We start from the raw sequence: 56211 nt of genomic DNA on the forward strand, positions 1-56211 counted from the left end.
GCGGACGTCCTCCGGGGCAGCCGCTGTACGGCCTGTCTCGATGCGGGAGATTTTCGGCTGGCTCATCGCCACCCGGGCAGCCAGCACGTTGGCGGTGATCCGTGACTCCTCGCGGCGCGCCCTGAGGCGCTCCCCCACGTCCCTCGCGACCACGCGGGGATTGCCGGGCTCGCGAGTATCAGCCACCGACCCGGGTCCTTCCGTCGTGGTGCGGTCATTGCCCTTTCATCGCAGCGAACGCCTGAGCGAGGAGTTCTGCAGGAATCTCGACGACCTGCTCACCCACCGGCGGAGTGACACCCACGCCGACGGCCGCGTCCGCGGATACCGTGTATCCCTGCACTAAAACTGTTCCGCGGTTTGAGGCATAGATTGTCGGACATGTCCCGTTACTGCACGTGGCGAGAACTTCCACGGCGGTGAGGAGAGAGTCCGACTTTTCTTTTTCGTCCGAGATTGGCATGGTTTCATAGCATACGGACGGCTCGCGCGCAATGCAAACTTTCGACTCATTGTGACTAGTCATGAATATTCTGCTGCCCGCAACTATGGCACTGGTCGGCTATGCAGCCAAGACCCTACCGGGGCACACTTTTCACGAAGTGAAACGGATTGCATTTACCCTGTCACGACTTGCATATTCGAGGGAAGCGCCGCGACGCATCGACTCCTGCATCACTCCCACCGGATGACAGAGCCGTCAGCCCTCACCACACCGTGGTCTCGGATAGGGGTTCCCCATGTCGTCACAGCTCGCCTTATCGATCGAACCCTGGGCGCCCGGCGCGCAAAGCCTGCTCTACCTGGTCGTCGCCGCCGGGTGCCTGCTCCTCTCCCTCTCACTGATCAAGACCGTGCTGGTCCCGATGGGAGCCTTGCTCCGGGCCGCCGCCGCGGTCGCCGTCGTGGCCCTGGCGCTCCTCACCGCACTCCTGCTGGTGGTCGCAGCCCTGATCGGCGGCCTCCGATGACCGCCACCTCGGTTCTCGACCTGACCGTCTTCGCGGTCGTCGCCTTCCTGGTGGTCCTCTTCCTCGTCGTCGAGATCACCTCAGCGGTGCTGCCGGTGCTCATCGTGATCACCATGGTTCCCCGCGAGGACCGCCGCGAGCTGGCCGAGCTGCTCGCGACGATCGACAGCTCCCGGCGCCTGCGCCTCTGGAGCGCCCTGCGAGCCGCGGTCCGGTCGAGGCGCACCCTGCGAGCCGCGGCCCGGGCGAGGCGCACCCTGCTGCTCAGCGGTAGATCGCCCGGTTCGCCGCGCTGATCACCGCCCGGTAGGCCGACCCGGTGACCGCCCGGTCCCGCGCCAGAGCCGCCCGCGCCGCGTTCGCCCCCGGTGCGCCGTGCACACCGCCACCCGGATGCGCCGACGCGCTACCCATGTACAGCCGGTCCACCGGGGTGTCCGGCCGGCCCAGCCCGGGGATGGGCCGCAGGAACAACTGCTGGAACGCCGCCGACGTTCCGCCGCCCAGTGCGCCGCCGACAAGCGACGGGTTCTCCCGTTCCATGTCCGCGGGTGAGAACACGTTGCGGCCCACCACCTCGTTCAGGAAGCCCGGCGCCTGCGCCTCGATCACCGACTCCATCCGCTCCACCTGCTCGGCCATCTCGTCGGCCGACCAGGACTTACGGTGCGGCAGATGGGTGTACGCCCACAGCGACTCCGTGCCCTCCGGCGAGTGTTCCGGGTCGGCGGTGGTCATCTGCCCCAGCAGGATGAACGGGTCCGGCGGCAGTTCGCCCTGTGCCAGGTGAGCCGAATAGCGGGTCAGGCCGTTCAGGTCGGCGCCCAGGTGCACGGTGCCGGCACCGGCGGCTGCCGGGTTCTTCCACGGCATCTTCGTGCGCACGGCCCAGTCCACCTTCAGGGTCGCGCCGTCCCAGCGGAAGTGCGCCAGGTCCTCGACCACCCGCGGCGGCAGCCAGCGCTCGCCGACCAGGTCCAGGAACAGCGCCGGGGCGGGCACGTCGGCGATCACCGCGCGCCGGGCCCGCCAGTCGCGGCCGTCGGCGGTACGGGCGCCCATCGCCCGGCCCCGCGCCACCAGGATCCGAGACACCGGAGCGTTGTAGACGATCTCCCCGCCCCGCTCGGTGAGCCGTTTCACCAGCGCCGCGGTGATCTCCTGCGCCCCGCCGACCGGTACGGGCCAGCCGTACTCCTGGCCGAGCATGGTGAGCAGCCAGCCGTAGACGCCGCCGCCGGCCTCCTCGGGTGACAGGTCGGTGTGCAGGGCACAGCCGGCCAGGGCGAGGGTCGCGCCCTCACCGTCGAACAGCTCCGAGCCGAGCTCGCGGACGGAGAGCACCAGCCGCCGGGCGAGCCGCAGCGAGCCGCCCACCCCCAACTGCCGGGCCAGCCCCAGGCCGTTGCGGACCGGCGGGAACGGGGTGAAGAGCGTGTCCAACATCTGCCGGGACACCGAGCGCCAGTCGTCGTACGCATGCTTCCAGCGCTCGCCGTCGCCCGGAGCGAACCGCTCCATCGACGCCATCGTGCGCTCCAGATCGCGGTTGATCGTGGCCGCACGGCCGTCCGGCAGCAGGTGGGTGAGCACATCCGGAGCGTGCGTCCAGCGCAGGCCCTGCTCGTCCAGGCGCAGCGAGCGCATCACCGGCGACGCGAAGCCCAGTGGGTAGAACGAGCTGAACAGGTCGGAAAGGTAGCCGGGGGCCGTCACGAACCCGGAGCGGACCGCACCCCCGGGCTGCGGTGTCGCCTCCAGCACCCGCACCGACCAGCCGGCGTCCGCCAGCAGATTCGCGGCCACCAACCCGTTGTGGCCGGCGCCGATCACGATCGCATCCACATTCTCCACAACCGAACGCTACCCACCGGGGCCGCGTTTAGGCCCGCCACGACCGGGCACCCTTTGAATCATGGAAGCCGAGCTTCCGCAGACGTGATCAAAAATCACCAAGCGTTCGCACCCAGCGTTTCGCGCACGAGCGTTTCGCACACAAAGCGTGAGGAGTACCGCGTGAGTACGGTTACCGAATTCGTCGACGTCAACGTCCCGGTACGCGCCGCTTACAACCAGTGGACCCAGTTCGAGGAATTCCCGCGGTTCATGGAGGGCGTCGAGGAGATCAAGCAGATCGACGACACCCACACCCACTGGAAGACCGAGATCGCCGGCATCCGCCGCGAGTTCGACGCCGAGATCACCGAGCAACTGCCTGACGAGCGCGTGGCCTGGCACTCCACCGACGGCGAGAAGCAGGCCGGCGTGGTCACCTTCCACCGTCTCGACGACACCCACACGCGGGTCACCGTCCAGATGGACTTCGACCCACAGGGCTTCGTCGAGACGGCGGGCGACAAACTCGGCGTCATCGACCGCCGGGTCAAGGGCGACCTGCACCGTTTCAAGGAGTTCATCGAAAGCCGCGGCGGCATCGAGACCGGTGCCTGGCGCGGCAATGTGGATCGCCCCGGAATCTGATTTCTCTGTCTGAAACGGCCGCCTTCGGGCGGCCGTTTTCGGTGCCTTCGGGCGGTCATTTTCGGACGGCCGTCTATTTCAAGCGGCCGCTTTCAGGGTGGACGCTGATTCCGGGCGGCCGTTTCGCGGGCCTGGTGGTGGGTATGCGAAAAGTCATGACTGATCGCGAGAACGACGGCGTCTGGCGCGACGAGGAACGGCTTCCGCTCGAAGAGCTGAACCAGGCGATGGCGACGTGGGACACCGACGGCCAGAACGACACGACCGACAACGACTCCGGCCAGGAAGATCCTTCGACCGATCGCCGCCCGAGCACGACGGGCATCACCGGGCCGCACTGAGTCATCCTTTTAAAGATCAACACCTATTTAGTACGGTCGGCGCAAAGTACCCGGAGTACCACGGCCCCCTCCGTGCCACGCCAGCTTGTCGCCCGGCCTCCGGGCTGACCTGCCGGGGCACGGGCCGGGCCGCGCCACGTTCCGGCGCGCACAGCCCAGGTCCAGTCGCCAACCGCGCGGCGGGCGCTAGCTGAGATCCGGTTTCTCCTGGCCCGCGCGGCGCAGGGTCAGGTGGCCGAGCCCGCCCTTCACCCTGACCAGGTAGCGGTCGGCCGCCCGGGCGTAGCCCCGCTCCCGCAGCACGGTCCCGGCCGCGGTGCCGTTGTTGACGGCCCAGGGCGTCTCCACCGAGCCGGCGCCCTGATCGAACCGGATCTTGAAGGGCGCCGCCGTCCGCGCGACCAGCACCGCGGTGCCGATCCCGCCGGTGAACGTCACCGGCACCGTGCCGACCGGGTCGGAGAGCCAGACCTCGGCGAGCCCGGACGCGCCGAGATCAACCCGGGCGACCCGGCCCTTGCGCAGTTGCAGTTGCTGCTCCCCCGCACCGGCGGGCAGCCGGATGTCCCATCGGACGTCACGGTTCAGCACGATCCGGACCTCGTCCAGGCCGTCGCGCCCGGTACCGCGCAGGCGTACCGCGACCCGGCCACCGTGGCGGCTCACCACCGGTGCGACGCCGGAGTCGGGTCCGGTACTGATCCGATACAGCAGGCCCGGGAGGGTCGCGAACTGAACGCGTACCCGGCTCGCCGCGTCACCCAGCGTGAGCCACGCTCCGGTCCGGTCCTGCAGCGGACCGGCCAGAACACGGTCCGGCTTAGTGGGGAACGGATGCGGCGGCACCTGCTCGGACCCGGAACAGGCGACCGGCCCGAACAGCAGGAACAGGCTGGTGACGAACGCGCTTGAGCGACGTCGACGCAAGGCGGGAGGCACCATCGGTCAACGGAGAATCGGCCGAACGGGTGACGGCAAACCGCACTTATCGCGCCACACTGTCCGAGTGCGATCTGCCGGTTTCCTCTCTGAGCGTCAGCGCCGCCTCGCGTGGCTGGGTTTTTTCCTAGCCTCGTTCCAGGCCCCGCTGGCCGCGAAACTGATCGATGACGCCTCGTGGTTCTTCGCTGTCGTCGTCGCCCTCGTCGTCGCCACGGTGATCGTGGCCGACGACGCCCAGCGCCGCCAGCCCGAGGTCGCCGACTACCAGGAGTGACCGGGCAACGCTTCGTGCCCCGGTCGCCCACGGGTGCGCCGGCGCTCTTTCAACTCCGCTTCGTAGAGATGTCGCCGCCCCTGCGCGAGCTGATCACGCGCGTCCCGTTCCACCGCGCGGAACTCGGTGTAGTACCCGTCGTCGTACTCCTCGACGATCTGGAACGTCCACCGCCCCGGGATCACGTTGCGCCCGATCAGCTCGTGCTCGATCCGCTCCGCAACGTCGGCGTGCCCCGCCTTCCGGAACAGCGAGACGGCCTCGTCCAGCATGAAGTCGGCGGTCCCGGTCAGCTGATGCAGCGAGTAGAGGTGCCCCCGCACCCGCTCCACCGTCTCCAGCGCCTCACTCAGCTTCCCGAGCGCCTCCACCGTGACGTCATCCAGCCCTTCCGGCCGCCGATGCCCGGCATCCGGCCCGTCCTCCCGCCGGTCTCCCGCTTCGGGACCACCCTCACGCTGTTCTCCCGCTTCCGGACCACCCTCCCGCCGGTCTCCCGCTTCCGGACCACCCTCACGCTGATCTCCCGCTTCCGGACCACCCTCCCGCCGGTCTCCCGCTTCGGGACCACCCTCACGCTGATCTCCCACGTCTGAACCGCCCTCCCGCCGGCGTCCTCGCGCCGGCCTGCCCGGCGTCCTCGCCATTTCCCCACCGGAACGGGTTCAACCGACCTGCACCTGTACGGGAAACCGTTCTCGACCCGTGGCTCCATAACGTTTCCCTCATGAATGGCCTGTTCAGCAACGCCGCCGCCCGCGCTGCTCAGCGCTCCGCCCACGCTTCGCTCGCCGACCTGACCGCCGCAGTCGGCGTCAGTGGTTTCGCCGCCGCCCAGGACAACCCCGGCCTCATGTCGGTGATCGACCAGCACGCCGCCGGTGTCCGGGACAGTCTGGACGCCGACATCCGCCCGCTGACCGCCATCCTGCTCGCCGCCTACGCCGAGGGTGTCCGCGACGCCGCCTTCCAGCACGGCTGGAACGCCCCCGAGGGCCCCATCGACTGGACCCTCAACGACTGGGTGCTCCGCCGCCTCCTCGCCGTCTGCGAACTGGCCCGCACCCTCCCGACGACCCGCTGATCCGCTGACCCAGCCAGCGGGACCCCAGTCAGGCTGACGCAGCCCGGCTCACGCAGCCCGGCTGACCAGCCGGGCACACCCGAGACCGTCCGAAAACGGGGCCGGCACCGATCCAGGTGCCGGCCCCGCCTCACGTCCACCACCGATCACGGCGCCGGCCGCGCGACCGCTCAACTCTTCCCGGGCCGCCGCTCACCGGTCCGGTCATCGTCCTCGGCACCTGCGGCGATGACCTGCGTCCGCTCCGGTTCCGGCAGCGGCACCACCTGCGTGCGGTCCCCGTCGTCCGAGGGCTCGATCACCACGGTCCGCTCGGGCCCCGGAATCCGGACCAGACTCGACCTCTTCACGTCGGACCCTGACGTGACGACCACAGTCTCGTCCTCTTCCCCGGCCCCCATGATCATCGTCGTGTCGGCCGCGTCCTCGTCCCGCCGAACCCCGGTGTCGACCGTCGTGTCGGCCGCGTCCTCGTCCCGTCCAACCCCCGTGTCGACCGTCGTGTCCGCCGCGTCCTCCCGCCGAACCCCGGTGTCAACCGTGTCGTCCTCACCCCGCCCCGGCCCGGCCGCGACATCACCGCCCGCGACATCGCCGCCCGCCTTCGCACGGGTCTCGACCGTTTCGTCATCACCGGCCGGCTCAATCGCTTCAGAGCCAGAACTCCGGACGACAGTCGGCTCGTCGTCAGGCTCGTCGAAGCCCGGGATCAGATGCGGCCGATCGTCCCCACGTGCCACCGGCGCCGCGATCACCTGGGTCTCGTCCGCCGCCAGCTCCTGCGCCCGCCGCTCCTCGGCGGCTCGCCGAGCGGCCTGGGCCCACTTCTCCGCCTCGGCCCGGCGCTCCTCCTCGGCCCGCCGTTCCTCGGCGACCCGGCGCTCCTCCGCCACCCGCGCCTCTTCGGCACGGCGCGTCTCCTCGGATCGGCGCTTCTCCTCGGCCGCCCGGGTCTCCTCCGCGAGGCGCGCCTCCTCGGCACGGCGTGCCTCTTCGGCACGACGGGCCTCCTCCGCCAGCCGCGCCTCTTCCGCACGACGGGCTTCCTCTGCCGCGCGGGCCTCCTCCGCCAGCCGAGCCTCTTCGGCCTTGCGCGCCTCTTCCTCGGCCGCCTTGCGGTCGCGCTCCTCCGCGTAGGCCTTGGCCTGCTGCCGGATCGCCGCGGACTCGGTGGCCGCGCGGTCGAGCCAGCCCTCCCACCGCTGCTGCATGGGCCGGATCAGCCCGCCGCCGACACCGACGATGATCACCCCGGCCACGGTGGCCAGGATCGTGATCAGCAACGGGCGGGTCACCGACGTGGCGATGCCCACCTGGTCGAGGGCCGCGATCACGCCGAGGGTCACGATCACCGCGGCGACCACCTTGGCGAGCACCCGCGCGTAGCCGAGGTCGCCCAGCGCCGCGACGATCAGGTCGTGGGCGGCGCCCGCGATCGCGGCCGCGACCACCAGGACGACGACGGCGACGAACACCTGCGGCAGCCATGCGATCAACCCGTTGAGCAGGTCGCTGACCGGGTTGGGTCCCCACAGCCCGAAGGCGATCTGCACAGCGATCAGCAGCACCACGAAGAACGCCACCCGCGCGCAGACGTCACTGGCGCTCGGCGCCTTACCGCGGAACAGCCTCCCGGCGGGCCCTCGGGTGACGGCCCGGTCGAACCCGATCCGGCGCAACGCCTTGCCCGTCACGGTGCGGGCCAGTCGCGCCAGCAGGTAGCCGACGATCAGGATCGCCAGGAACGCCAACGCGAACGGCAGGAACAACACCACCGACCGCCAGAGATCGCTCAGTCCACGGCTAAGCCCGTCCTGGGTCATCCGCCCTCCTTCGCTCCGCGCGGCCGGTCCCAGCGAACCACAGGACACTGGATTACCACGCGCCTGCGACAACTTCTCCCGTCCGGCCCCCATCGGAAACACCAACCTCGATGAAACAACGGGCGACCGGCGGAAAAGTGAAGCCACGGGCGACCGGCGGAAAAGTGAAACAACGGGCGACCGGCGGAGAAGTGAGGCCACGGGCGACCGGCGGGACAGGTGCAGCAACAGGCGACCGGCAGGAAAGATGAAGCGACGGGCGACCGGCAGGAAAAAGGCGGCCAATCAAGATCAGAGAGTTCGCGATCACACACCCTGTGTCACTTCACGCGCAGTCATGCACGGGACAGATGGCGCCGACCGTCAATTATCGGACGGACGGCCGGTGTGACATCGTACAAACGGACCACTCGGGATAGGCTTTCCGCATGGTCGGCTCGGGAGGGATCGGGCCGGGCGGGCTCCGCCCGGCGGCGCTCTCGGCGTTGCCCGTGCAGGCCGTCGGGGCAGAGCACACCGGCAAAGGCTGCGCGGCACTGGTGCACGCGTTCGACTGGTCGACGACCTCACTCGGGCCCATCACGCGGTGGGATCCGGCGGTCCGGGCGGCCGTCGAGCTGATGCTCGCCTCCCCGGTTCCGATGATGCTCACCTATGGCGCCGACTTCGTCGTCCTCTACAACGACGCCTACGCCGAGGTGCTCAACGCTCTGCATCCGACCACGCTGGGCCGCCCGGCAGCGGAGGCCTTCGGTGAGGCCTGGCTGCAGCCGGGGATGGGCGATGTCATCGCCCGCGTCTTCCGGTCCGGCCACGCGGTGCTCGAGCCGGAGAGCCAGGTGCCGATCACCCCGGGCGGGACGGAGCCGGCTTTCTACACCCAGGGCCACTCCGCCGTACGGGACTCGCGCGGCTCGATCGCCGCCGTCCTGACCGTGGCCGCCGAGACCACACAGGTGATACACCGCCTGCAGAGCCTCGGTGAGCTGACCGCCCGACTGGCCGGCGCCCTGACCATCGACGACGTCACGCGCGTCGTCCTCACGTACGCGATGGCCTCTTTCGATCTTGATCATTGTGTTTTCGCTGTCGACGACGGCGTGGCCTACCGATATGTCCGCCGGATCCGCGGCGAGATGCTGGACGAGGCCGACGAACGTCTCCCACCGGTGTGGCGGCGCGTCAGCGCTGATCCGGCGGCGCCGCTGGTGGCCGCGGCAGAGACCGGGCGCGCGACGTTCGTCGCCGACGGTGAGCCGCTGCACGCGGTGGCGAACGATCGGCACGAGCGGCGGATCCGTGCCCTCGCCGCGCTGCCACTGCGCACCCCGTCCGTTCGCGGCGCCCTCATCATGGGTTTCCGCCGCGCGCACATCTGGCTGCCCGCCGAGCGGGCGCTGCTGAAGGCGACCACCGAGCTGGTCGCGCAGGCCGCCGAGCGGGCCCGGCGGTTCGAGGCGCAGCACGGCACCGCGCAGTTGCTGCAGCGCAGCATGCTCCCGGAGCACCTGCCCGAGCTGGACACGTTCCGGATCGCGGCCCGTTACGACGTCGGTGTCGACGGCAATGCCGCCGGCGGCGACTTCTACGACGCGTTCCACCTGCTCGACGGCCGTCTCGCGATGGTGCTGGGCGACGTGGCCGGGCACGACGTGCGTGCGGCCGCGGTGATGGGCCAGGTCCGTGCCGCGCTGCGGGCGCTGGCGCTCACCGATCCGGCACCGCCGGGCGTGTTGGCCGGGCTCGACCGGCTGGTGGGTTCGCTCGGTGCGGAGTCGCGCAACGAGGAGATCTTCGTGACCGTCGTCTACGGGGTGCTCGACCCGTCCGACGGCACGATCACCCTGGCCAGCGCCGGTCACCCGCCGCCGGTGCTGCGCCGCGCCGGGCACGGCGGCGGGCCGGCGACGGCCGAGCTGGTGAAGGTGCCACCGGGTGCCCCGCTGGGCCTGGGCGGCCGCTGGCAGACCGGGACGCTGCGCCTGGAACCGGGCGACAGCATCCTGATGTTCAGCGACGGCGTGGTGGAGCGCCGCGGCCGTCCGCTCAACGACGGGCTGGACGCGCTCGTCGCCGCCACCGGCGCCTCGAAGAGCGGGGATCCGCGCAACCTGTGCTCGCTCGCCACCGCCGCTGTCGAGGGCACCACCGACGACGACGTGGCGGTGCTGGCGGTGGAGCACGCGGTGGCGATGAGCCGGTCCGCGACGACACTGGTGCCCGCCGAGCCGACCGGGCCGAGCCGGGTGCGGCAGTGGATGTCGACGCGCCTGCGGGACTGGTCGGTGCCGGAGCCGGTGATCGGCGCGGCGATCCTGTGCACCAGCGAGCTGACCACCAACGCCCTGCTGCACGCGGGCACACCGGCGCAGGTGCACATCGACCTGAACGCGGAGCGGCTGCTGGTCTCGGTCGCCGACACCGGCACCCGGGGCAGCGTGATCCGGGCGCAGACCGACACCCTCGCCAGCCGGGGCCGCGGGCTGGGCCTGATCGAGGAGCTGAGCGACTCCTGGGGCACCGATCCCACTGTGCGCGGCTCCACAGTCTGGTTCGAGATCCTGCTTCCGGGTAATGCGAGGGCATGAGGCCCGGAGTTCTGTTCGACGTCGACGGCACGCTGATCGACACCACCTACCTGCACGCCGTCGCGTGGTGGGAAGCGCTGCGGCAGCACGACCGTGACGTACCGATGGCGAGCATCCATCGGGGCATCGGGATGGGCTCCGACAAGCTGCTCGACCACCTGCTCGGCACCGACCGGGACCACGACGCGGACGAGCAGATGAACACCGCGCACGACGTGCTCTACGGGGCCTGGTGGGAGCGGCTGCGGCCGCTGCCGGGTGCGGCCGATCTGGTACGGGCGGTGGCCTCCCGCGATCTCGCCGTGGTGCTCGCCTCGTCGGCGAAGGGCACGGAGCTCCAGCGGCTGCGCCGGGTCCTGGGCGCGGACGACGTCATCACCGCGGCCACCTCGTCGGCGGACGCCGAGGAGAGCAAGCCCGCCCCGGACATCCTGCAAGCGGCGCTGGAGCAGTCGGACGTCGATCCGGAGCGGGCGGTCTTCGTCGGCGACGCGATCTGGGACGTCGAGGCCTCCGGCAAGCTGGGCATTCCGTGCATCGGCCTGACGTGCGGCGGCACCAGCGAGGCCGAGTTGCGTGCGGCCGGTGCGATCGCGACGTACGAGACCCCCGCGGCTCTCCTGCACGACCTTGACGCCTCCCCCATCTCCCGTCTCGGATAAAAAGGCACAAATGCAACTGTCCGATGTGGTGTTCGCTCTGATCGGGGTGGGCGCCCTGCTCGCCGGTATCCTCCCTCGCCTCGTGGAGCGCCGCCCGCTCTCGATGCCCATCGCGTTCCTCGGCCTGGGCATGCTGGTCTTCGGCCTGCCCCTCGGCCTGCCCGAGTCGAATCCTCTCGAGCACGCCAAGCTCACCGAGCACCTGACCGAGGTCGGCGTGATCGTCGCGCTGATGGGTGCCGGCCTGAAGATCGACCGCCCGTTCGGCAGGCGGCGCTGGGCGTCGACCGGGCGCCTGCTGATCATCGCCATGCCGATCACGATCGCGGCCACCGCACTGCTCGGCTGGTGGTGGGCGGGCCTGGTGCCGGCCTCGGCGCTGCTGCTCGGTGCCGCGATGGCGCCGACCGACCCGGTGCTCGCCTCCGACGTGCAGGTGGGTGAGCCGACCGACGAGGAGGACTCCGAGGACGAGGTACGGTTCGCGCTCACCTCCGAGGCCGGGCTCAACGACGGCCTGGCCTTCCCGTTCGTCTACGCCGCGATCGCCATCGCCCAGTACGGCCTCGCCCCGGCCGGCTGGTTCGGCGACTGGGTGCTCGAGGACGTCCTCTACAAAGGCGCCGTGGGCCTGATCGGCGGCCTGCTCATCGGACGGTTGCTCGGCAAGCTCTTCTTCCGGGCGAAGCGGGACGAGCTACGGCTCTCCCGGCACTCCGAGGGTTTCCTCGCACTCGCCGCGACGTTCCTGGCGTACGGCGCCGTGGAGGTGGCCGGCGGCTACGGGTTCCTGGCCGTGTTCGTGGCCGCCCGGGCGATCCGCGCCGCGGAACGGTCGCACGAGTACCACCAGATCCTGCATGACTTCGCCGAGCAGACCGAGCGGCTGCTGACCGTACTGTTGCTGTTGCTTCTCGGTGGTGCCGTCGTCGGTGGCCTGCTGGCACCGCTCACCTGGCAGGCCGCTCTGGCCGGCCTGGTCCTGATCTTCGTGGTCCGCCCACTGTCGGCGTTCGCGGCCCTGCGGGGCGCACCCGGGAGCACCGCGGAACACTGGGTGATCGCGGCGTTCGGGATCCGTGGCATCGGCTCGTTTTATTACCTTGCGTATGCAATGACGCACGCCGATTTTCCCGCCGCGGACCTCGTCTGGGCGACCGCGGGATTCGTGGTCGTCGTGTCCGTCGTGCTGCACGGAATCGCCGCAACCCCGGTAATGCGTCACCTGGATCACTCAGCTGCTCACCGTGTGTAGTAGTTTTCTGCTCTAAACCGGACAATGAACCGTGCGGTGGTGACGAAGCGTTATCAGTGCCGTAGAGTGCTCAAGCAACTGGGGATGTCCACAACGGAGCGGCTCATGCGGATCAGAGGCTATGCACCCTTGACACCTTGCTGGGTGGAGCTGGCGAGTGCGGACCCCGCACGCGCGGCAGAGTTTTACGGAGAGTTGTTTGGCTGGGAGTCAGCGGGTGATCGGTTCAAGCTCGGGGGACGCGCCGTCGCCGGCCTCACCCGCAGCCGGCTCGACCGGCCTGACGGCTGGCTGACCCATCTCAGCACCCCCGATCTGGAGGAGACCCTCGAGCAGGTCGCTCTCTCCGGCGGGCACTGCCTGAGCCACCCTGCCGAGGCACACGGCGGACGGCGCGCGGTCGTCGCCGACCCGTCCGGCGCCATCATCGCCCTCTGGCAGGGGCACGACTTCGCCGGCGCACAGGCCGGCGGCGAACCGGGCACGATGTCGTGGCCGGAACTCATCACCGACGACCCGAACGCCGCCGCTCGTTTCTACGGCTCCGCCTTCGGGTGGCTGCTGCGGCACGAGTTCGGCAACGGCGAGTGGCTCAACCACGGCCACGACGCCATCGCCGGCCTGGCGACCGGTTACCGCGGTGCGTGGTGGCGCGCGGCCTTCCAGGTCGACGACATCGAGGCCGCGGCCGACCAGTGCGAGCGGCTCGGCGGCACCATCGTCAGCCAGCCCGCCGAGGCCGGGCTGACCGCCTTCGCCGAGCTCGCCGACCCGTTCGGTGCTCGGTTCACGGTGGCGGCGCCGGTGCATCACCCGGTCGAGTTGACCGTGTCTCTGGGCAGTCTTCCCGCATGGGAGTGACCTTCCCGGGGTAATGGCACAGGCGTTCGAGTTCACGACCGCGAGGTTACGACCGGAAGGACGGCGTCATGGCCGACCAGACGAGCGCCGATAACAGCAACACGATCAAGGACCCCGACGACTGGACGACCGGCGAGGAGCCGGCGACCGGAGCGCAGGAGTCGTACCTTCGTACGCTCGCGTCGGAGGCGAACGAGGAGGTCCCCGACGACCTCAGCAAGGCGGACGCCTCCCGCAAGATCGACGAGCTCCAGGAGAAGACCGGCCGGGGACGCTGACCCCGGCTCGCAGGGCCGGCCCGTTCGGGCCGGTCCTTCTCTTTGCTCTTCGTGTCAACTTCGGTTGACATAGTGGTGGCGTCAACGTACGTTGACAGTATGACCGAAGCGACCGACCTCGCGGCCGCCGCGAGCAGTGCCGACCCACGGGTGGGGCTGCGCGCGGTGGTGGCACTGCGCCGTCTCCTGGAGGGCCTCGAGCGCCTCCAGGTGGCCAACGCGCGCTCCAAGGACTGGTCCTGGCAGGAGATCGCGGACGCCCTCGAGGTGACCCGCCAGGGCGTACACAAGAAGCACGCGAAGCTGATGCCGATGCCGGACCCACGGGAGAGCTGAGATGTTCGAGCGATTCACCAAGGAAGCCCGCGCCATCGTGATCGGCGCGCAGGGGCAGGCCCGGGCCCTCGGCCACGAGACCATCGGCACCGAGCACACCCTGCTCGCGCTGCTGGCCAGTGAGAACGGGTCGGTTCGCGAGGCCGTTCGGGACAACGGCGTCGACCGCGACTACGTGCTGGCGGCGATCATCCGGCACGTCGGGGACCACAGCGAGGCGGCCACCATCGCGGACCGGGACGCCGAGGACGCCGCGGTGCTCAAGTCGATCGGCATCGACCTGGAGGCGGTGCGCGCCGCGATCGAGGAGAACTTCGGCGCCGGCGCACTGCACCTCCCCCGCCCGGCACCGAAGAAGAGGGGGATCTTCGGCCGCTTCTCCGCCGGGTCGGGGCACGTGCCGTTCTCACCCCGCAACAAGAAGGTGCTCGAGCTGTCGCTGCGTGAGGCCATCCGGCTCAAGCAGAACTTCATCGCCCCGGAGCACATCATGCTGGGCATCCTCCGCGAGGGGCAGGGCCTCGCGGCCATGATCCTCTCCGAGCGCGACGTCGACTTCAGCGCGCTGCGGACAGAGCTGGCCCGCTCCTTGGGAGCCCGCGCCGCCTGATCGTCAAAGACGCAGGCGCATAGCCGGGTCCGGGGTGCGCCGGAAGCCGAGCGACTCGTAGAGGGACTCACCCTCCACCGAGGCGCGCAGGTCGACAGTGCGCACCCCACGCTCCCGGAACCAGTCCAGCAGGGCTGTCATGCAGGCCCGCGAATACCCCCGCCGGCGCATGTCGGTGTCCGTGGAGACGCTGAAGACGTACCCGGCCAGGCCTTCCGGATTGCCGGGACTACCGAGCCGCTCCTCGACGACACCGACGGCACAGGCGGCGAGCCCGGTGCCGTCCGGCCTCTCCACCACGAACGCCACGAGCGTCGGCGACGGCTCCGGAAGCCGCCTGGCCAGCGATTTCCGGGTCGGCTCGCACCAGTCGTCGGTCCAGTCGGCACCGGCAAAGGTGCGCAGCATGACCGCTCGCAGGCGGACCAGCTCCGCGGCGTCGTCTTCCCGTGCTCTGCGGATCTTCACGACTGAGACCATAGTCTCGTTGTTTGTTTCAGATTTTAAGGAGTACGGTTCGGGCATGGCCAAACCGCTCACCAAAACCCAGCTCCAGCACTGGCGCACCTTCCTCGAGAGCTCCTGGGCATTGCACACCCGGCTCGAGGACGAGCTGCGGGCGGACACCGGCCTGAGCATGAACGACTACCACGTCCTGATCGCCCTCACCGACGCCCCCGGCCGGCGGATCCGGATGGGCGAGCTGGCCAACCGGCTGGTGCTCTCCCCGAGCCGGATCACCTACCAGATCAGCTCCATGATCAAGCGTGGGCTGGTCCGCAAGGAGCCCTGCCCCGACGACGGGCGCGGCTATGAGGCCGTGCTCACCGACGAGGGCCTCGCCGCATTGCGCGCCGCCGCCCCGGCCCACCTGGAGACCGTCCGCTCGAGCTTCATCGACCTCCTCGACGACGAGGAACTCGCCGTCATCGGCCGCGTCTTCGCGAAAATCAGGAAGGTGTAACCATGCCCGCCATCACCGTCGACGACGTCCTCGTCCTGCCGCGCCTGCCCCGGCTCGACCCGATGACCGACTTCCGCCCGGTCCGCCGCCTCACCACCGCTCCGCAGGGCTACGAGGGTGAGGGCTTCCCGGTCCGTCGGGCCTTCGCCGGCGTACCGATGACCGAACTTGATCCCTTCATCCACCTCGACCAGATGGGCGAGGTGGACTACGCGCCGGGCGAACCGAAGGGCACTCCCTGGCACCCTCACCGCGGCTTCGAGACCGTCACCTACATGATCGACGGGATCATGGACCACCAGGATTCCCTCGGCGGCGGCGGCTCGATCACCAACAGCGACACCCAGTGGATGACCGCCGGTTCCGGCATCCTGCACATCGAGGCACCGCCGGAGCACCTGGTCACGAGCGGCGGCCTCTTCCACGGCCTCCAGCTCTGGGTGAACCTGCCCCGCGCCGCCAAGATGATCGACCCGAAATATCAGGATATCCGCGGCCATTCCTCCGCCTTGCTGACCACACCCGACGGCGGCGCACTGATCCGCGTCATCGCCGGCGAGATCGCCGGCCACTCCGGACCGGGCTCGACCTTCACCCCGATCAACCTCGCCCACGTCACCCTCCAGCCCGGGGCACGCCTCGACCTGCCCTGGCAACCGTCGTACAACGCCCTCGTCTACACCCTCTCCGGCGAAGGCTGGGCCGGCACCGACCTCCGCCCGATCAAGCTCGGCCAACTCGCCACCCACGGCCCCGGCGACGCCATCCGCCTCGAGGCGAAGACCGAACTTGATCTCTTCATCATGGGCGGCCAACCAATCCGCGAACCGGTCGCGCACTACGGCCCGTTCGTCATGAACACCCAGGCCGAACTGAAGCAGGCCTTCGAGGACTTCCAAAAGGGCCGCCTGGGCGTCATCCCCGCCGCCCGCCTACCCCACACCGACTGAGGCAGGCGTTTCCCTCACCCTTTCACCCTTTTCTGGTACGACCGACGAACAGCTCTGCCCCCGCGCAGCGACCCAGGAACGTGGTCCCGCCCGTGCCGCCCCCGCCGGGCTGAGCTCAGTGGCCCAGCTCCCCACCCCGGCCCGCCCCGCCACTCCCCGCCCCGCCACTCCTCGCCCCACCCCGCCCCCGCTGAGCGCCAGCCGACCCACCCAGCTGGCCCTGAGCGGGGCATTTCCCGCCGTCGGGCACCGCTCAACGCCAGCCCGCCCACCCAGCTGGCGCCCAGCGGGGCATTTCGCCTCGCCGAGCACCGCTCAACGCCAGCCCGCCCACCCAGCTGGCGCCCAGCGGGGCATTTCGCCTCGCCGAGCACCGCTCAACGCCAGCCCGCCCACCCAGCTGGCACCCAGCGGGGCATTTCGCCTCGCCGAGCACCGCTCAACGCCAGCCCGCCCACCCAGCTGGCGGTGCGACGGCGGGCGAGCTGGGCGAGCTGGGGTAGTAGGCGCACACGTTGGGTTGCGTGCGAGCTGGCTGCGCCTATGACGATGACGTGGGTGGGCGCGCACGGACGGCTTGCGTGTGCGCCTACCACGCTGGGCGCGAATGTGCGTGCGCGCGCATATTTGCGGCGCCGGGGTGGGGCGGTGGGACAGGGTGGGGTGGGTTCGTGGGAGGGACGAAACGGTATGGGGAACGGGTGAGTGAGGGACGGACTGAGGTGGGTTGCGGGTCCTAGGGTGGTCGGCATGGACCGGATGCAGCGTTTTGCTGACGTCGTGGTCCGGGCTGGGGTCAACCTCCAGCCCGGGCAGGGCGTCTTCCTGAACACGGACACCGCACACCTGGAGATAGCGCGGGCGGTGACCGAAACGGCCTATGCGGCCGGCGCGGCCTGGGTCGAGCCGGTGTGGACGGACGGGCCGATGCGGCGGTCAGCGGTTGATCATGCGGAGGTGGGTGCGTTGCGGGCGAGCCGCCCGTGGGCGTTGCAGCGGATGCGGGAGTGGCGGGAACAGGGCGCGGCATCGATTACCCTGATCGGCGACCCGGATCCGCATCTGCTGGACGGCGCCGACCCGGTGCGGGCGGCCGCGTTCCCGCTGGAGGAGATGCGACTGCGCCGTGAGGTGATCCTGGGCGGGTTGCGCTGGACCGCCGTGGGCGCGCCCAATCCGGGCTGGGCCAACCAGGTGTTCGGCGAGCCGGATGTCGAGCGGCTCTGGGAGGCCGTTGCGGTCGCGATGCGGCTCGACGTCCCGGACCCGGCGGCGGCGTGGCAGGAGCGGGCCGCGACGCTCGCCGAGCGCGGCGCGCTGCTGGACAGCCTGGAGCTGACCGAACTGCGCTACGTGGGTGACGGCACCGACCTGACCGTGGGCCTGATCCCGGGCTGCCACTGGACCGGCGGCGGGATGGTCGACGCGGACGGCATCGCCTACCTGCCGAACATCCCCACCGAGGAGGTGTTCACCAGCCCGGACCGGCGCCGCGCGGAGGGCACCATTCGGCTGACCAAGCCGCTGGCGCTCAACGGCCGGTTGGTCACCGGCCTGCGCGCCGAGTTCGCGGGCGGGCGGATCGTCAACGTCGAGGCCGACTCCGGGGTGGAGGCGGTGCGGGCACAGCTCGACTCCGACCCGAACGCCCGCCACCTGGGCGAGGTCTCGCTCGTGGACCGGGACAGCCGGATCGCCCGGGCCGGGATCGTGTTCCACAACACCCTGTTCGACGAGAACGCCGGGTGTCACGTGGCGTGGGGCCAGAGCTTCCCCTTCGCGGTGCCGGGAGGTCTGGGGATGAGCGAGGCGGAGCGTACGGACCTGGGACTGAACACGGCGAGCGTGCACACCGACGTGGTGATCGGCGGGGACGGCATCACCGTGACCGGCACCGGGCCCAAGGGCACCGTCGAAATCATCCGAGACGACGAGTGGGTCCTGTAAGCAGACGAGGACGAGTGGGTCCGGTAAGCAGACTAGTGAGTTCTGTAAGCAGGCGAGTGGATCGGTAAGCGACGATCAGCCCATCATCAACATGGCGGCGGTCCCGAGCAGGACCAGTAGCAGGACCGCAATGAGCAGGCCCTTCTCGGCGGAATCGGCGGTTTCGGGCAAGGGGGTCGTAACCAGCGGCTCGCTGCTCATGAATCCACTCCTCCGCGGGATGGGGGGTTACCGCTCCACGTGCGAGCGGCGGGCGGGAGGCTTACGGTGAGGGCGTCGTCGACCTCGAAGGGGTTGCAGTGCCGCCGCAGGAATGGCTTCTCTCCGCTGCCGAGCGCGGCAACCCGGACACCTCCATACCCACATGGAACACCGGAAACACGGTTGAACCACTTATTCATGGGCAGAATTACTTCGATCGGTTGGTGTCGGAGGTCGAGGCGCTCGAGGAGGGTGATCACCTCTTCTTCACCGACTGGCGGGGTGACCCGGACGAGCAGTTGCGCGACGGCGGGCCGGCCATCGCCGACCTGTTCGCCGGTGCCGCCAAGCGGGGCGTCGTCGTCAAGGGCCTGCTCTGGCGGTCGCACATCGACAAGCTCGCCTACAGCGAGGAGGAGAACCGCACCCTGAGCGACGACATCGAGGCGTCGGGCGGCGAGGTGCTGCTCGACCAGCGTGTCCGGCGGGGCGGTTCGCACCACCAGAAGCTCGTCGTGCTGCGGCACCCCGGCCGGCCGGAGCTCGACATCGCGTTCGCCGGCGGCATCGACCTCTGCCACAGCCGGCGTGACGACCGCGAGCACCACGGGGACCGGCAGGCGGTCCGGATGGCGAAGGCGTACGGGCCTCATCCTCCCTGGCACGACGTGCAGCTGGCCCTGCGGGGACCAGTGGTCGGCGCCCTGGACACCTCGTTCCGGGAGCGCTGGAACGATCCCGCCCCGCTCGACCAGCACGGCCCGATCTCCACGGCCACCGACATGCTGCGGCACGAGGACATGCGCGCCGACAAACTCCCACCGCAGCCACCGGACCCGCCGGAGCGCGGGCCGATGACCGTCCAGGTGCTGCGTACCTATCCCGCGATGCGCCCGGCCTACGGCTTCGCGAAACTCGGCGAGCGCACCGTGGCCCGCGGCTACACCAAGGCCATCAAGCGGGCCCGGCGGCTCGTCTACCTGGAGGATCAGTACCTGTGGTCCACCGAGGTGGCACAGCTGTTCGCCGACTCGATGCGGGAGAACCCCGACCTGCACCTGGTGGCCGTGGTCCCCCGGTACCCGGACGTGGACGGCGCGTTCGCGCTGCCGCCGAACCAGGTGGGCCGCGAGCAGGCGATCGAGCTCTGCCGCAAGGCCGCCGGTGACCGGGTGCACGTCTTCGACCTGGAGAACCACGCGGGGACACCGATCTACGTGCACGCCAAGGTCTGCGTGATCGACGACGTCTGGTCCAGTGTCGGCAGCGACAACTTCAACCGTCGCTCGTGGACGCACGACAGTGAGCTGTCCTGCGCGGTCCTGGACGACACCCGCGACAGCCGGCAGCCGGTGGATCCGGCCGGGCTCGGTGACGGTGCCCGCCGGTACGCCCGGGAGCTCCGCCTGGCCCTGATGCGCGAGCACCTCGACCGGGACGACGATGACGACGCCGACCTGATCGACCCGCACTCGGCCGTGGAGGCGATGACCTCCGCCGCCGACCGGCTGCGAGCCTGGCACGACGGCGGACAGCAGGGGCCCCGCCCGCCGGGCCGGCTGGTCCCGCACGAGACGAACCGGCTCCCCTGGTACCAGCGGTTGTGGGCGACTCCGGCGTACCGCCTGATCTATGACCCGGACGGCCGTCCCTGGCGCGACCGGCGCGCCGGAACCTGGTAGCAAACGCGCACGGAACGCCGGAACCTGGTAGGAAACCGCGCACGGAACGCCGGAACCTGGTAGGAAACCGCGCACGGAGCGGGCTCAGGCGGAGAAGTCCACCCGCATCACCGCACGCCGCGGGGTGGGGCGGCTGACCTCGGTGAACCCCGCCTCGACGAAGATCTTGTGGCTGCCGACGTAGAGCTCACCCCAGCTGTACTCCTGACCGGCGGCCGTGACGATCGGATAGCCCTCGAGGGCCCGGGCCCCGCGCGAGCGGGCGAAGGAGACCGCCGCACCGGCGAGCGCACGGCTGACGCCCCGGCGGCGGAACCCGGTCCGGGTGACGAAGCAGGTCACCGCCCAGACGTCCGGATCGGTACGCGACTCGTCCCGTCCCGCCCACGGCACCCGGGCCGTACCCAGGCGTGGATAGGCCGTCCGCGACTCGACAGCGCACCACCCGGCCGGTTCCCCGTCCACATAGGCGACCAGCCCGCTCGTGGACTCGGCGGACGGATCACCACAGCCGGTCTGCTCGTCCAACCGCCGTGCCCGCTCCTCAGCCGGTACGGCACGCCACTCCGCCGCCGTGATCTTGAACCACTGGCACTGGCACCGGGCCGGCTCACCCCGCGTCCCGAAGATCGTCCGCAGGTCCTCCCGGGAGGCCCGGTTCGCCGGCACCACCGAGATGTCCATGGCCGATGATTTTACGGCCGCCGGGTCAGTTCCCAGTTACGCGGAACCCAGATCGGGGCGCCCGGATCCCCGGCCCGTGCGAGCCCCACCCGCCACGCCCGCATCGGCGGCCGCCCGAGAGCCCACCAGCGGTCCATCAGCGCCGTCGCCACCGCCGTGTACCGCTCGGCGGACGCTCCGGACGCGAGCACCGCACCGTCGGGCAGGATCACCGCTCCGGCCGTACCGCTGTCGTCGAGCAGGGCCAGATAGCTTTGCTCGCGGCCGGGGACCGAGGCGTGCGTGGCCCGGTTGTGCCAGGCGCCGGCCGCGTACCAGAGGTCGCGGTAGGCAAGCGCCTCCAGGGCGGGTGCCCACCTCGCCGCGGCGGCCTCGGTCAGCTCGCCGAGCGCGGCGGCCGGCGGCGGGTGGCTGCCGTCGTGCCGGGCGGAGAGCGGCCCGGCAGCGGTCATGAACCCGGCCGGGCAGACCACCGAGGCGGTGACCGGACCGGGGACGCTGCCACGGACCGCGAGGACCGGGTGCGTGCCGGCGTGCTCGACCGGGGCGACGACGAACCCGCCCGGTTCGAGCCGGTCGAGCCAGTGCGGGGAGAGGCCGGCCACGCCGACGGTCACCACGATCCGGTCGTAACGGCCCTGCGAGCCTCCCGTGTATCCGTCGGCGTTCTCCACCCGTACCCCATTGATCCCTGCCCTTGCCAGCGCGGAGCGCGCCCGGTCCGCGACGTCCTCCTGAACGTCCACGGTGGTCACCTCCGCACCGAGGGTGGCCATCAGGGCGGCGTTGTAGCCGGTGCCGGCGCCGATCTCCAGCACCCGATGGCCGGGCCGCACCTCCAGCGCCTCGATCATGACGGCCATCAGCGAGGGCTGGCTGGAGGAGCTGACCGGAAGGTCCCCGCTCATCTTGGTGACCAGAACGTCGTTGCTGTAGACCGTGGGCAGGTAGTCCGGGTCGGCCGGCAGCACCCGGCGGCCGTCCCGCCGGTGGAAGCCGTCCGGGACGAAGACCTCGCGCGGCACGGCGGCGAACGCCCTGGCCAGCGCGGGCGACAGCGGTACACCGTCGTACCGGATCTGGTCGAGGTAGTGCCGTCTGGCGTCCTCCATGCCTGCAATCTATGCCGCGGCGGCCTCGACCGCCCTGGCAAGGCAGTCCGGCACGTCACCCGCGTGGTACGGCCACTCCGCCGGCTCGATGTTCGCGAGGAACTCCGCGTAGGCCACCGCACCCCGCAACTCCGCCACCGGCCGCAGCAGTTCCACGGCACGCAGGGCGTCACACCCCGGCCAGCGCCCGGCCCACTTCTCCAGGACCTCCCGATCCTCGCTGAGGCGCAACACGTCGAACGCCGGGTTGCCGACCGCCGAGTCACCCCAGTCCACGATGACCGGCGGGCCGTCACCGGCGATCGTGTTGCCGCCGTGCAGGTCGCCGTGGAGCAGCGTGTCCGGCAGCCCGCACGCGGCCACCTCGGCGAACCGGCCGGGCAGCCCGTCGATCAGCTCCGCCAGCCCGGTGATCCCGTCCAGGTACGGCGCGGCCACGTCGACGAACGGCCGCACGCTCAGCCGGCGGTCCGGCACCCCCGCGGCGAGCAGGTCGTCCACCCGTCCGGCGAAGTGCTCCTGGACCGGGTGGAAAGCGGCCGCGATCTCGTCGCACCGCTGCGGACCGGCACCGTACTGGTCCTCGCCGGGCACGTGGGCCAGCAGCGTCCGGCCGTCGTCCCCAGCTGCCAGCACGTACGGCACGAGGCCCGGCACCACCGCGTCGACGAGGCGCAGCACCGCGGGCTCGTGGCGGAAGAACGCCGGCACCTGCTTGAGCCAGGCGGCGGTCGTACCGTCATGGGTGTCCAGGCGCCAGATCGCCGACAGGTTCCAGGTGCGCTGCTGGCGGGCCACCGTACCGGTGATGCCGATCCGGTCCATCGCACCGGCCGCCCAGGCGAGCGACGCTGTGGGACCACCGACCTCCGCGTACGGTGCCCGTCTCGGGTGCGGCGCGAGGTCGGCACCGGCCGGGATCAGCCCGTCCGGGCGCTGCGCGGTCTCCGCGAGATAGGTGACGTGGCCGCCCGGCGGCCGGGGCCGATCGGCGTGCAGGATGCGCAGCACGGTGACGCCGGCACCCGCACCGGCGGTGAACTCGCTCACCTCCTGCCACCAGGGCGTGGTCACCGGAAACGGCGGCAACGCACCGAGCAATACACCTGCCGGGTCGACGAGCACCAGGGAAACGGTTCGGGTCACCGTCGCATTCTCGCCCACAGGTGGTCGCGGTCGGCACGGCCGTGCAGGCGCAGCCGGGCCATCCCCCCGTCCGGGAAGATGTCCAGCCGGACGTGTGTCACCTCGGGGGCCTTGGCGATCCGGAACCGGTGCGGGGTGTCCGGGCGCAGCGCCACCCGCGGGAGCAGCGGGATCCACTCCCGATCGGGACGCCGCTCGTCGCGCCCGGTCAGGGTGGCCGCGCCGGGGGCGTTGCCCTTGAAGTGGCTGGTGTCCAGGTCGGCGAAGCGCAGGCGCGCGGGTGCGGCGAGGCTTACCACGATCCAGTCGTTGGCGTCGTCGCGGCGGCGCGAGGTTTCCCAGCCGTCGCCCATGTTCTGCGCGAGACCGGGCATCAGCATCCGCTGCGGGTGGCCGTAGAACATGTTGCTGCAGTCGACCACCGTGGCGCCGTACTCCGCCGCGGCGACGTCGAAGACCTTCGGCAGCAGGTCCGGGTCGGGCACCACCTCGCCGTGCACCCGCAGCCGGGCCACACCGCCGTCCGGGAAGATCCGCAGCCGGACGTGGGTCCACCGGCGCCGGTCGGTGACCGCGAACAGGTTGCTGCTGTCGCCCTTCAGCGGCGAGCGCGGCAGCACCTCGGCCCAGTCCGCGCCGTCGAGCTCCGCCGGGCCCGGGTAGCCGGGCACCGCGACTGCTTCGACCGATGCGTACGGAGGGTAGTTGCCGGTGAAGAACGCTGTGTCGATGTCGATGCCGTGCATCACCCCGGGCGCACCGAGCCGGACGATCGCGAAGTCGTCACCGGCCTCTCTCCGGCGGCGCGTCTCCCAGCCGTCGTAGACCTGTCCCTTGTGGTCGAACGTCTTCGGCGCGTGCCCCGGCTGATGCGGCAGGACCAGGTGATCGGCGGTGGCGAAGAACTCGTCGTTCGCCGACACGACACCACCGCCGAAGGCTCGTGACGCCAGATCGGGCAGCGCGAGGAAGTCCTCCATCAGTTCTCCCCTCGGATCAAGAACTCTCCGCCGGGCCTCTCGCCCGTCACCCTGCGTCCGCGCAGCCAGGTCGTCGTCACCACACCCCGCAAGACCATTCCGGCGTACGGCGTAACGGGGTTCTTGTGATGCAGGGAGTGCGGATCGACGGTGAACTCCTCGTCCGGCTCGAAAGCGACCAGGTCGGCGTCGGCTCCCACGGCGATCCGTCCCTTCCGGGGCAGGCCCACCAGGTCGGCGGGGCGGCGTGCCATCCAGTTCACCACGTCGGCGAGGGTGTGTCCCCGTTCCCGGGCAGCGGTCCAGATCACCGGAAGGCCGAGCTGCACCGAGGCGATCCCGCCCCAGGCCGCCGCGAAGTCACCGGTGTCCCGCCGTTTGAGGTCCGGCGTGCAGGGCGAGTGGTCGCTCACCACACAGGTGATCAGGCCGTCCGCGAGCGCGGCCCAGAGCAGGTCGGCGTTGGCGGCGTCCCGGATCGGCGGACAGCACTTGAACTCGGTCGCGCCGTCCGGGATCGCCGCGGCGTCGAGAGTGAGGTAGTGCGGGCAGGTCTCGGCCGTCACCCGTACCCCATCTGCTTTGGCCTTGGCCAGAAGTGGCAGCGCGGAGGCCGCGGAGAGATGCAGGATGTGCACGCGCCGGTCCGCGGCGTGGGCCACGTCGATGGCGGTCGCGACCGCGGCGTGCTCGGCGCCGGCGGGCCGAGAGGCGAGAAAGTCGGCGTACGCGGGTGAGCTGTCCGCCGCGCGCAGGTGATCCGGGTCCTCGGCGTGCACCACGAAGAGCGCGTCCACCGCTCGCATCGCCAGCGCCAGCTGTTCCGCGTCGACCGGCGGAAACTCCGGCACACCCGAGTCGGCGAGGAACGCCTTGAAGCCGAACACCCCGCGGTCGTGCAGGCCGGGAAGGTCACCGGCGTTGCCCGGGATCGCGCCGCCCCAGAAGCCGACGTCCACGTGGCACTGCCCGGCCGCCGCCGCCCGCTTGATCGCCAGCGCGGCCGTATTCACCGTGGGCGGAAGGCTGTTCAGCGGCATGTCGACGATCGCGGTGACCCCACCGGCGGCCGCCGCCCGGGTCGCGGTGGCGAAGCCCTCCCACTCGGTACGCCCCGGCTCGTTGACGTGCACGTGGGTGTCCACCAGGCCCGGCAGCAGCGCCGTGCCGCCGAGATCGATCTCCTCGACGGCGTCGATCCCGGTGTCGTAGCCATGGATCGCCACGATCCGCCCGCCCTCGACAGCGATCGCCGCCGCCTGCTCGCCATCCGGCGTCGACACCCGCCGGGACCGCACCACAAGATCCACCATGGGCCGACCCTATCCACGCTTTGTTTCGCCGGGAGCCCATCCGCCCGGGCGGGGATATCGTTACCGGCGGTAGCGGAGTACCGTACCGGGCCATGGTGCGACGGTGGAGGCTGGCGATCCTGACGGTGCTCTGTGGGGCATTGATCGCGGCCGTCAAGCTCGGCGACGGTTCCCCGTGGGGCGCCGCCCTGATTCTGGCGATCTTCCTGGGTTTGGCGTTCGCGGTGTCACCGCAGCTCTTCCCGCGTCCGGAAACCGCCGCGGAGGCCCGCGCGGACGGCCGGCCGGTTGTCTACTGGCGTCCCGGCTGCCCGTTCTGCATCCGGCTCCGGGCGCGGCTCGGCCCGGAGGCGAGCCGCCTGCACTGGGTGGACATCTGGAGCGACCCGGAGGGCGCCGCAGCGGTCCGCGCCATCACCGGCGGTGACGAAACCGTGCCCACGGTGGTGCTGGACGGCGAGGGCTACGTCAACCCCGATCCCGCCTGGGTCCGCGACCGCATCGTCCCCGCCGTCTGAGCGCGCTGATTGTCCGCGGCCGTCTGAGCGCTAGGTGTTGCGCGGCTCGTTCTCGGCGTGAGTCCAGGCGACGAAGCGGTGGTGGAGCTCGGCCGGTGAGCGGCACGGCAGGTCGGCGACGGCCCGGTCCAGGTTGCCCCACATGTACATGGCCAGCGACACCCGATCGGGCTCGCCGGCCAGGGTGGCCCGCGCCGGCGCGCACGGCCACGCGTGCCCGCAGGCCCGGCAGTGCCAGGATGGCCGCTCCCAGACGTGTTCTGGCGCCGCGGCTTTCCGCTTCCACGGCTTGAACGAGATGTAGCGCACTACTGCCTCCCGGGTCCGCCCAGGGGTACTCCCCCCGGAACCCATCAGTTCAGATCGATCTCCATATTGGTTTCCGGGCGGCTCAGCGCGATGAGCTCGTCGCGGGGGAAACCGGCGTCCTCGAACGCTCCACAGTCGAGTCCCCGCAACAGATAACCGGCGAGGGCCCGGGCGGTGGCCGGCTCGTCGGCGATGCCGCTCTCCTGGCGGCCGAGGTAACGGTGCAGCCGTTCGGCAGCGGCGTCCCGGCCGTCGCGGAAGAACGCGTAGGTGGCGGCGTAACGGCTGGGCAGCTGCGCCGGGTGCAGGTCCCAGCCCTGGTAGAAGCCGCGTTCCAGGGAGCGGCGGACCAGGCGGTGGTGCAGTTCCCAGGCGGCGCGAACCTGAGTGGAGTCGCCGAGCGGGAGGATGTTCGTGGAGCCGTCGGAGAGGCGTACGCCGGTCTGCGCGGCGGCCGCCTGCATCACAGCCTTGGCGTAGTCGGCTGCCGGGTGCTCCATCGACTGGTAGGCCGCCGCGACCCCGGCCGCGGCGCTGTAGTCGTAGGTGCCGTAGTGCAGGCCCGTGCACCGGCCGCCGGCCGCCGTGATCAGCCGCGCCACGGTGGCCGAGCCGTCGGCGGCGAGCACCGCGGACGGCAGCTCCACCTGGATCTCGAAGGTGAGAGCGCCGGTGCTCAGACCGTACGACTGCTCGAGTTTTTCGCAGAGGGTGACCATCGCGGTGACCTGGTCGGTGCCGCTGACCTTGGGCAGCGTGATGGTGAAGAGGTCCTGATAGGTCTCGAGGAAGAGGTCGAGGGTGCGCAGCGAGCGCCGGCGGGTGGCGGCCTCGAGTGATTTGATTCGGACACCGAGGAACGGCGGCGTGGCTCCGCCGGCGAGGATCCCGGCGGCCTTGCGCACGGCGGCGTCCTCCTGGTCGTCGTCGCGGACGCCGTAACCGTCCTCGAAGTCGACACGCAGGTCCTCGATCGGCTCCCTGGTCAGCTTGGCTCGGACCGACGGATCCGGCCAGGGGAAGTCGTGCTCGTCCATGGCCTGTAGGGCGATCGCGCCCCAGTCGCGGAAGCCGTCCAGCCGGTCGGCGGGCACGTAGACGGTGTGCACGGGCTGCCGCCCCGCGCGCTCCCCCGGGTAACGGGCCCGGAGGAACGCGTCGTGGGCAGCGAGGCGCCGGTCGATCTCGGCGTAATCACGATCGGACAGGCGCATGCTCGGGCCTCCGGGATCAGTCGATGGATTCGTAGGCGGCACTGGTCAGGAAGTCGGCGAAGTCGTCGGCCAGGGCGACCCGCTCGAACAGCTTGCGGGCGTCGTCGTAACGCCCGGAGGTCCACGCCTCGTCACCGACCGTCTCGCGAATCTTGGCGAGTTCCTCGTCCTCGATCCGGCCGACCAGCTCGGCGGTGATCGGGGTGCCGTCCTCCAGGCGGACTCCGTTGTGGATCCACTGCCACACCTGGGAGCGGGAGATCTCCGCGGTGGCCGCGTCCTCCATCAGGTTGTGGATCGCCACCGCGCCGTTGCCGCGCAGCCACGACTCCAGGTACTGGAGGGCGACGTTGACGTTGTTGTGCAGTCCCGCACGGGTCACGGCGGCACCGGTGCCCGCGACGTCGAGCAGGTCCGCGGCGTCGACGGCGACGTCCGGGCGCTTCTTGGCGAGCTGGTTCGGCTTGTCGCCGAGCACCCGGCCGAAGATCTCCGCGCAGACCGGGACCAGGTCGGGGTGTGCCACCCAGGAACCGTCGAAGCCGTCACCGGCCTCGCGCTCCTTGTCCTCGCGGACCTTCGCGAGGGCCACCTCGTTGACCTGCGGGTCACGGCGGCTGGGAATGAAGGCGGCCATGCCGCCCATCGCGAACGCGCCGCGGCGGTGACAGGTGGAGACGAGCAGTTCGGTGTACGCGCGCATGAACGGTGCCGTCATGGTGACCGCCGCCCGGTCCGGCAGGATCATGTTCGGGTTGTCGCGGAAGTACTTGATGATGCTGAACAGGTAGTCCCAGCGGCCGGCGTTGAGCCCCGAGATGTGCGGGCGGAGCGCGTAGAGGATCTCCTCCATCTCGAACGCGGCCGGAATGGTCTCGATCAGCACGGTGGCGCGGATGGTGCCGACCGGGATGCCGCGCGCCTCCTGCGCGTAGGTGAAGACGTCGTTCCACAGCTCGGCCTCTTTGTGCGACTCCATCTTCGGCAGGTAGAGGTACGGGCCGCTTCCGCGTTCCAGCAGCTCGGCGGCGTTGTGGAAGAAGTAGAGCCCGAAGTCGACAAGCGCGCCGACGGCCGGCTCACCGTCCACCGGCAGGTGCCGCTCGTCCAGGTGCCAGCCACGCGGGCGCATCACGATGGTCGGGTACGGCCCGCCCTTCAGCTCGTACTTCTTGGCCGGCGTCTCCAGCGAGATGGTGCGCCGGATCGCGTCGTAGAGGTTCTGCTGCCCGTCGACCACGTTGGACCAGTGCGGGGTGTTCGCGTCCTCCAGGTCGGCCAGCCACACCTTGGCACCCGAGTTGAGCGCGTTGATCGTCATCTTCCGCTCGGTGGGGCCGGTGATCTCCACACGCCGGTCCCGCAGATCCGCCGGTGCGGGCGGGGCCGACCACTCGGCCGCACGGATGTGCGCCGTCTCCGCGAGGAACCCGAGGGTGGCACCGGACGCGATCTCGGCGCGTCGGGCGGCACGTGCCTCGAGAAGCTCGTTGCGGCGGGGCCGGAATCGCCGGTTCAGGTCGGCGACGAACGCCACGGCCTCGTCGGACAGGATCTCGGTCATCGTTGACGGTTCCTCTCGGTGTGGTTACTCCCCCGTACCGTAATCGAACATTATTCACACGCTCCTCAGCGGCCGGTCAGCAGGCGGCGGTGCGCGTCACGGGCCGCCCGGGTCAGCGTCTCCTCGTCGGCGTTGACCAGCTCGCCGCGCTCGACCACCGGCTTCCCGCCGACCAGGGCCAGCTCGACCGGGGCGGGCGGGCCGAACACCAGCGCCGCGACCTTGTCGTCGATCCCCTCGTGACCCAGACCGTCCAGCCGCCACAGCACCAGGTCGGCCAGCTTGCCCACCTCCAGCGAACCCAGGTCGTCCTGCCGCCCCAGGCAGCGGGCACCGCCGATGGTGCCCAGCCGCAGCGCCTCGCGCGCGTTCATCGCCTTCGGCCCACCACGCAGCCGCGCGGTGTAGAGCGCCTGCCGAAGCTCGGCACCGAGGTGCGAGACCTCCTGCGAGGCGGCGCCGTCAACACCAAGACCGACGGGTACGCGGGAATCCAGCAGCTCCCGTACGCGCGCGGCGCCCGCCCCGAGCCGGGCGTTGGAACTCGGGCAGTGCGCGACCCCGGTGCCGGTGGCGCCGAGCCGGGCGATCGCGGAGTCGTCGAGGTGCACACCGTGAGCCAGCCAGACGTCGTTGCCGAGCCAGCCGACGCGTTCCGCGTACTCCACCGGGGTGCAGCCGAACTGCTTGCGGCAGAACTCCTCCTCGTCGTCGGTCTCGGCGAGGTGGGTGTGCAGCCGTACGCCCTTGCGGCGCGCCAGGACCGCCGCCTCCTCCATCAGCCGGGTGGTGACCGAGAACGGCGAGCACGGTGCGACAGCGATCTGCAGCATCGCGTCCGGAGACGGGTCGTGCCAGCGGTCGATGGCCGCCTCGGTGGCAGCGAGCGCCTCGTCGGTCTCCTCCACCACGTTGTCCGGCGGGAGACCACCGTCCTTGCGGCCCAGGTCCATCGAGCCGCGGGTCGGATGGAACCGCAGACCGATCGTGCGGGCCGCCTCGATCTCGGCCTGCAGCACGTCGCCGCCGTCGCGGGGGAAGACGTAGTGGTGATCCATCGAGGTGGTGCAGCCGGAGAGTGCCAGCCAGCCCAGCCCGGCGCCGGCCGCGGCGCCGACGATCCCGGCGTCGAGGCGGCCCCAGATCGGGTAGAGCGTGGTCAGCCAGCCGAAGAGGGTCTCGTCGAGGGCCAGGCCGCGGGTCGCCCACTGGTAGAGGTGATGGTGGGTGTTGACCAGTCCCGGTGTGACCAGGCAACCGGTACCGTCGATCCGCGGGCCGGGCACATCGGCGTCGCCGGGACCGACCGCGGCGATCCGGCCGTCGCCGCCGACCACCACATGCCCGTCCGCGTACTCGGTGCCCGCCTCGTCGACCGTCGCCACCGCGACGTTCTCGATGATGATCACAGCCACCACTCCGTGAGAGCGGCGGGCGCGTCGTCCCGGGTGACGGTTCCCTCGATCAGCCCGTACGGCCGGTCGCCGGCGAGAAACACCTCGTTGTCGTTGGCCAGGCCGAACGGGGAGAGATCCACCAGGTAGTGGTGCTTGTTCGGCAGCGTCAGCCGCACCTCGGCGATCTCGGGCCGGCTCTCCAGGAGGCCGGCGCCCATGGCGTGCAGGGTCTGCTGCAACGAGTAGCTGTAGGTGCTGGTGAATGCCCTGATCATCGCTGCGAGGGCGTTGTCGAACGACGGGCCCCAGTCGCTGTCGTCGCGCAGGTGCCGCCAGCGGGCGTCCACGGCGGTCGCCAGGATCCGGTCGGTCGTCTCGGGCAGGGTCGTGTACTCGTCCCTGACGAACCCGTGGAACTCCGAGTCGGTGGAGTTCAGCAGCACCAGGCCGGAGACGCCCGAGACGACCTGGGTGCCACCCTCGCTCACGGTCACCACGGTGGTGCGGGTGTGGTCGCCGCGGCGCTGGAACGAGTGCGGGCCGAGGCGCTCCCAGGCGTACGCATCGATGGTGATCTTGGCAGTGTGCACCTGCGCCTGGGTCTCCACGAAGTGCCGGGCCAGCAGCAGGGCGAACGCCTCCGGCTCAGCGGCGCCGTGCTTCTTCGCGAACGCGTACACCGTGTTCTTCATCGTGTCGGTGGGCAGGACGCCGGAGTTGTCGCCGGTCAGATGAGTGGCGGTCAGGTCACCGGCGAGAGCGACGCTGACGTTGAGATCCACCAGGCCGTGCGTGTCGCCGTCGCGATGGACGCGGACCAGCCGGGTCTCCGCCTTGCCGTAACGGTTCGGTCCGAGAACGATCGCCAACGGTTCAGCTCCCTCGGTAGGTGGTGTAGCCGTAGCGGCTCAGCAGCAGCGGTACGTGGTAGTGGCGCTCCGGGTCGTGGACGTGGAACGCGACGGTGATCTCCGGGAAGAAGCAGTCGCCGCCCAGATAGGGCTCGACGTAGAAGAAGAGGCGGTACCCGCCGGCCTGCCAGTCGTGCATCGGCACCCGGTATCGCAGGCGCCCGTCCTCGTCGGTCCTGCCCTCGGCGACGGTGAGCCAGCCCTCGGAGTCGCGGCGCTCCAGGCGCACGTAGACGTCCCTGGCCGGGTCGCCGGTGGTGGTGTCCAGGATGTGCGTCGAAATCCGGGCGTGGAACGTGGCCGCCGTGCCGTCGTCAGAGGGCATCGAGCACCCGCTCCAGCCGTAACAGGGCGATCTTGCGCAGCTCGCCGGTGACCACTGCCCGCTCGGTCGTCTCGTCGTTGCTCAGCCGCTCCCGCGCGGCGGCCAGGATCTCAGCCTGGCTGCGGCCGCTCGCGAAGATCAGAAAGACGTGGCCGAAGCGATCCTCGTACTCGCGGTTCGCCGTGATCAGGGCGGCCTTGGTGGCGTCGTCGGCGCTCTGCGCGGCGGCCGACTGCTCGGTCCGCGACCAGGAGGCCTCCTGGGAGTCGCCGGCGGCCCGCTCGCCGATGCGCGGGTGCGCGGACAGGCCCCGCAGCACATCGGCCCAGGCCAGGGCGTCGGCTGCGGCACCGGCGGCGGCGAGAACGTCGGCCCGGTCCCGGTAGGGGCGCTTCGCCGCCACCTCGGCGGCCCAGGCGGGTGCGGCCAGGCAGGCGAGCAGGTCCTCCTCGAGGCGCCCGGCGGGCAGCGCGTTGAAGGTCGCGATCGCGCTCACTCTCCTCACCCCTCCTCAGTGTTGATCAGTCAAGCAGGCGGGGTCCGCGGCGAGCACCGGCGGACCGAAGAATTAACACGCACCCTGCCACGAAGCACGCCGGAAATCTCGCCGACCGTGGAGGGCTCGCGCCTCAGCCCTGCGCCTCAACCCGCGCCCCGTCGCGCCTTGGCCCCACACCTCAGCCCGCGCCTCCGCCGCGCCCTGGCTGCATGTCGGCCCCGTGACCGCCCCGCGGCGGTTGGCGGGGGTGGGTCTGGGACAGACTGGGGTGGTGCTGATCGCCGCGGATGCCCTGCCCGACCTTCCGGTCCGCCCGGTTCTCGCGGAAGTGGCCGCGACGCTCGCCGCGGCGGGCACGGCGGTGCTGGTCGCGCCGCCCGGCACCGGCAAGACCACGCTGGTACCGCTCGCCCTCGCCGGAGACGGCCACCGGGTGATCGTGGCCGAGCCGCGCCGGGTCGCCGCGCGTGCCGCCGCGCGCCGGATGGCCGGGCTGCTCGGTGAGAAGGTCGGCGAGAGGGTCGGGTACGCGGTACGTGGTGACCGGCAGGTGTCCCGCGAGACCGTCGTCGAAGTGGTGACCACCGGGCTGCTGGTCCGGCGGCTGCAGAACGATCCCGAACTGGCCGGCGCAGCGACGGTGATCCTCGACGAGTGCCACGAACGGCACCTCGACTCCGACCTGGCCCTGGCCTTCCTGGTCGAGGTCCGGGCGGCACTCCGGCCGGAACTGCACCTGCTCGCCACGTCGGCCACCGCCGACTCCGAGCGGCTGGCCGCTGTGCTGGGCGGTGCTCCGGTGCTGACGGCGCATGCCCGTACCCATCCGGTCGAGGTCGTCTGGGCGCCGCCGGCCGGCCCGATCAGCCCGCCGCACGGCCTGCGGGTCGACCCACGCCTGCTCGACCACGTCGCGGCGACCGTCCGCCGGGCACTGGCCGAGGGCGACGGCGACGTCCTGGTCTTCCTGCCCGGCGCCCGCGAGATCGACACCGTCGCCGGGCGGCTCCGCGGTGTCGATGCCGAACTGGTCACGCTGCACGGCCGGCAGACCGGGACCGCCCAGGACGCCGCGCTGCGCGCCGGTCCGGGACGCCGGGTGGTGCTGGCCACGGCGGTCGCCGAGAGCAGCCTGACGGTTCCGGGGGTACGGATCGTGGTCGACGCCGGGCTCAGCCGGGTGCCCCGGACCGACCACGCTCGCGGACTCGGTGCCCTGGCCACGGTGCCGGTCTCCCGATCGAGCGCAGACCAGCGCGCCGGGCGCGCCGGGCGGGAGGCACCCGGCAGGGTCTACCGGTGCTGGTCACAGGCTGTGCACGACCGGCTTCCGGCCCAGCCCGAGCCGGAGATCTCGGCTGCGGACCTGACCGGGTTCGCCCTGGATCTCGCGCTGTGGGGACACCCGGACGGTAGTGGGCTCGCCCTGCCGGATCCGCCGCCGGCCGGGGCCCTGCGGGCGGCGACGTCCACTTTGCACGATCTCGGCGCGGTGGACGCGGACGGCCGGGTGACCGCCCGGGGGCGTGCGCTGGCCGGTGCCGGGCTGCATCCCCGGCTGGCGCGTGCCCTGCTGGACGGGGCGTCGCTGGTGGGGGCGCGCCGGGCCGCGGAGATCGTCGCTGTGCTGGACGACGATCGTTCCGGCGCTGAGGATGTGGTGGCCACGTGGCGGCGTGCCCGCAACGGGAACGAGCCGGCCTGGGGTGCGGAGGTGCGGCGGTTGCGGGCCGCCCTCGACCGCTCGGATTCCGGCTCCAGCTCTGGTTCCGGAGCCGGCTCTGGTCCCGGCTCCGGCTCTGGTTCCGGCTCCGGCTCCGGCTCTTCGCGTCTTCCCGATGATCTGGCCGCGGGACTCGTCGTCGGTCTCGCGTACCCCGAACGCGTCGCCAAGGCCCGCACCCCCGGAGGTCGCGCGTATCTCATGGCCGGTGGGACCGCCGCCGATCTGCCGGAAGGCAGCCCGCTGACCGGCGTGGCCTGGCTCGCGGTCTCCGGCGCCGATCGACCGGCCGGCTCGCGCTCCGCCCGCATCCGCAGTGCCGCGCCGCTCGACGAAGCGACCGCCCGCGAGGTCGCGTCCGCCCTGCTCACCGACGACACCGAAATCGGCTGGATCGACGGCGATGTGGTCGCCCGGCGGGTGCAGCGGCTCGGCGCCATCGTGCTCTCCTCGGTCCGGCTGACCGATCCGGATCAGGCTCTGCTTCGCGAGGCGCTGGTCACCGGCCTGCGCACCGAGGGTCTGAGCCTGCTCACCTGGTCGCGCGCCGCCGACGAACTCCGTAACCGCCTCGCCTTCGCCCGCACCGCCCTCGGCGACCCCTGGCCCGACGTCTCCGACGCCGCTCTGCTGGAGACCCTTCCGGACTGGCTCAACCTCGGCTCCGCCCGCCGCCGCGCCGACCTCGCCAAACTCGACGTGGCGAACGGCCTGCGCCGCCTCCTGCCCTGGTCCATCGCGGGCCGCCTCGACGAGATCGCCCCCGAACGACTGCCGGTGCCGAGCGGCTCCCAGATCCGCGTCGACTACACCGATCCGGCGGCGCCGGTGCTCGCGGTGAAGGTGCAGGAGGCGTTCGGCTGGCGGGAGGCGCCGAGGCTGGCCGGTGGACGCGTTCCGGTGCTGCTGCACCTGCTCTCCCCGGCCGGTCGGCCGGTGGCGGTCACGAGCGATTTGGCGTCCTTCTGGGTGCAGGGATATCCGCAGGTCAGAGCGGAGATGCGGGGCCGTTATCCCCGTCACCCGTGGCCCGAGGATCCCACCACCGCCCCACCCACCAGGCGCCTCAACCCCCGCTCCAGGTGAAACCCCGCTCACGCCCAGCTGGCGCCCAGCGGTGCCGCCACCGCCCAAACACCCCGCTCACGGCCAGCCGAACTCACCGGCTGGCGCTCAGCGGTGGCGTGGGTGGGCTCGCACGATCCCGTTGTGTGTGCGCCCGTCACCGCTCAGAGCGGGTGATCGTGGGGAGAAGGGCAGAGGTCGTTGAGGGGTGCGGGTGGCCCGTACAGATAGCCCTGCCCGAGCGGACACCCCAGCGAACCCAGCGCACGACTCCGCTCAGGCGTCTCCAGCCCCTCAGCCACCACGACGATCCCCAGCTCGGAACAGATCGCCAGCACCGACCGGCACAACGCCCCACCCCGATCCGGCTCCTTGCCGAAGTCGGTCAGCGTCGAGTCGAGCTTCACGATGTCCACAGGGATCGTGTGCAACTGGGCCAGGGCGTTGTATCCACTGCCGAAATCGTCGAGCGCTACCCGTACGCCCAAAGAGCGCAACCGCCCCACCACCTCAGCCGCCTCCGGAAGGTCCGGAATTCGCAGCGTCTCGGTGATCTCGATGACCAGCCGCTCGGCCGGCACCCGATGCCGTGCGAGCGCCGCCGTCACCGCGTCCTCCAGCCCCTGCTGGCCGAGACGCCCCGCCGACACGTTCACGTGCAGGTCGATCGGCCTGCCGAAACGGGTGGCGAGGGTCGCGGCGTCCGCGCAGGCCCGGTCGAGTACGAAGTCGTCGATCGCGGCCACAAGACCGGTGCGTTCCGCCATCGTGACGAAGACGTCGGGGTGTACGCGCCCGGCCACCGGATCGGTCCACCGGGCCAGCGCCTCCACCGCCACTGTCGCGTCGTCGGTGAGCCGGACGATCGGCTGGTAGTGGACCTCGAACCCGGCGGCCGCCGGGCTGCCGCCGTCGGCCAGGGCGCCGGCCAGCAACTGCGGCAGGTCCGCGTTGGGTACGGCATCCCGCGGACCCGTGTACCGGATCAGCGCACCCTTGCCGTGGCGTTTCACCGCGTACATGGCAGCGTCCGCCCGGCGCAGCAGGATGTCGGCGGAGAGCTGGTCCCCGGGTTCGGCGGCGACGAGCCCGATGCTCACGCCGACACCGACCGACCGGCCGTCGATGACGTACGGCTCACGCAGCGCCGCCAGCACCCGCTGCCCGACAGCCTCGGCCTCAGCCGACCACTCCCCCTCGGCCAGCACCGTTGGCGGGGGCGGTTCGGGCATCGCCGGGTCCGGCGGCCAGTCGACGGTCTCGGAGACCCGGACGCCGGCGGCCGACAGCACGTACCGCCGCCCGCCGATCCGCTGCCGCACCACCTTGCGCAACCGTCCACGGCGTTGCTGCTGCGGCGGCTGATGCACGCCGGGGTCGATGACCACCGCGAACTCGTCGCCGCCGAGCCGGGCCACCAGGTCGGTGGAGCGCACGCAGGCCCGCATCCGCTCGCCCACCGCGTCCAGCACCCGATCGCCGATGGCGTGCCCGAACGTGTCGTTGATCAGCTTGAAGTCGTCCAGGTCGGCGAAGATGACCGCGACCGGTGTGCCTCGGTGCTCGTACGCGTCGAGGGCCAGGACCAGCCGCTCGCGGAAGAGCGCACGGTTGGCCAGCCCGGTGAGCGGGTCGTGGTACGCCTGGTGGTGCAGCCGCCGCTGAGCCTCGGCGACCCGGTCCAGCAGCACGGTGTTGTCGACGATGGTGAGCATCTGCCGGGTCACCACCAGCGCCAGCCCGAGCCACCCGAGGTAGGCCTGGAACGGTGTCAGCGGCTCACCGCCGATCGTCCTGGCCGCCAGTACCACCCCGCTGACCAGCACCGGCCCGTAGGGGATCAGCAGGTGGAACCAGTCTCGTTCGACGAGGGCGGAGTCCGGGCGTACCGGGGCGGGCCGGGCCGGGCTGAGTGCGGCCAGCGCGAGGAAGAACGGGCCGAACAGGTGTCCCGCGGTTTCCAGCCAGTCCGGCCCGGTGCCGAACAGCCGCAGCGTGTCCGCCGTACCGAAGGCGATCAGGGCCGCCGCGATCAGCCGCAGCGGGCGCCGCCCGGCGGGCGAGTCGGGCCGGGTGGTCAGCAGCAGGCCGGCCATGGTGAGCAGGATCAGGTCGGCGATCGGATAGGCGAGCAGCATCGCGTCGCGGAAGTCCTCCAGCGGGTCGCCCGGTATCAGCGACCAGACCAGCGCCAGCACCGAGCCGGTGATCAGCACGCTGTCGATGACCAGGGCGAGCTGGTCGCGCCGGGGCGACGTCGGCACCGGCCGGGGCCGGGTGAAGGTCGCGCCGAGGAGGCCGGGAAGCATGCACGCCGGCAGCACCAGGAAGCCGATGCCGGCGATCAGCCCGGGTGTCGGCCCGCCGCCGCCGGACACCATCTGGATGATGCACCAGAGCCGGGTCAGCGACCAGACGAACATGCCACCGGCGGCGAGCAGCCGCCAGCGCCGCGGGAAGCCGTTCCGCTGCCGCGCCGAGATCAGGCAGACGGCCGCCGCGGCGAGCCCGGCGAGGAGTTGCGCCGTCTCGCTGGGCAGGGCCGGGCGCCCGGGCAGGAGCTCCGTGAGGGCGACCAGCGCCGCCAGGGCGAGCACCATCGCGCTGACCAGTCGCACCGTCGTGATCACCACCAGAGTCCGGGCCACGATCTTCGCGGCCGGAGTAAGGTACCTGGCTCAGTCCCCGCTGGTCACGTCGGCGACCACCACTGTCACGTTGTCCGGTCCGCCGCCGCGCAGGGCCAGGTCGACCAGCCGCTCCGCGCAGGACTTGGGATCGGTGACGCTCTGCATCTCCTGCTCGATGATCGGGTCGGGGACGACGCCGGTGAGACCGTCGCTGCACAGCAGCCATCGGTCGCCGGGCAGCGGCTCGACGATCACGTAGGCCGGGCTGACCGGCTCACCCTGCAGCACCCGGGTGACCACGGCCCGGCGTGGGTGGCCGGCCGCCTCCTCCGGCTTGAGGAGCCCCTGGTCGATGAGCATCTGGACGTAGGTGTCGTCCTTGGTGAGCTGGTTGAGCCGCCCGTCGCGCAACAGGTACGCCCGGGAGTCACCGACGTGGGCCATCGCCGCCCGCTCGCCGTTGAACAGCACCGCCGTCAGCGTGGTGCCCATGCCCTGCAGCGATGGGTCGGCCGCCACCTGCGCGGCGATCCGGCCGTTGGCCATCTCGAGAGCCTTGTGCAGCGCGTCCATCTGATGCTCGGTGCCGATCGGGACGTCGAGCGCGACCATGGCTTCGATGGCGAGCCGGCTGGCCAGATCGCCGGCGGCCATCCCGCCCATGCCGTCCGCGACGACCAGGAGGCGGTCACCGGCGTAGTGACTGTCCTCGTTGTTGCTGCGGACGTGTCCCTGGTCGGTGACGGCCGCCCATCGGAGGTGCAAGGTCATGGCGTGCAGCCTGCCAGGTCGATGCCAAGCTGTCTGCACGTGGGAGGCGGCGCGTCGAACATGTCGTTGCAGAAAATACACTCACCCCCGGTCCAGCGGGCGACCGAGGCACCTCGGATCGATCCCGGCGGCCTCACGGGTCGGTGCGATCCACTGCAGTGCCGAGGCCTCGACGGGCCAGCCGCGGACCGCGATCGCGCTGTCCGGCGCACGGTCCGGTTCGGGGCAGAGCGTCTTGGACTTGACCTCGCCGTTGGGGACGAAGGTGACTTCACCGGTGGGCTCCAGCATCGTGGTGGAGGTGTCGTCGACCGAGATGAGCTGGCCGCGGACGACACGGACCGGCTCACCCTCGGTGGCCACCTCGATGGCACTGTTCGGCAGGACGGGCGCGCGGAGGAAGACGACGCCGACCACGAACGGCAGGGCGAAGGCCGCGACCACCGCCGGCCAGTGTGTGGCGATCCGGGCCCAGCGTTCCGGCACCGGTCCGGTGAGCAGCGGGCCGAACAGCGGTGGTGCGCCGAGGAGGATCGCCGTGCCGTACTCACCGGCGCGCACGGCGGCGGTCACTCCCGGCCAGAAGAAGAGCCAGACGAGGATGCCGACGAGCACCGGAACGCCGATCGTGGTCCATCGCATCAGCCACCGCTCGCCCTGGAAGCTCTGCACGGCGGTGAGGCCGAGGATCGCGACGACGAGCATCAGCAGCAGCGGGATCATGCGCAGCTGCCAGGTGAAGGCGGCGATGCCCGCGGCGATCACCACGACCCAGCCCGGCATCCGCAGCGCGGCGACCGCCAGGAACGACGTTCCGGTACGGTCGGGCACGCTCACCAGCAGGATGCCGCCGAGGACCCGGACCACCAGGATGACCGCCGGTATGGTCCAGCTCAGCGTGATGAACAGCGCGCCGAGCATGCCGAGCGGATTGATGTACTGCACCAGCACGAGCATCGTCGGCATGTCCTGCCGGCTCAGGTACCACAGCCGCAGGACGAGCAGCAGCAGCGGGAACCCGGGCAGGACGGCGAGCAGCCAGTTGAGCTCCGACCGGTAGCTCTGCCGGGGCAGGACCCGCTCCTTGCTGACCGCACCGGTGTGGATCTCGTTCATCCGAGCGGATCCTCCCAGGGCAGCCGGCGCACGTCCGGGCGCTCCGCCGGCGGCTGCTGGGCGACCGCGATCGGGGTCGTCCCGTTGGGCTTCAGCTCGTCCTGGAAGTTCTCCCGCCAGGCCCGTTCCCACCGGTCGTCCTTCGGATCGGTGTAGGACCGGTACAGCGTGAGGTTGACCAGGGTCTCCAGTGCCGGGTTCTCGCCGACGTTGACGCCCCACTTCTCGGCCTTCTCCAGGCCGAGGTCCCAGTGCTTGTACTTTTCGGGGTACTTCCACTTGTAGCCGGCGAGGATCGCGGCGTCGGTGCTGATCGCGTCGACGGTCTTGCGGTCCAGCTCGGTGAAGCACTCACTGACCCGGTTCTTCCGGACCACGTACGCGCCCGCATCCTTCAGCGCCGAGGAGCTGGTCGAGGTGGAAAGCGTGCAGACCCGCTGGAACGCCAGGTCCTCGATCGCCGACACGGCCGCGTGCCCGTTCAGCGTCACCACGGACTGCTCGGTGTAGAGGTAGGGCGCCGAGAACCGGACCCCGGCGGTCCGCCGCTCGTCGGTGATGCTGTAGCTGGCGATGACCAGCTGCACCGACACCCGCTCACCGGTCGCCGGGTCGATCGCCTGCATCCGGGCCCGGTCCTCGCTCTCCAGGCCGTAGAACTTCACGTCGTCCCGGCGGAAACCGAGGTCCTCCGCGATCATGTACGCCATGTCGATGTCGAACCCGGACCAGCTCTTCTTCTCCTTGTCGTAGGAGGCCACGCCGAACTGGTCGTCCTTGACCCCGATGGCCAGGTGGTCCCACGAGTCCACGCCGGCCTGCTCGCGCAGCTCGTCGACCGACGGCGGCCCGGTCACCAGCAGCCCGCCCAGCGTCACGGCGATCGTCAGCACCAGGAGCAGCCCGAGCCCGGCCAGCCGCCACGCCTTGAACCGGTATTCCCCGTCCACGATCGACCGGCGCTCGACCTCGGAGATGACCTCCTCGATCACCTCCTGCTCGGCGATGTCCCGGGAGGCGATCTCCTCGACCGTGGCATCCGGTTCCGGCCGGGTGCGGCGCAGCCGGCCCAGGTCACCGTTCCACTGCGGCGGCCAGATCCGGTCGGGGTTCCACTGCCGTGGCCAGCGCGGGCCACGGTCCGCCGGCTTGGGCTCCGGTCCCTGCGCCGCTGGTGGGCTGTCGCTCGAATCGGACATGCACCCTTCTCCCTCTCCCGAAGGAGTCATGGTGCACCACAGAGGTCACGGAACGGGGTCCGAGGTGCCGAACGGGACGCCGGGTCGGCAACGCGACAGACGTGCCGCGGCCAGCCGTAATCCGGCCCCCAATCCGTGCCTGTCGATCGCTTCGAGCGCGTAGGCACTGCAGGTGGGCGTGTAACGGCACCGGGTGGGCAACTTCGGCGAGACCCGCCGATAGCCGCGGATCGCTCCGGTCACGGTCCGTTCGGCCCGGCCTTTAGGAGCGGGGGTACGGGTGAGCACTGCCGCCGTCCGGAGCAGCAGGCTCAGCGAGAAACAGTCGCACCCCGGCACGTCACAGTCACACGCCGGTACGTCGCAATAGTCTCGCTTCTTCCGCTTCTTCTTCTTCCCCCAGCTCACATGGGCAAGCTACCGAACCGACACCACCGCCGCGGTCTCGGGCGGCAGGACCAGGCGGTCGCGTTCCACGACGACGCCCGGTGACGTGGCGAGCAGCACCGACCGGGGCAGCGAACGCACGCTCACCGTCTGCGGCGTGCCGGCCAGGTTCGCCGCGACCACGTGCGTGCCGCGGCGGATCACCACATGCTGGTCGCCGTGCCAGACCTCGACGTCGTGCAGCCACGGGTCGGTGAGGCCGGGCGCCGACCGGCGCAGCCGGATCAGCTGCTGGTAGAGATCGAGGATCTCGGCGTGCCCGGCCTTGTCCCGCTCGGACCAGTCGAGTTTGGAGCGCTCGAAGGTGGCCGGGTCCTGCGGGTCGGGCACCTCGGCCTCGTCCCAGCCGTGGGTGGCGAACTCGCGCCGCCGGCCGTTCTTCACCGCGTCGGCCAGCTCCGGCTCGGGGTGGCTGGTGAAGAACTGCCAGGGGCTGGTCGCCGCCCACTCCTCGCCCATGAACAGCATCGGCGTGAACGGTGAGGTGAGCAGCAGGGTGGCGCCGACCTTGAGCAGGCCGGGCGAGAGCGTGGCGGTGAGCCGGTCGCCGATCGCCCGGTTGCCGATCTGGTCGTGGTTCTGAAGGAACGCGACGAAGCGATGGCCGGGGACCCGCTGGCGGTCGACCGGGCGGCCGTGCCGGCGGTTGCGGAAGCTGGACCAGGTGCCGGCGTGGAAGAACGCACCCGTAAGGACCGTACGCAGGCAGTCCAGCGAACCGAAGTCGCCGTAATAGCCCTGGCGCTCGCCGCTCAGCAGGGCGTGCAGGGCGTGGTGCACGTCGTCGTCCCACTGCGCGTGCAGGCCGTACCCGCCGGCCTCCCGGGGTGTGATCAGCTTGGCGTCGTTCAGGTCGGACTCGGCGATCAGCGAGAGCGGGCGGCGCAGCCGGGTGGAGAGCGTCTCCACCTCGACCGCCAGCTGCTCGAGCAGGTGCACCGCGCCCTCGTCGTGCAGCGCGTGCACGGCGTCCAGGCGCAGGCCGTCGACGTGGTAGTCGCGCATCCACATCAGCACGCTGTCGGCGATGTAGCGGCGGACCTCGCCGGAGCCGGGACCGTCCAGGTTGAGCGAGCTGCCCCAGGAGTTGCTGCCGCTGCTCAGGTAGGGCGCGAACATCGGCGCGTACGCCCCGCTGGGCCCGAAGTGGTTGTAGACCACGTCCAGCACCACACCGAGGCCCCTGGCGTGCGCCGCGTCGACGAAACGCTTCAGGCCGTCGGGGCCGCCGTACGCCTCGTGCGGCGCGAACCAGCAGACACCGTCGTAGCCCCAGTTGTAGGTGCCGTTGAACGCGTTGACCGGCAGCAGCTCGACCAGGTCGACGCCGAGGTCGACGAGGTGGTCCAGCTTCTCGATCGCGGAGTCGAACGTGCCCTGCGGCGTGAACGTGCCGATGTGCAGCTCGTAAAGGACCGAGCCGGGCAGTTGCCGACCGGTCCACGCCTGGTCGGTCCAGGGAAACTCGTCCTGGTCGTACACCCGGCTGGGCCCGTGCACACCGGCCGGCTGCCACGCCGAGCGCGGGTCGGGCAGCGGGTTGTCCTCATCGGGCAACCGGTACGCGTAGTCGGTACCGGGGCCGGCTTCCGGGACGTCGAGCCGCCACCAGCCGCCCTCGCCGGACTCCATCTCTCGCTCCTGGCCGTCGACAAGCAGTCGCACCGGCTTATCGGGAGCCCACACCTCGAAGACAGTCATTCCTTCACCAGGAGAGCGACGGGATAGGTACGCAGGAGCTCAGCCACGGACAGGCGGTTGCCGCCGTAACCGGTGTTCGTGAACACTTCCGTCCAACTGTGTCCGTCCAGTGAAAGCGTGGTGTCGTGCCAACCGCCGTGCCGTGACAATCCGACCGGCAGCCGGGTCGCGACGGCCACCACCCCGCCCCGGTCGAAGGCGAGCACGTGCTCACCCACCCGGCCGTCCGCGAAGACCGGGCGGTAACCGCTGAACAGTTCCGGGCGCTGCCGGCGCAGGCGCAGGATGCGGCTGGTGACCAGCAGCTTCGCCGCACCGCTGTCGTCGACCGGCGGCAGCCAGCCCTCGTCGAGACGGCTGAGCAGCTCGCGGCGGACGGCGAAGTCCACCGGGCGGCGGTTGTCCGGGTCGACGAGCGAGTGGTCCCACAGCTCGGTGCCCTGGTAGACGTCGGGCACACCGGGCATGGTCAGCTGCACCAGCTTCTGGCCGAGCGAGTTCGACCAGCCGGGCGGGGTGATCGACGCGGCGAAGTCGCCGACCTCGCGGTGCAGGGCGGGATCGTCGTAGATCTTGTCGACCATCTCCCGCAGCGCCGTCTCGAACCGCTCGTCGGGTTTCAGCCACGTGGTGCCGGTGCCGGCCTCCCGCGCGGCCTTCACCGCGTACGCCTGAAGCCGTTCCCGCTCGATCGGCCACGCACCCACCGCGACCTGCCAGATCAGGTGGGCGAAGGCCGGATCCGGCAGCGGAGCGCCGCGGACCCACCGGCGGACCACCTCGGTCCAGTCGCCCGGCACCTCGGACAGCACCGCCAGGCGGGCCCGCACATCCTCGCCGCGCTTGGTGTCGTGGGTGGCGAGGGAGGTCATCCCGTCCGGCCAGTCGGCCTGCCGATGTTCGGCGGCCTCGTGGAACTCGTCGGTGGTGACGCCGAACTTGGCGGGATCGTTGCCGACCTCGTTGCGGGCGACGAACCGGGTCCAGCGGTAGAACGCGCAGTCCTCCACACCCTTGGCCATCACCGCGCCGGTGAACTGCTGGAACCGGACGGCCAGCTCGTCGCCCGGGTTGCGCAGCCGGCCGGTGAGCTGATCGAGCACGCGGATCAGCTGCGGGCGGCGGCGGCCGGCCTCGGACCGCGCCGCCGCCAGGTAGCGGCCGCCGGACGGCAGGTAGGAGCGGTAGACCGGGAAGCAGGCGGCCAGCTCGGCGAGCGCCTCGTGCGCGCCCTCGACCTCCGGTACGAGCCTCGCCAGCCGGTCCAGCTCGGCGGCCAGCGACGTGGTGGCGACCGCGTACTTGGTCTGGTGCACCAGGTCCTGCCAGGAGGTGGTGCCGCCGGTCAGGTGGTGGTCGAGGGTGTCGAAGAACGCCTCGGTACCCACGTCCACGAAGACGCCGTTGACGTCGGCCATCGCGTCGTAGCCGGTGGTGCCGGCGACCGGCCAGGCGGGCATCTTCTCACCCGGTTCGAGGATCTTCTCCACCACGATCCAGGCGTCCGGTGCGGCCTCGCGCAGCCGGGCGAAGTAACCGCCCGGGTCGCGCAGCCCGTCCGGGTGGTCGACCCGGATGCCCTGCACGATGCCCTCGCGGTACCAGCGCAGGATCTCGGCGTGGGTGGCGTCGAAGACCTCCGATTCCTCGACGCGCAGGCCGGCCAGGTCGACGATGGCGAAGAACCGCCGGTAGTTGAGCTCGCTGTCGCCGCGGGTCCAGTTGACCAGCTCGTAGTGCTGCCGGTCGTGCACCTCGCGGGCGCTGCCCTCGCCGGTGCCCTCGGCGATCGGGAACCGCTTGTCGTAGTAGCGCAGTTCGCCGTCCTCGACGCGCAGCTCGTCGAGCGCGGCCGGATCGTCGGCGAGGACCGGGATCAGCAGCCGCCCGCGTGACCAGTCGATGTCGTAGAAACCCGAGTACTCGGACTTCTGCCCGTTCTTCAGGACGTCCCACCAGGTCGGGTTCGCCGACGCGACGCCGACACCGGCGTGGTTGGGCACGATGTCGACGACGAACCCCAGATCGGCCGCCTGCAGCGCCTGGTGCAGCGCCTGCAGGCCGTCGGAGCCACCCAGCGCCGGGCTGACCTGCGTGTGGTCGACCACGTCGTAGCCGTGCTCGGAGCCCGGCGCGGCCACCAGCAGCGGCGCGGAGTAGAGGTGGCTCACCCCTAGGTCCGCTACGTAGTCGGCAATCTCGGCGGTGGACCGCAGCGGGAAGTCGGGGCGGACCTGAACTCGGTAGGTACTGCTGGGAGGACAGCCTTCAGTCCGTTTTAGGGCGGTGGTGGGGTGGTTGGATTGGGGCATCAAACCGTCCTGTCCAGCACGATGAGGGACCGGTCCGGCACCCAGATCTGGTGTCCCGCTTCCACTACGGACGGGTGATCCGGTGACGGCGCAGCGGTCTCGATGACCTTCTCCCACTTCTCCCCGTACTCGGCGGGAGGAGTGGTGAATTCGAGCGGCGCGTCGTGCGCGTTGAAGAAGAGCAGGAACGAGCTGTCCACGTGGCGCTGGCCGTACTGGCCGCGCTCGCGGATGCCCTCGCCGTTGACGAACAGCGCGACCGCCCGGCCGAAGTCGTTGCCCCAGTCGTCACCGGCCATCTGCCGGCCGTCCGGGGTGAACCACTCCAGGTCGGGCAGCGGGTCACCGCCGCCGCGGGCGGTCACCGGCAGGCCGGTGAAGAACCGGCGCCGCTGGAACACCTGGTGCCGGTGGCGGAACGCGGTCAGCTTGCGGGAGAAGTCCAGCAGCTGCTCGTCGGCGTTCTCCCAGTCTATCCAGCTGAGTTCGTTGTCCTGGCAGTAAGCGTTGTTGTTGCCCTGCTGGGTGCGGCCCATCTCGTCGCCGTGCGAGATCATCGGCACGCCCTGGCTGAGCATCAGCGTGGCCAGGAAGTTGCGCCGCTGGCGGGCCCGCAGCGCGAGCACACCCTCGTCGGTGGCCGGTCCCTCGATGCCGCAGTTCCAGGACCGGTTGTGGCTCTCGCCGTCCCGGTTCTCCTCGCCGTTGGCCTCGTTGTGCTTGTCGTTGTACGACACCAGGTCGTGCATCGTGAACCCGTCGTGCGCGGTCACGAAGTTGATCGAGTGGAAGGGCTTGCGGCCGTCGTCCTGGTAGAGGTCGGCCGACCCGGTGATCCGGGAGGCGAACTCGGCGAGCGTGGCCGGCTCACCGCGCCAGAAGTCGCGGACCGTGTCGCGGTACTTGCCGTTCCACTCGGTCCAGTTCGGCGGGAAGTTGCCCACCTGGTAACCGCCGGGCCCGACGTCCCACGGCTCGGCGATCAGCTTGACCTGACCGACCACCGGGTCCTGCTGCACCACCTCGAAGAAGGTGGAGAGCCGGTCCACGTCGTAGAACTCGCGGGCCAGCGTCGAGGCGAGGTCGAAGCGGAAACCGTCCACGTGCATCTCGGTGACCCAGTAGCGCAGCGAGTCCATGATCAGCTGGAGGCTCTGCGGGCTGCGCACGTTCAGGCTGTTACCCGTGCCGGTGTAGTCCATGTAGAACTGCGGTTGATCGTCGACGAGCCGGTAGTAGGTCCGGTTGTCGATGCCCTTGAGGCTGAGCGTCGGGCCCAGGTGGTTGCCCTCGGCCGTGTGGTTGTAGACGACGTCGAGGATGACCTCCATGCCCGCCGCGTGCAGCGCCTTGACCATCCCGCGGAACTCCTGGGTCTGCTGACCGAGCGAGCCCATCGCCGAATAACCGTGGTACGGCGCGAAGAAGCCGAGCGTGTTGTAACCCCAGTAGTTGCGCAGCCCGAGGTCGTGCAGGCGGTTGTCGTGGACGAACTGGTGCACGGGCATCAGTTCGACAGCTGTCACGCCGAGGCTCTTCAGGTGCTCGATGATCGCCGGGTGACCGATCGCGGAGTAGGTGCCGCGCATGTCGCGGGGGATCTCCGGGTGCCGCTGGGTCAGGCCCTTGACGTGGGTCTCGTAGATCACCGAGTGGTGGTACGGGATGTCCGGCCGGCGGTCGTTCCCCCAGTCGAAGTACGGGTTCACCACCACGCCCTTGGACATGTACGCCGCCGAGTCCAGATCCGACATCTGATCCGGGTTGGCGAAGTCGTACGCGTACAGCGACGGGTGCCAGTCGATGTCCGAGTCGACCGCCCGCGCGTACGGGTCGAGCAGCAGCTTGTGCGGATTGCAGCGCAGCCCGCGGTGCGGCTCGTACGGCCCGTAGACCCGGTAGCCGTAGCGCTGGCCCGGCTCGACACCCGGCAGGTACGCGTGCCAGACGAACGCGTCCTGCTCGTGGAGCTGAACCTTCCGCTCGTTGCCGGACGGGTCGAACAGGCAGAGCTCGACCGCCTCGGCCACCTCGGAGAAGATCGCGAAATTGGTGCCCGTCCCGTCGTACGTGGCCCCCAGCGGGTACCTGTGACCAGGCCAGACCTGCATATCGTGCTCCTACCCCTCGGCCGTCCCCTGTGCTCGCGACCGGCGGGCGATGGATGCCCACCTCCGGGTGGGGTTAACCCTGCGCGGCCGCGTCAGTGGTCATTCTCGCGGACGTGGATGCCGACGTCGGCCCAACTGTCCGGTTAGCCGTTGATATCACCCCCACGCGGGGGATCGGCCGAGCCCTCTCGTGAGTGACGAGGCGTGGTACGAAACCACGGCAAGAGCGCTTCGACCGTACGGAAAAATGGTGGAAAGGGTGACGGACCCGCCCTCAGCGAGTCGCGCTGTAGATCGACAAGCCGGTGTAGGCGGCGGACAGCAACGGCGCGGCGACGCCGTGCCTGGCCGCCTCGGTCACCATGTCACCGACGATCGCGTCCGCCTCGACCGGCAGGCCCTGGATCAGATCGCGGTACATCGACGAGGTGGTCGGCTCGGTCGTGGAGATCGCGCTCTCCAGCATGGCCAGCGCCTTGGCGCGCGGCGCCCAGCCCGCAGCCGTCGCCACCGCGACCGCCTCCGCCGCCAGCGCCTGCCCGAAGGCCGCGCCTCCCGGTGCGGCGTTGATCGCGCCCACCGAGGCGCGCATCAGCGTGGTCGCCGCACCCATCGTGGCGAGCAGCACCCATTTCTCCCACATCTCGTGGACGATCGCCGCCGAGGCCCGGCAGTCGAAGCCCGCGCCGGTGAGCGTCGCCGTCACCGCTTCCAGACGATCGTCGGCAGCCCCCTCCAGCGGCCCGAAGACCATCCGGTGCAGCCCCGTCATCTGGACGATGTCCCCGTCGGCGTCCACCGTCGCGTGGATCATGCAGACACCGCCCCAGGCACGCTCCGGACCGAACGCGCCCACCATCGCCTCGACGTGCCGCATGCCGTTGAGCAGCGGGACGATGACCGTGCGGGTACCGGCGGCCGGGGCGAGGTCGGCGAGCGCCGGCTCCAGGGAGTAGCTCTTCACCGCGAGCAGGACCAGGTCGTACGGGCCGTCGATCGTGCCGGCGGTGACAGTCCGCGGTGTGAGCACCGTCTCCTCGCCCGGACCCTTGATCCGCAGCCCGCGGTCGGCGAGCGCCGCCGCCCGGCCGGGCCGGACCAGGAAGGTCACGTCCCGGCCGGCCTGGATCAGGCGGCCGCCGAAGTACCCGCCGGTCGCGCCGGCACCGACGACCAGGGTGCGCACCTCAGCCGACCTGATGGTCGTCGAAGCACCAGCGCCAGGACTCCCCCGGCTCGAAGGACCGCATCACCGGGTGGCCCTCGTCGGCGTGGTGTGCGGACATGTGCCGCCGCGGTGACGAGTCACAGCAGGCGACAAGCCCGCAGCCGAGACAGAGGCGCAGGTGCACCCAGTCGTCGAACCCGCCGGCCACGCATTGCGGGCAACCGTCGGCGTAGCTGGTCAGCGGCGCCGGTTCGCCGGCTTCCTTGAGATGCTGGCAGGTCAATCGTCACTCCGTTGCAACTGGGATTCTTCCAGGTCGAGCTCACGCTGGGCGCGGACCAGCACCTCCTCCGGGATCCGCCCCTCGTTCCGGGCGATCTTGAAGACGTGCCGCTCCGCTTTGATCATCTCCCGCCGCAGCCGGCCGTACGCCGCCGACGGGGTTTCCCGCGCCTGGTTGCCGAGCCGCTCCCAGGCGTTGTTCGAGCGGCTCTCGACCAGGCCGCGCAGCCGGTCCACCACCGATGATGGCGCACCGTCCGCGTTCGCCTCGAGCGCTTCGAGGGCGGCCTGCCCGGCGGAGTGTTGCACACCGGCCTCGGCCAGGGCATCCTCGGCGCCGCTGTCCTCGCGCACCTTCAGGCGCCGGGCCAGCGCGGGCAGCGTCGTGCCCTGCACCAGCAGGGTCAGCACGATGATCGCGAAGGCGACGAAGACGAACAGCTCCCGCGGGTATTCCGGCACGTTGTCGACACCCGGCTCCGGCAGCGTCTGCGCGGCCGCCAGGGTCACCACACCGCGCATACCGGCCCAGGCGATGACCGTCGGCACGGTGACCGGTGGCCGGTCCTCCCGGTTGCGGATCCGCGGGATGAGCCTGGCCAGGTAGGTCGCCGGGTACATCCAGACGAACCGGATCGCCACCAGTGCCACGAACACCACGCCGGTGACCTGCACCGTCGTGGTCAAGTCGGTCTCGATCGTGCTCACCACGGTGCGCAGCTGCAGGCCGACGAGCAGGAACACCACGCCTTCGAGCAGGAAGATGACAAGCCGCCAGACCGCCTCCATCTGGAGACGGGAGGTGGCCGAGAGCAGGTAGGGGATCCGGTGGCCGAGGTAGAGGCCCGCGATCACCACCGCGACCACGCTGGAGGTGTGCAGCTCCTCCGCGATGATCACCACGACGAACGGGGTGAGCAGCGACACCGCGTCGTCGAGCAGCGGATCCTCGATCTTGCGGTGCAGCCAGGCCGCACCGACCGCGAAGACCAGGCCGATCAGCAGGCCGCCACCGGCCTTCAGCGCCACCTCGCCGGCGATCTCCCAGAACCCGACGGCGAGCCCGGCCAGCGCACCGGCCGCGACACGCACCATCACCAGCGCGGTCGCGTCGTTCAGCAGGCTCTCACCCTCGAGGATCGTGACGACGCGCCGGGGAAGTCCCACCCGGCGGGCGATCGCTGTCGCGGAGACCGCGTCGGGCGGTGCGACGATCGCGCCGAGGGCGACACATGCCGCAAGCGGCACTTCAGGCAACATCAGGTGTACGAGGAAACCGATCACCAGCGCGGTCAGCACCACGAGACCGACCGCGAGCAGCAGGATCGGCCGCAACGCCAGGCGGAACGCCGGAACCGAGGTCTGCAGGGCGGCCACGTACAGCAGCGGGGGCAGGATCCCGATCAGCACGAGTTCCGGTTCGAGGTGCGCTTCCGGGAAGCCGGGCACGTACGACAGCCCGAGCCCGGCGACCAGGAGCACCAACGGCGCGACGAAGCCCAGCCGGCGGGCCAGGGCTGCGCCCACGACCGAGATCGCCACGAGGACGACCATGTCGACGATGCTCTCCATGCCGGGAAGCTTAGAGAGTCATCCACGTGAGGCCCTACGTGGTGCTTACCACCTGTGAGCGGGCCACCGTCTCGGTGTAGGTACCGTCGCGTCCCGCACGCTTCTTCACCACGTCGACCGAGAAGACGTAGGGCGTACCGGCCTCCAGACCGGTGACGGTGGCGCTGACGTCACCGCAGGTGGCCGGCGTCACCTTGGTCCAGCCGACCTCGGTCTGCGAGCCGACATCAAGATCCTGGGTCATGGCGGTCACCCGGTAGTCGATGATGTTTCCGCCTCCCGGGTGGTACCAGGTCACCACGGCGCTGGTGCTGCCCGGCACGACGTCGAGGCCGTTGATGCCGCCGATGCTCTGCACCGGCGTGCAGCTCGGTGTCGGCTTGACGGTGGGCGAGGTGGTCACCGCCGGCAGCGTGGGCAGGGTGTCCGCCGGTGTCGGCGACGCCTTGCCGACCTTCACCGTCGGCGACGGGGTCGCCTTGCCCTGCTCGACCAGGATCCAGTCGTTGCCCGTTCGGGCCTTCTCCTCCTGAACCTTCTCGGACGTCGAGCCGCAGCCGGCGAGCAGCAACGGCAGCGCGATGACGGACAGGACGACGGCGGACCGCTTGCGATATCCCAGCACGTCAGGGACTTCGGGCCGGGAGTCGCGGACCTTAGCCCTTGTCCCCGCGCCTACCGAAGTGCACCCGGGCGCGCTGAGCCAGTTCCTTGGTGGCCGCCGAGTTGACCCAGGTACCGAGGACGATGCCGGCGCCCGGAATGAGCTTGGCGAAGACGCGGCGGGCTGCCCGTACGCCCGCCATCTGCGCGAGCTTCACACCCAGCGAGACCAGCACGCGGGTCAGCGGCCGGTTCGAGCCGCCGGTGAAGATCCGGCTGGCGCGCTCCCGGCCCGCCGCGACACCGAGGGCGATCCGCGCCGTCTCGGCGACCCGGTGCACCCGCTGGAGAACCAGCAGGTCGGTGGCCCGTTCCGGTGCTGTCGGGTCGGCACCGTACGCCGCGGCGACGTGCAGGACCATGCGTGCCTGGGTCCAGGCCAGCACGCCGACGTCGAGCACCGCACCGGGCAGGCCGGCGGCACCCGAGACGGCGCCGGAGATCCGGGCCAGCGTGGTGAAGTGCTTGACGGCGAGCTGGGCCAGCTCGTCCGGGGTCAGGTCCGGGTTTTCGGCGCGGGTGCGCTCGGCCCAGGCGGCCGCTTCCGGGCCGAGGCGGCGGACTGCTTCCAGGGCGAGGTGCTCCGGGGCGTACTGCGGATCCGCCCTCATGTTCTCCCAGAGCGAACCGGGAGGAGTGGTGGTCTCGAGTGAGCCGGTGGTGGGTTGCGTCACAGATCCTCCGGGGGCTTTGAAGTGGACCTGCATCCCATGGTGACCGGTGCGCGCACGTTGGTGGTCATGATCGGGTGGCGCGTACGTGTTAGGCAATGATTGGAATGAACGTCGCCGTGCAACTGTTGGCAGAAGGGCCCGCGAAGGCGGGTGTCGCTCTCTAGGAGGTCCGCAGCGTGCTCGACCCACACGGGCTCTACGAAGTGGCCGGGGAACTGCCGGCCCTGGACGGCCCGGTGCTCATCCAGGGGCTCACCGGTTTCGTCGACGCGGGCAGCGCGATCCAGCTCGCCCGGGAACATCTGCTGGAGCATCTGGAGAGCGAGGTCGTGGCGACGTTCGACCTCGACCAGCTCCTCGACTACCGCTCACGCCGCCCTCCGATGATCTTCATGGCGGACCATTTCGAGAGCTACGAGGAGCCCAGCCTCGCCCTGCACCTGGTGAAGGACCAGCTCGGCACCGAGTTCCTGCTGCTCGCCGGCCCCGAGCCGGACCTGCAGTGGGAACGGTTCATCAAGGCGGTCACCGGCCTGATCGATCAGCTCGGCGTGCGCGTCACCGTCGGGCTCAACGCCATCCCGATGGCCGTGCCGCACACCCGTCCGGTCGGCGTCACCGCACACGCCACCGACAAGAGCCTGCTCGGCGACCACGAGTCCTGGCTCCAGCGCGTGCAGGTCCCGGCCAGCGTCGGCAACCTGCTCGAGTTCCGCCTCGGCAACTCCGGCCACGCCGCCCTCGGATACGCGGCCCACGTCCCGCATTACCTGGCACAGACCGGCTACCCGGCCGCCGCCGAACTGCTGCTCGACTCGGTCTCCGCCAGCACCGGCCTGGCCCTGCCGACCGGCGGGCTGCGCGAGTCGGCCAAGCTGGTCCGCGAAGAGGTCGACAAGCAGATCGCCGACGATGAGCAGGCGGGGCGGCTGGTCACGTCGCTCGAGGCGCAGTACGACGCGTTCCTCCGCGGTCGCCAGGGGAATCTGCTGGCTGACTCGGATACGGCGCTGCCCACTGCTGAGGAGCTGGGTGCGGAGCTGGAGCGGTTCCTGGCCGAGCAGAGCCGGGACGACAGCTAGGTTGCGGTTCTTGGCTGCCGGTCGTCTTTTCAGCGCTTGATCGTTTCTCAGCGCTTGATCGGCAGCCAGTCCAGCACTGCCGGGAGGTTCTGGTCCCAGAACTCCCAGGTGTGCCCGCCCGCGCTGAACCCGGCGTCGAGCTGGACGCCGGCCGCCGTGCAGGCCTGCACGAACCTCCGGTTCTGCGCCAGCAGGTGGTCCTCGGTTCCGCAGCGCAGCATCAGCTGCGGCAGCGCCGACCGGTCCGCATGACGGATCAGGTGCATCAGATCCTCGTCACCACCGGCCACGTGCCGGTCGGCGAAGACCCGCGCGACCAGGGCGCGCATGTGCGGCCGCGGATCGTGCTCCTCGATGTACGCGATATCGAGCGCCCCTGACAGCGTCGCGGCGGCCGCGAACCGTTCCGGCTCCCGCAGCGCCCACTTGATCGCCCCGTAGCCACCCATCGACAGCCCCGCCACGAACGTGTCCTCACGCCGTGCCGACACCCGGAAGAACCGGCCCACCGTCTCCGGCAGCTCCGCCGAGAGAAAATCCCAGAACCGCATCCCGTACGCCTCGTTGGCGTAAAAACTGCGGTGCACCTGCGGCATGACGACTGCCAGGCCCCGCTCCGACGCGTACCGCTCCACCGAGCTGTACCGCGTCCACGCCGTGTGATCGTCGGTCAGCCCGTGCAGAAGGTAGAGCACCGGCGGCGCCTCCACGGCCTCCCCGTCGGCCTCACCGTCACCCTTGTCGTCGGGCAGGAGCACCGTCATCGAGGTGCTCATCTCCAGAGCCTCGGAATCGAAGTCGCATCGGATCAAGGCCATCCCGACAGTCTCGGGCATCACGCCTCCACCGCGCCCGGAAGTCCCTCATGCCGGAACTCCCTCCCCTTCTCACCGGATGAACTCCGCGGGGTTCATTCCCCAGACCGTGCCGGTCTCGACCTCGGTGAAGCGGGTGTACGTCAGTGCGCCGTGGTGCACGACAACACGGTCGAACTTCAGGTGGCGCTTGTAGGTGCGCTTGTCGCGGGCCACATGCAGGACGGCGGTCGCCGTGCCCGTCCTCATGTTCCGGCTGGTCCACTTGAAGTTCTGGTATGCCCACCACGACGTGCAGGAGATGTCGAGCTCGCGGGGGTTGAACTCGACGTAGTAGCCGCCGATGCACCCGTTGACGATGCCGGGCAGTTGGACGCCACTGACGGCGACGTGGTCGGTCCTGGTGACGGCGTCGCAGTCGTCGCACGCGAAGAACTCCGCTCGCCACGTACCGGAGTGGTTCTGCGCCTGACGCCGGGCGTAACGCCCGTCCGAGCCGATCCGCGTGGCGTTCTGGTACACCCATTTCGAGCTGCCGTCCGCCCGGAACGAGAAGACCACCGCACCCAGGTCCTCGTCGCCGGGTGCACGGCCGGAGAGGGTGACGTATCCACCCTTCTTGACTGGGCCGGCCTTGCCGGCCGGGCCGGCCGACGCGCTGAACGTGAAGCGTTCGGCCGCCTGAGCCGGCTCCACGGCTGAGACGCCGGACGTGGCAAGGACGACGGAGCCGATGAAAGCGGCCAGATACCGGTGCATGGACACCCGTATCGGCCGGTCGGGCGCCGGGCTTGAGGAGTCACCCTCGCCATCTCCCGCCGCCCTTCGTGCCGCCGGCTGGATCTCCCCTGGACCGAGCCGCCGGGCGGTTGGGAATGTCGTACCCGTCGATTAGTATGTATGTACGAAAGAGGGGCCCTGAGCTGCGGATCTTCAGCCACTTTTCGAGTGACTGATCGTGCCCAGCGCGAGTGAGGAGACCGACGTGACCATGTCCACCCTGTCCACGATCTCGACCACCCCCGTGCCCGTGATCCCTCCCTATGCGACGATGCTCGGCTTCACCCGCTACGTGTCTCGCACCGGCCCCGCCAAGGCAACCTTCGTCGGCGGGCTGCGCCGGCAGCGCGAGCGGCGCAGCGGTTTCAACCCGCACGGCCAGTTGGTGAAGGCACTGAAGGCGGACATCGCATTCCGCACCGGCGGCAGCTATCTCGGCGGCGTGACCGATTTGGTCAAGGACCGCTGGAAGCCGCTCTACGAGACCCTGCGCACCGGCGCCCGCACCTATCTGTCCTCGCTCGGCGACCCGGAGAAGGTCAGCCTCGCCCAGACCCGCGACGCCATCGCCACCGTCGGCCCGCTCGCCGTGAAGATCAACCCGCACTTCGGCCTGCGCTACGAGGACGGCACCCGCGAAGCCGTCCGCCTGCACTTCGACGAGGAGCCCCCGAGCCCCGAGATCACGACCGCGATGCTCCACCTGATGGCCCGCCACATGGACCAGATCCTCCCCAACGCCGAACCCGTCCTGGTCGACCTCCGCCGCGGCACCACCCACCGCATCGACCCCGCCGCCCGCCCCGGCGACATCGAGAGCTGGCTCTCCGGCGAGGCCGCCGCCTTCACCGCCATGTGGACAGCCACCGCCTCCCAGGCCGCCTGACCACCGCCCTCCTCCCCCGCCCAGCCACCCTCCCGGCCGCCCTGCCGCCCGCTCTGTCCTGGCCGACCGGCCACCCGCCCGGCCACCCCACCTGTCCGTCCCGGCCGCCCGATCTGTCCGTCCCGGCCGCCTGACCACTCGTTCTCGCCCTCGCGGGCGGTTGCACTTCCGTGACTGGCTCTTGCGCTCCCCCGCTTGAGCCGGCCGCTGGTCCCCGGCGCAGTTGCCGGCGTCGGGGACCGCTGCCGCCCGGCCCGGGGCCGCCCACCGGGCGCGCTCCACTCCGGCGATCGGACTGGGGCGGAGTGTCCGGGTGGGTGGGGGTGTTCGGCCGAAACGGTAGGAAATTTGTGGGTATCGGCGCGGGAACCGCTTAGGAGCGGGACGGTTGCGACGATTACCCCTGATGTAAGGCTCAGGCAGAACTTCGGGGGGCGTTCGGCCATGAAGAAGATCGCGGGAATGGTGACGCTGGCGGCGGCACTCGGTATGGGCGGCTCGTTCGTCCAGCCGGTCGCGGCTCAGGCGGTGGAGACGCTGGCGAGCAGCGTGGCGTACGTGCGCGGCGGCGACGTCTACGTCAGCAAGGGCGCGACCGAGAAGCGCCTGACCACCGGTGGCGGTACCACCCGCCCGCGCTGGTCGCCGGACGGGCGGCAGATCGCCTTCGTCAAGGCCGGGCAGCTCTGGACGATGAAGTCGGACGGCTCCGGCCAGCGCCGGCTCAGCACCCGGCCGGCCGCGGGACCGTCCTGGTCGCCGGACGGCAAGTGGATCGCGTTCGGGTCGCTGTCCTGCTCGGGCGGGGCGGGCGTGTTCCGGATCTCGACGACGTCCACGGCCGCGAAGCCGGAGGTGCTCTTCCCGCGGGACTGCCGGGGTGAGGCGCTGCCGGCGGAGACGACGAAGACGGCGGGAACGGCGGCCGTCGGGCGGAAGGCGGCGACCTCGCTGAACGACCGGCTGCGCACCGACGACGCGGTGGCCTGGTC

Annotated in this window: 57 protein-coding genes and 1 pseudogene (2 of these 58 cut by a window edge); 23 read left to right on the plus strand and 35 right to left on the minus strand. The window is 70.7% G+C overall.

Features of this window, described 5'->3' with window-relative positions; genetic code table 11:
- Together ACFQV6_RS33755 and ACFQV6_RS33760 are read right to left on the minus strand one after the other, a co-directional pair.
- Positions 1-186: the start of a helix-turn-helix domain-containing protein gene (locus ACFQV6_RS33755; RefSeq protein ID WP_378031709.1), read on the minus strand. The gene continues 708 nt to the left of window position 1, outside the view; 186 of the gene's 894 nt are visible here — the first part of the coding sequence; the start codon lies at positions 184-186; its stop codon lies beyond the left edge, outside the window.
- A 28-nt stretch (positions 187-214) separates the two neighbouring features.
- Positions 215-463, minus strand: a complete 249-nt coding sequence (locus ACFQV6_RS33760) for a hypothetical protein (RefSeq protein ID WP_378031710.1) — start codon at positions 461-463, stop codon at positions 215-217.
- A gap of 277 nt (positions 464-740) precedes the next feature.
- On the opposite strand from ACFQV6_RS33760, the gene ACFQV6_RS33765 reads away from it, so the two are divergent.
- Together ACFQV6_RS33765 and ACFQV6_RS33770 are read left to right on the plus strand one after the other, a co-directional pair.
- Positions 741-971 (plus strand): hypothetical protein, encoded by a 231-nt coding sequence (locus tag ACFQV6_RS33765; protein WP_378031711.1) that lies wholly within the window; start codon positions 741-743, stop codon positions 969-971.
- Positions 968-1267, plus strand: a complete 300-nt coding sequence (locus ACFQV6_RS33770; protein ID WP_378031712.1) for a hypothetical protein — start codon at positions 968-970, stop codon at positions 1265-1267. Before ACFQV6_RS33765 ends, ACFQV6_RS33770 begins: the two co-directional genes overlap by 4 nt.
- On the opposite strand, the gene ACFQV6_RS33775 is transcribed toward ACFQV6_RS33770, so the two are convergent.
- A complete protein-coding gene (locus ACFQV6_RS33775; protein WP_378031713.1) occupies positions 1236-2825 on the minus strand; it encodes a phytoene desaturase family protein in 1590 nt (529 codons plus the stop codon). The genes ACFQV6_RS33770 and ACFQV6_RS33775 overlap by 32 nt on opposite strands.
- Positions 2826-2987: 162 nt before the next feature.
- On the opposite strand from ACFQV6_RS33775, the gene ACFQV6_RS33780 reads away from it, so the two are divergent.
- Complete coding sequence (locus ACFQV6_RS33780; protein WP_378031714.1) at positions 2988-3452, plus strand: SRPBCC family protein; 465 nt, start codon at positions 2988-2990, stop codon at positions 3450-3452.
- Between the two features lie 155 nt (positions 3453-3607).
- The gene (locus ACFQV6_RS33785; RefSeq protein WP_378031715.1) at positions 3608-3793 is read left to right on the plus strand and encodes a hypothetical protein; all 186 of its coding nucleotides are present in this window, start codon (positions 3608-3610) and stop codon (positions 3791-3793) included.
- Between the two features lie 186 nt (positions 3794-3979).
- On the opposite strand, the gene ACFQV6_RS33790 is transcribed toward ACFQV6_RS33785, so the two are convergent.
- Positions 3980-4720 carry a hypothetical protein gene (locus ACFQV6_RS33790; RefSeq protein ID WP_378031716.1) on the minus strand — a complete coding sequence of 247 codons (741 nt, stop codon included), beginning with the start codon at positions 4718-4720 and terminating at the stop codon, positions 3980-3982.
- Positions 4721-4799: 79 nt separating this feature from the next.
- Here ACFQV6_RS33790 and ACFQV6_RS33795 point away from each other — a divergent pair, with 79 nt between their 5' ends.
- Positions 4800-5009 carry a hypothetical protein gene (locus ACFQV6_RS33795; protein ID WP_378031717.1) on the plus strand — a complete coding sequence of 70 codons (210 nt, stop codon included), beginning with the start codon at positions 4800-4802 and terminating at the stop codon, positions 5007-5009.
- Here the strand turns inward: ACFQV6_RS33795 and ACFQV6_RS33800 are convergent.
- Entirely contained in the window at positions 4997-5380 is a 384-nt protein-coding gene (locus ACFQV6_RS33800) for a hypothetical protein (protein ID WP_378031718.1), read from the minus strand. The genes ACFQV6_RS33795 and ACFQV6_RS33800 overlap by 13 nt on opposite strands.
- Before the next feature lie 30 nt (positions 5381-5410).
- Here ACFQV6_RS33800 and ACFQV6_RS33805 point away from each other — a divergent pair, with 30 nt between their 5' ends.
- Positions 5411-5605, plus strand: coding sequence for a hypothetical protein (locus ACFQV6_RS33805; RefSeq protein WP_378031719.1), 195 nt, complete (start codon positions 5411-5413; stop codon positions 5603-5605).
- Between the two features lie 131 nt (positions 5606-5736).
- Positions 5737-6093, plus strand: a complete 357-nt coding sequence (locus tag ACFQV6_RS33810) for a DUF6401 family natural product biosynthesis protein (protein ID WP_378031720.1) — start codon at positions 5737-5739, stop codon at positions 6091-6093.
- A 170-nt stretch (positions 6094-6263) separates the two neighbouring features.
- Here ACFQV6_RS33810 and ACFQV6_RS33815 read toward each other — a convergent pair whose 3' ends face one another.
- Entirely contained in the window at positions 6264-7916 is a 1653-nt protein-coding gene (locus ACFQV6_RS33815; RefSeq protein WP_378031721.1) for a hypothetical protein, read from the minus strand.
- A gap of 428 nt (positions 7917-8344) precedes the next feature.
- On the opposite strand from ACFQV6_RS33815, the gene ACFQV6_RS33820 reads away from it, so the two are divergent.
- The 7 genes from ACFQV6_RS33820 (at position 8345) to ACFQV6_RS33850 (ending at position 14506) form a co-directional block, all read left to right on the plus strand.
- Positions 8345-10504, plus strand: a complete 2160-nt coding sequence (locus ACFQV6_RS33820; RefSeq protein ID WP_378031722.1) for a SpoIIE family protein phosphatase — start codon at positions 8345-8347, stop codon at positions 10502-10504.
- Positions 10501-11166: an HAD family hydrolase gene (locus ACFQV6_RS33825; protein WP_378031723.1), complete on the plus strand. Its 666-nt coding sequence runs from the start codon at positions 10501-10503 to the stop codon at positions 11164-11166. The genes ACFQV6_RS33820 and ACFQV6_RS33825 overlap by 4 nt, the downstream gene beginning before the upstream one ends.
- 10 nt (positions 11167-11176) lie before the next feature.
- Entirely contained in the window at positions 11177-12421 is a 1245-nt protein-coding gene (locus ACFQV6_RS33830) for a cation:proton antiporter (protein ID WP_378031724.1), read from the plus strand.
- 105 nt (positions 12422-12526) lie between these two features.
- Positions 12527-13282 (plus strand): VOC family protein, encoded by a 756-nt coding sequence (locus tag ACFQV6_RS33835; RefSeq protein ID WP_378031725.1) that lies wholly within the window; start codon positions 12527-12529, stop codon positions 13280-13282.
- Between the two features lie 68 nt (positions 13283-13350).
- Positions 13351-13560, plus strand: a complete 210-nt coding sequence (locus tag ACFQV6_RS33840; protein WP_378031726.1) for a DUF3072 domain-containing protein — start codon at positions 13351-13353, stop codon at positions 13558-13560.
- Between the two features lie 99 nt (positions 13561-13659).
- Complete coding sequence (locus tag ACFQV6_RS33845) at positions 13660-13896, plus strand: helix-turn-helix domain-containing protein (protein ID WP_378031727.1); 237 nt, start codon at positions 13660-13662, stop codon at positions 13894-13896.
- Between the two features lies 1 nt (position 13897).
- Positions 13898-14506, plus strand: coding sequence for a Clp protease N-terminal domain-containing protein (locus ACFQV6_RS33850; RefSeq protein ID WP_378031728.1), 609 nt, complete (start codon positions 13898-13900; stop codon positions 14504-14506).
- 3 nt (positions 14507-14509) lie between these two features.
- Here the strand turns inward: ACFQV6_RS33850 and ACFQV6_RS33855 are convergent, their stop codons facing one another.
- Positions 14510-14974 (minus strand): GNAT family N-acetyltransferase, encoded by a 465-nt coding sequence (locus ACFQV6_RS33855; protein ID WP_378031729.1) that lies wholly within the window; start codon positions 14972-14974, stop codon positions 14510-14512.
- A 55-nt stretch (positions 14975-15029) separates the two neighbouring features.
- On the opposite strand from ACFQV6_RS33855, the gene ACFQV6_RS33860 reads away from it, so the two are divergent.
- From ACFQV6_RS33860 to ACFQV6_RS33870, 3 genes are all read left to right on the plus strand, one after another.
- Positions 15030-15470, plus strand: coding sequence for a MarR family winged helix-turn-helix transcriptional regulator (locus ACFQV6_RS33860; protein ID WP_378031730.1), 441 nt, complete (start codon positions 15030-15032; stop codon positions 15468-15470).
- Positions 15471-15472: 2 nt separating this feature from the next.
- Positions 15473-16420 carry a pirin family protein gene (locus ACFQV6_RS33865; RefSeq protein WP_378031731.1) on the plus strand — a complete coding sequence of 316 codons (948 nt, stop codon included), beginning with the start codon at positions 15473-15475 and terminating at the stop codon, positions 16418-16420.
- A 750-nt stretch (positions 16421-17170) separates the two neighbouring features.
- Positions 17171-18367 (plus strand): aminopeptidase, encoded by a 1197-nt coding sequence (locus ACFQV6_RS33870; protein ID WP_378031732.1) that lies wholly within the window; start codon positions 17171-17173, stop codon positions 18365-18367.
- A gap of 75 nt (positions 18368-18442) precedes the next feature.
- Here ACFQV6_RS33870 and ACFQV6_RS33875 read toward each other — a convergent pair whose 3' ends face one another.
- The gene (locus ACFQV6_RS33875) at positions 18443-18568 is read right to left on the minus strand and encodes a hypothetical protein (protein ID WP_378031733.1); all 126 of its coding nucleotides are present in this window, start codon (positions 18566-18568) and stop codon (positions 18443-18445) included.
- 98 nt (positions 18569-18666) lie between these two features.
- On the opposite strand from ACFQV6_RS33875, the gene ACFQV6_RS33880 reads away from it, so the two are divergent.
- Positions 18667-20250: a phospholipase D family protein gene (locus ACFQV6_RS33880; protein ID WP_378031734.1), complete on the plus strand. Its 1584-nt coding sequence runs from the start codon at positions 18667-18669 to the stop codon at positions 20248-20250.
- An 84-nt stretch (positions 20251-20334) separates the two neighbouring features.
- Here ACFQV6_RS33880 and ACFQV6_RS33885 read toward each other — a convergent pair whose 3' ends face one another.
- From ACFQV6_RS33885 to allB, 5 genes are read right to left on the minus strand one after another with little or no spacing between them, the layout of a single operon-like run.
- Complete coding sequence (locus ACFQV6_RS33885) at positions 20335-20934, minus strand: GNAT family N-acetyltransferase (protein ID WP_378031735.1); 600 nt, start codon at positions 20932-20934, stop codon at positions 20335-20337.
- Positions 20935-20945: 11 nt separating this feature from the next.
- Positions 20946-22046, minus strand: a complete 1101-nt coding sequence (locus ACFQV6_RS33890) for a protein-L-isoaspartate O-methyltransferase (protein ID WP_378031736.1) — start codon at positions 22044-22046, stop codon at positions 20946-20948.
- 9 nt (positions 22047-22055) lie between these two features.
- Positions 22056-23192: a phosphotransferase gene (locus tag ACFQV6_RS33895; protein WP_378031737.1), complete on the minus strand. Its 1137-nt coding sequence runs from the start codon at positions 23190-23192 to the stop codon at positions 22056-22058.
- Complete coding sequence (gene alc / locus ACFQV6_RS33900) at positions 23189-24172, minus strand: allantoicase (protein ID WP_378031738.1); 984 nt, start codon at positions 24170-24172, stop codon at positions 23189-23191. Before alc ends, ACFQV6_RS33895 begins: the two co-directional genes overlap by 4 nt.
- On the minus strand, positions 24172-25485 hold the full coding sequence (gene allB / locus ACFQV6_RS33905; RefSeq protein WP_378031739.1) for an allantoinase AllB: 1314 nt from the start codon (positions 25483-25485) through the stop codon (positions 24172-24174). The genes alc and allB overlap by 1 nt, the downstream gene beginning before the upstream one ends.
- A 92-nt stretch (positions 25486-25577) precedes the next feature.
- Here allB and ACFQV6_RS33910 point away from each other — a divergent pair, with 92 nt between their 5' ends.
- Entirely contained in the window at positions 25578-26003 is a 426-nt protein-coding gene (locus tag ACFQV6_RS33910) for a glutaredoxin domain-containing protein (RefSeq protein WP_378031740.1), read from the plus strand.
- 30 nt (positions 26004-26033) lie between these two features.
- Here the strand turns inward: ACFQV6_RS33910 and ACFQV6_RS33915 are convergent, their stop codons facing one another.
- The 7 genes and pseudogenes from ACFQV6_RS33915 to uraD all read right to left on the minus strand — a co-directional run bounded on the left by ACFQV6_RS33915 (position 26034) and on the right by uraD (position 32219).
- Complete coding sequence (locus ACFQV6_RS33915) at positions 26034-26312, minus strand: hypothetical protein (protein WP_378031741.1); 279 nt, start codon at positions 26310-26312, stop codon at positions 26034-26036.
- Between the two features lie 44 nt (positions 26313-26356).
- Complete coding sequence (locus ACFQV6_RS33920) at positions 26357-27526, minus strand: DUF6986 family protein (RefSeq protein ID WP_378031742.1); 1170 nt, start codon at positions 27524-27526, stop codon at positions 26357-26359.
- Positions 27527-27542: 16 nt separating this feature from the next.
- Positions 27543-29093 (minus strand): annotated as a pseudogene (gene aceB, locus ACFQV6_RS33925) (malate synthase A); the annotation flags it as partial.
- 62 nt (positions 29094-29155) lie between these two features.
- Complete coding sequence (locus ACFQV6_RS33930) at positions 29156-30499, minus strand: 8-oxoguanine deaminase (RefSeq protein ID WP_378031743.1); 1344 nt, start codon at positions 30497-30499, stop codon at positions 29156-29158.
- On the minus strand, positions 30496-31356 hold the full coding sequence (pucL, locus tag ACFQV6_RS33935; RefSeq protein ID WP_378031744.1) for a factor-independent urate hydroxylase: 861 nt from the start codon (positions 31354-31356) through the stop codon (positions 30496-30498). Before pucL ends, ACFQV6_RS33930 begins: the two co-directional genes overlap by 4 nt.
- 4 nt (positions 31357-31360) lie before the next feature.
- Positions 31361-31723 carry a hydroxyisourate hydrolase gene (gene uraH / locus ACFQV6_RS33940; RefSeq protein ID WP_378031745.1) on the minus strand — a complete coding sequence of 121 codons (363 nt, stop codon included), beginning with the start codon at positions 31721-31723 and terminating at the stop codon, positions 31361-31363.
- Positions 31713-32219: a 2-oxo-4-hydroxy-4-carboxy-5-ureidoimidazoline decarboxylase gene (gene uraD, locus ACFQV6_RS33945; RefSeq protein ID WP_378031746.1), complete on the minus strand. Its 507-nt coding sequence runs from the start codon at positions 32217-32219 to the stop codon at positions 31713-31715. The genes uraH and uraD overlap by 11 nt, the downstream gene beginning before the upstream one ends.
- Positions 32220-32499: 280 nt before the next feature.
- Between uraD and hrpB the strand changes: the two genes are divergently transcribed.
- Positions 32500-35031 carry an ATP-dependent helicase HrpB gene (gene hrpB, locus ACFQV6_RS33950; RefSeq protein WP_378031767.1) on the plus strand — a complete coding sequence of 844 codons (2532 nt, stop codon included), beginning with the start codon at positions 32500-32502 and terminating at the stop codon, positions 35029-35031.
- A 143-nt stretch (positions 35032-35174) separates the two neighbouring features.
- Here hrpB and ACFQV6_RS33955 read toward each other — a convergent pair whose 3' ends face one another.
- The 13 genes from ACFQV6_RS33955 to ACFQV6_RS34015 form a co-directional block, all read right to left on the minus strand.
- The gene (locus tag ACFQV6_RS33955) at positions 35175-37658 is read right to left on the minus strand and encodes a putative bifunctional diguanylate cyclase/phosphodiesterase (protein WP_378031747.1); all 2484 of its coding nucleotides are present in this window, start codon (positions 37656-37658) and stop codon (positions 35175-35177) included.
- A 30-nt stretch (positions 37659-37688) separates the two neighbouring features.
- Positions 37689-38411, minus strand: coding sequence for a PP2C family protein-serine/threonine phosphatase (locus tag ACFQV6_RS33960; protein ID WP_378031748.1), 723 nt, complete (start codon positions 38409-38411; stop codon positions 37689-37691).
- Between the two features lie 81 nt (positions 38412-38492).
- Positions 38493-39527, minus strand: a complete 1035-nt coding sequence (locus ACFQV6_RS33965; protein WP_378031749.1) for a hypothetical protein — start codon at positions 39525-39527, stop codon at positions 38493-38495.
- Complete coding sequence (locus ACFQV6_RS33970) at positions 39524-40726, minus strand: transporter substrate-binding domain-containing protein (RefSeq protein WP_378031750.1); 1203 nt, start codon at positions 40724-40726, stop codon at positions 39524-39526. Before ACFQV6_RS33970 ends, ACFQV6_RS33965 begins: the two co-directional genes overlap by 4 nt.
- Positions 40727-40771: 45 nt before the next feature.
- Complete coding sequence (yidD, locus tag ACFQV6_RS33975) at positions 40772-41134, minus strand: membrane protein insertion efficiency factor YidD (RefSeq protein ID WP_378031751.1); 363 nt, start codon at positions 41132-41134, stop codon at positions 40772-40774.
- A 9-nt stretch (positions 41135-41143) separates the two neighbouring features.
- Positions 41144-42874, minus strand: a complete 1731-nt coding sequence (treZ, locus tag ACFQV6_RS33980; RefSeq protein ID WP_378031752.1) for a malto-oligosyltrehalose trehalohydrolase — start codon at positions 42872-42874, stop codon at positions 41144-41146.
- Positions 42871-45186: a malto-oligosyltrehalose synthase gene (treY, locus tag ACFQV6_RS33985; protein WP_378031753.1), complete on the minus strand. Its 2316-nt coding sequence runs from the start codon at positions 45184-45186 to the stop codon at positions 42871-42873. The genes treZ and treY overlap by 4 nt, the downstream gene beginning before the upstream one ends.
- The gene (gene glgX, locus ACFQV6_RS33990; RefSeq protein WP_378031754.1) at positions 45186-47297 is read right to left on the minus strand and encodes a glycogen debranching protein GlgX; all 2112 of its coding nucleotides are present in this window, start codon (positions 47295-47297) and stop codon (positions 45186-45188) included. The genes treY and glgX overlap by 1 nt, the downstream gene beginning before the upstream one ends.
- Before the next feature lie 274 nt (positions 47298-47571).
- The gene (locus ACFQV6_RS33995) at positions 47572-48483 is read right to left on the minus strand and encodes a ketopantoate reductase family protein (RefSeq protein WP_378031755.1); all 912 of its coding nucleotides are present in this window, start codon (positions 48481-48483) and stop codon (positions 47572-47574) included.
- 1 nt (position 48484) lies between these two features.
- The gene (locus tag ACFQV6_RS34000; RefSeq protein ID WP_378031756.1) at positions 48485-48748 is read right to left on the minus strand and encodes a UBP-type zinc finger domain-containing protein; all 264 of its coding nucleotides are present in this window, start codon (positions 48746-48748) and stop codon (positions 48485-48487) included.
- Entirely contained in the window at positions 48745-50319 is a 1575-nt protein-coding gene (locus tag ACFQV6_RS34005; RefSeq protein WP_378031757.1) for a Na+/H+ antiporter, read from the minus strand. Before ACFQV6_RS34005 ends, ACFQV6_RS34000 begins: the two co-directional genes overlap by 4 nt.
- A 34-nt stretch (positions 50320-50353) precedes the next feature.
- On the minus strand, positions 50354-50944 hold the full coding sequence (locus ACFQV6_RS34010) for a fibronectin type III domain-containing protein (protein WP_378031758.1): 591 nt from the start codon (positions 50942-50944) through the stop codon (positions 50354-50356).
- A 31-nt stretch (positions 50945-50975) separates the two neighbouring features.
- On the minus strand, positions 50976-51689 hold the full coding sequence (locus ACFQV6_RS34015; RefSeq protein WP_378031759.1) for an EcsC family protein: 714 nt from the start codon (positions 51687-51689) through the stop codon (positions 50976-50978).
- Between the two features lie 143 nt (positions 51690-51832).
- Between ACFQV6_RS34015 and ACFQV6_RS34020 the strand changes: the two genes are divergently transcribed.
- Positions 51833-52738: a proteasome assembly chaperone family protein gene (locus ACFQV6_RS34020; protein WP_378031760.1), complete on the plus strand. Its 906-nt coding sequence runs from the start codon at positions 51833-51835 to the stop codon at positions 52736-52738.
- Between the two features lie 47 nt (positions 52739-52785).
- Here the strand turns inward: ACFQV6_RS34020 and ACFQV6_RS34025 are convergent, their stop codons facing one another.
- Both ACFQV6_RS34025 and ACFQV6_RS34030 read right to left on the minus strand, forming a co-directional pair.
- Complete coding sequence (locus ACFQV6_RS34025) at positions 52786-53556, minus strand: alpha/beta hydrolase (protein WP_378031761.1); 771 nt, start codon at positions 53554-53556, stop codon at positions 52786-52788.
- Positions 53557-53625: 69 nt separating this feature from the next.
- Entirely contained in the window at positions 53626-54312 is a 687-nt protein-coding gene (locus tag ACFQV6_RS34030) for a hypothetical protein (RefSeq protein WP_378031762.1), read from the minus strand.
- 232 nt (positions 54313-54544) lie between these two features.
- On the opposite strand from ACFQV6_RS34030, the gene ACFQV6_RS34035 reads away from it, so the two are divergent.
- The gene (locus tag ACFQV6_RS34035; protein WP_378031768.1) at positions 54545-55219 is read left to right on the plus strand and encodes a hypothetical protein; all 675 of its coding nucleotides are present in this window, start codon (positions 54545-54547) and stop codon (positions 55217-55219) included.
- Between the two features lie 444 nt (positions 55220-55663).
- Positions 55664-56211: the 5' portion of a hypothetical protein gene (locus ACFQV6_RS34040; RefSeq protein ID WP_378031763.1), read on the plus strand. Its footprint extends 442 nt past the window's final position; the window shows 548 of its 990 coding nt (coding positions 1-548); the start codon lies at positions 55664-55666; its stop codon lies off the right edge, out of view.

This window comes from Actinoplanes sp. GCM10030250 (genome assembly GCF_042666575.1).
Taxonomy (GTDB): Bacteria; Actinomycetota; Actinomycetes; order Mycobacteriales; family Micromonosporaceae; genus Actinoplanes.

What these genes read in the sequence shown, in the direction of transcription:
- ACFQV6_RS33760 (WP_378031710.1), bottom strand. Translation starts at nt 463, where the DNA reads ATGCCAATCTCGGACGAAAAAGAAAAGTCGGACTCTCTCCTCACCGCC.
- ACFQV6_RS33765 (WP_378031711.1), top strand. Translation starts at nt 741, where the DNA reads ATGTCGTCACAGCTCGCCTTATCGATCGAACCCTGGGCGCCCGGCGCG.
- ACFQV6_RS33770 (WP_378031712.1), top strand. Translation starts at nt 968, where the DNA reads ATGACCGCCACCTCGGTTCTCGACCTGACCGTCTTCGCGGTCGTCGCC.
- ACFQV6_RS33785 (WP_378031715.1), top strand. Translation starts at nt 3,608, where the DNA reads ATGACTGATCGCGAGAACGACGGCGTCTGGCGCGACGAGGAACGGCTT.
- ACFQV6_RS33805 (WP_378031719.1), top strand. Translation starts at nt 5,411, where the DNA reads ATGCCCGGCATCCGGCCCGTCCTCCCGCCGGTCTCCCGCTTCGGGACC.
- ACFQV6_RS33810 (WP_378031720.1), top strand. Translation starts at nt 5,737, where the DNA reads ATGAATGGCCTGTTCAGCAACGCCGCCGCCCGCGCTGCTCAGCGCTCC.
- ACFQV6_RS33815 (WP_378031721.1), bottom strand. Translation starts at nt 7,916, where the DNA reads ATGACCCAGGACGGGCTTAGCCGTGGACTGAGCGATCTCTGGCGGTCG.
- ACFQV6_RS33820 (WP_378031722.1), top strand. Translation starts at nt 8,345, where the DNA reads ATGGTCGGCTCGGGAGGGATCGGGCCGGGCGGGCTCCGCCCGGCGGCG.
- ACFQV6_RS33825 (WP_378031723.1), top strand. Translation starts at nt 10,501, where the DNA reads ATGAGGCCCGGAGTTCTGTTCGACGTCGACGGCACGCTGATCGACACC.
- ACFQV6_RS33830 (WP_378031724.1), top strand. Translation starts at nt 11,177, where the DNA reads ATGCAACTGTCCGATGTGGTGTTCGCTCTGATCGGGGTGGGCGCCCTG.
- ACFQV6_RS33835 (WP_378031725.1), top strand. Translation starts at nt 12,527, where the DNA reads ATGCGGATCAGAGGCTATGCACCCTTGACACCTTGCTGGGTGGAGCTG.
- ACFQV6_RS33840 (WP_378031726.1), top strand. Translation starts at nt 13,351, where the DNA reads ATGGCCGACCAGACGAGCGCCGATAACAGCAACACGATCAAGGACCCC.
- ACFQV6_RS33845 (WP_378031727.1), top strand. Translation starts at nt 13,660, where the DNA reads ATGACCGAAGCGACCGACCTCGCGGCCGCCGCGAGCAGTGCCGACCCA.
- ACFQV6_RS33850 (WP_378031728.1), top strand. Translation starts at nt 13,898, where the DNA reads ATGTTCGAGCGATTCACCAAGGAAGCCCGCGCCATCGTGATCGGCGCG.
- ACFQV6_RS33860 (WP_378031730.1), top strand. Translation starts at nt 15,030, where the DNA reads ATGGCCAAACCGCTCACCAAAACCCAGCTCCAGCACTGGCGCACCTTC.
- ACFQV6_RS33865 (WP_378031731.1), top strand. Translation starts at nt 15,473, where the DNA reads ATGCCCGCCATCACCGTCGACGACGTCCTCGTCCTGCCGCGCCTGCCC.
- ACFQV6_RS33870 (WP_378031732.1), top strand. Translation starts at nt 17,171, where the DNA reads ATGGACCGGATGCAGCGTTTTGCTGACGTCGTGGTCCGGGCTGGGGTC.
- ACFQV6_RS33875 (WP_378031733.1), bottom strand. Translation starts at nt 18,568, where the DNA reads ATGAGCAGCGAGCCGCTGGTTACGACCCCCTTGCCCGAAACCGCCGAT.
- ACFQV6_RS33885 (WP_378031735.1), bottom strand. Translation starts at nt 20,934, where the DNA reads ATGGACATCTCGGTGGTGCCGGCGAACCGGGCCTCCCGGGAGGACCTG.
- ACFQV6_RS33890 (WP_378031736.1), bottom strand. Translation starts at nt 22,046, where the DNA reads ATGGAGGACGCCAGACGGCACTACCTCGACCAGATCCGGTACGACGGT.
- alc (WP_378031738.1), bottom strand. Translation starts at nt 24,172, where the DNA reads ATGGAGGACTTCCTCGCGCTGCCCGATCTGGCGTCACGAGCCTTCGGC.
- allB (WP_378031739.1), bottom strand. Translation starts at nt 25,485, where the DNA reads ATGGTGGATCTTGTGGTGCGGTCCCGGCGGGTGTCGACGCCGGATGGC.
- ACFQV6_RS33910 (WP_378031740.1), top strand. Translation starts at nt 25,578, where the DNA reads ATGGTGCGACGGTGGAGGCTGGCGATCCTGACGGTGCTCTGTGGGGCA.
- ACFQV6_RS33920 (WP_378031742.1), bottom strand. Translation starts at nt 27,526, where the DNA reads ATGCGCCTGTCCGATCGTGATTACGCCGAGATCGACCGGCGCCTCGCT.
- uraH (WP_378031745.1), bottom strand. Translation starts at nt 31,723, where the DNA reads ATGCCCTCTGACGACGGCACGGCGGCCACGTTCCACGCCCGGATTTCG.
- ACFQV6_RS33960 (WP_378031748.1), bottom strand. Translation starts at nt 38,411, where the DNA reads ATGACCTTGCACCTCCGATGGGCGGCCGTCACCGACCAGGGACACGTC.
- ACFQV6_RS33965 (WP_378031749.1), bottom strand. Translation starts at nt 39,527, where the DNA reads ATGAACGAGATCCACACCGGTGCGGTCAGCAAGGAGCGGGTCCTGCCC.
- ACFQV6_RS33970 (WP_378031750.1), bottom strand. Translation starts at nt 40,726, where the DNA reads ATGTCCGATTCGAGCGACAGCCCACCAGCGGCGCAGGGACCGGAGCCC.
- treZ (WP_378031752.1), bottom strand. Translation starts at nt 42,874, where the DNA reads ATGACTGTCTTCGAGGTGTGGGCTCCCGATAAGCCGGTGCGACTGCTT.
- treY (WP_378031753.1), bottom strand. Translation starts at nt 45,186, where the DNA reads ATGCCCCAATCCAACCACCCCACCACCGCCCTAAAACGGACTGAAGGC.
- glgX (WP_378031754.1), bottom strand. Translation starts at nt 47,297, where the DNA reads ATGCAGGTCTGGCCTGGTCACAGGTACCCGCTGGGGGCCACGTACGAC.
- ACFQV6_RS34005 (WP_378031757.1), bottom strand. Translation starts at nt 50,319, where the DNA reads ATGGAGAGCATCGTCGACATGGTCGTCCTCGTGGCGATCTCGGTCGTG.
- ACFQV6_RS34015 (WP_378031759.1), bottom strand. Translation starts at nt 51,689, where the DNA reads ATGCAGGTCCACTTCAAAGCCCCCGGAGGATCTGTGACGCAACCCACC.
- ACFQV6_RS34025 (WP_378031761.1), bottom strand. Translation starts at nt 53,556, where the DNA reads ATGGCCTTGATCCGATGCGACTTCGATTCCGAGGCTCTGGAGATGAGC.
- ACFQV6_RS34030 (WP_378031762.1), bottom strand. Translation starts at nt 54,312, where the DNA reads ATGCACCGGTATCTGGCCGCTTTCATCGGCTCCGTCGTCCTTGCCACG.
- ACFQV6_RS34035 (WP_378031768.1), top strand. Translation starts at nt 54,545, where the DNA reads ATGTCCACCCTGTCCACGATCTCGACCACCCCCGTGCCCGTGATCCCT.